Origin of the sequence: Mycobacterium sp. E802 (genome assembly GCF_001666875.1) — a bacterium.
Lineage (GTDB): Bacteria > Actinomycetota > Actinomycetes > Mycobacteriales > Mycobacteriaceae > Mycobacterium.
Map to the genome: position 1 here is coordinate 1 of NZ_LZJD01000083.1, position 54816 is coordinate 54816.

Genomic DNA, 54816 nt, shown 5'->3' on the forward strand with positions numbered 1-54816 from the left:
TGAGCCGTCACCGCGTCGCGGACGGAAAGCACCTGACGATCTGCCCGCTTAATAGCGACAATCGAGCGACAATCGCCTCCTGAACATCTGAGGCACCGCTGGTCACAAGGTCATGAGTACAACTGTCACTTGAGTCGCCAAAAGCCTCAGGTGCCACGGATTTTGGGTTGTTCACCTATCAGCGACGGAGTCGCTCGTATGCGGGCGCTGGACGGGTGATACTCATGAGGCCCATGGTGTGTGAGTGGCAAAACCGCCGAGCGACAATGGGTTTGGTGGGGTGCATGGTGACAAGTGTGGCGATTGTCGCTCGATTGTCGCTATTAGGCGGGCGCATCGGATGCCCGTCCGAAAGCTGCGATTGACTTGGCCAGAATGCTGGCGAATCACCCGGACCCCGACGCCCGGCGGTTCAGGGAACGGGACGTCAGCCGGCCTTATGCGCACTTAGCAGGAACGCCGGGAATTTGATCCGGCCCTTTTCGTCGAAACCGTGTTTGGGCATCTCGAACGGCACGTCGGCAGGCATCGCGACGGCGTTGGCGTGGATGAACGCCGGCCGGATGTCGTCGACCTCCCAGTACTTCGACACCGCATCGCGCAGTTCGACTTCGGACACCTCGTTGGGCTTGGTCTCCAACTCGGCGGGGAACGCGCCTTTCGCGAACACCAGCACGTAGTAGCCGGCGCCCGGCGCCGACGCCCGGTGGATCGAGCGCAGGTACCCGTCGCGCCCCTCCACTGGCAGTGAGTGGAACAGGGTCGAATCCACCACCGTGTTGAACCGGCCGTCGTAACCGGTGAACGACGTGATGTCGGCCTGGGCGAAGCTGGCCGTCGACAGCCCGCGAAGCTGTGCGGCATTGTTTGCCGCGGCGATCGCCGTCGGGCTCAGATCCAGACCCACCACGGTGAAGCCGTCGGACGCGAGGGCCAGGGACAGCTCGGCATGACCGCAACCCGCGTCGAGCACGTCGCTGCGGAACTTCCCGGCCTGGTGTAGCGCGGCAAGCTCGGGCTGCGGCTCGCCGATGTTCCATGGCGGCGGCCCCTCGAAACCGCCCTCCCCCTTGTATGCGCCATCCCAGTCCAAGACCTGTTCAGATGTCATGACTCAAAAGTACGCGTCTCAATCCCAGGTGTGGACCGGCTCGTTGCTGTGCATCAGCTGGACGTAGCGCCGCAACATCTCGGCCAGTGCCTTCGGCCGCGTCAAGCCCTGTGACTGCAGCTCCTCGACCGTGGTCACCTGCCACGTCGCGCCGGTGCGGCGGGCCTTGGCGCGGCCCTCGATCACCCCGAGATAGCGGTCGCTGACCTCGCTCGCCACCCCCCACCGGCGTAGCCCGTCGTGCGCCAGCGGCAGTAACTGTCGCAGCACCAGCTCGTCGGCAGTCACCTCGCCGAGTCCGGGCCAGTACAGCCGGGCCTCGATCCCGTGCTGCGCGCCCGCGGTGAAGTTGTGATGGGCCGCCGCAAAGCTCATCTTGGTCCACAGCGGCCGGTCCTCCTCGGACAACGTCCGCAGCAGGCCGTAGTAGAAGGCCGCATTGGCCATCATGTCCACCACGGTCGGGCCGGCGGGCAGCACCCGGTTCTCCACCCGCAGATGTGGACGCCCGTTCACCACGTCATAGACCGGGCGGTTCCACCGGTAGATGGTGCCGTTGTGCAGCCGCAGCTCCGCCAGCTGTGGGGCCCGGCCGGCCGCCAGCTCGGCCACCGGATCCTCGTCGGAAAGCTCGGGCAGCAGCGACGGAAAGTACCGTACGTTCTCCTCGAACAGATCGAAGATCGAGGTGATCCACCGCTCCCCGAACCAGACCCGCGGGCGTACCCCTTGGGCCTTGAGCTCGTCGGGGCGGGTATCGGTGGCTTGGGTGAACAGCTCGATGCGGGTCTCGGCCCACAACTGGTGGCCGAAGAAATACGGTGAGTTGGCGCCCACGGCGAGTTGCGGGCCGGCCAGTACCTGAGCGGCGTTCCAGTTGCGGGCGAAGTCCGCGGGGGAGACCTGCAGGTGCAATTGCATGCTGGTGCACGCGGACTCGGGCGCGATGGACGCCGACTGCAGGCTGAGCCGTTCGGGGCCCGAGATGTCGATCGGCATGTCCTCGCCGCGGGCGGTGAAGATCGAGTCGTTGAGCGCCTGATATCGCGTGGACTCGCTCATCCAGCCGTTCGAGAGATGCTCGGGCACCAGGGTCGGCAGGATGCCCACCATCACGATGTGCGCGCCGTCCTCATGGGCTTTGGTCTCGGCGGCGTTGAGGCTCAGCCGCACCTCCTCCTCCAGGTCCAGCGCGGCCCGGCCCGGCAGCGGGCGCGGCGGCACGTTGAATTCGATGTTGTAGGCACCCAATTCGGTCTGGTAGGCCGGATCGGCGATGGCGGCCAGCACCTCTTGGTTGGACATCGCCGGTTGGTACTCGTTGTCGACGAGGTTGCACTCGATCTCCATGCCGGTGAGCGGGCGTTCGAACTCGAAGCTCGACTGGGCCAGCATGGTCTCGAACACGTCGAGGCACAGTTGCACCTTGCGCCGGTACTCCTGCCGGTGCGATCGGCTGAACTCGGTGTTCTTGACCTCTTCGCCCACACCGCGATGCAACACGCCGCGTGGGGCCGGCGCAACCGAACACGCATAATCTCTGCACCACGGGGTAGCCGGGCGGAATGGAAATCACCGTCACGTTCGTCGGCAATGCCACGACGTTGATCGCGGTCGACGGCATCACCCTGCTCACCGATCCGAACTTCCTGCACCGGGGCCAGCACGCCTACCTCGGATACGGCCTGCTCTCCAAACGGTTGAAAGAACCAGCATTGACCATCGAAGAGCTGCCACCGGTGGATGCGGTGTTGCTCTCACACATGCACGGCGACCACTGGGACCGGGTAACGCAGCGCAAGCTGGACCACACCCTGCCGATCCTGACCACTCCGCACGCCGCCAAACGGCTCGAGCACCGCGGCTTCGGTCAGGCCGTGGGGATGGCCACCTGGCAAAGCCACCGCATCGTCAAGGGCGACACCACGGTGACCGTCACCTCGCTGCCCGGACGGCATGCCCCCACCCCGTTGGACCGGTTGTTGCCGCCGGTGATGGGCTCGATGGTGGAGTTCGCCAACGCGGGCGCGACCCGGCGGCTCTATATCTCGGGTGACACCCTGTTCGTCGACGAGCTACGTGAGATCCCGGTGCGGTTCTCGTCGATCGACCTCGGGGTACTGCATCTGGGCGGCACCCGGCTGCCTGCCGGGCCGAAACTGCCGGGTCTCACCGTGACGATGGATGCGCGCCAGGGCGCCGACCTGGTGGAGCTGCTGGACCTGCCGAAGATGATCCCGGTGCACTTCGACGACTACAGCGTCTTCGCATCGTCATTGAACGACTTCCGGGCCGAGATGGCCCGACGCGGGCTGGGGGAGCGGGTCATCGAGCTGGACCGGGGAGCATCCGTCGCATACTGACGCGGTGACGTCGTCGTCGAACGACACCGAGCAGGGCGGTCTCGAACAGGTTTCGCGTGCCGATCGGGTCGCCGCGCTCACCGGGGTACGCGCGGTGGCGGCGTTGACGGTGATGGGCACCCACGCGGCGTATGGCACCGGCCTGCTGTCGCAGGGATATCTGGGGTTGATGAGTGCCCGCCTCGAGGTCGGGGTGGCGATCTTCTTCGTCCTGTCCGGGCTGTTGCTGTTCCGGCCCTGGGTGCACGCGGCTGCCTCTGGAGGGAAAGCGCCCAGCGTTGGGCGCTATGCGCGAAATCGGTTCCGCCGCATCATGCCGGCCTACGTCGTCACCGTCCTGATCGTCTTCGGCATCTACGAAATCCGGCCGGTGCAACCGAATCCGGGACACACCTGGACCGGCCTGCTGCGCAACCTGACCCTGACCCAGATCTACAGCGACAACTACTTCACCGCGTATCTGCACCAGGGGCTGAGTCAGATGTGGAGCCTGGCGGTGGAGGTCGCGTTCTATGCGGTGCTGCCCGCGTTGGCCTGTGTGTTGTTGGTCCTGCTGTGCCGCAGGCGTTTTCGACCGGTGGTGCTGTTGACCGGGTTGGCGGTCCTGGCCCTGGTCAGCCCGGTGTGGCTGCTGTTGTTGCACAACACCGACTGGCTTCCGGTGGGCGGTGGGACCTGGCTCCCGCACTATCTGGTGTGGTTCGTCGGGGGGATGATGCTCGCCGTGTTGGGCACGGTGGGTGTGCGCTGCTATGCGTTGGCAGCATTACCCTTGGCGTTGGCGTGCTATCTGGTGGTGTCCACCCCGATCGCGGGCGTGACCACTGCCGTCTCTCTGGATTTGACCGAAGACCTCGCCAAGACCCTGTTCTACGCCATCATCGCGACCCTGGTGGTGGCGCCGCTGGCGTTGAACGGCAACGGTGTGTACGCCGCGGTGATGGGCAGTCGGCCGATGGTGTGGCTCGGCGAGATTTCCTACGAGATCTTCCTGTTGCACGTGGTGGCCATGGATCTCGTCATGGAGTTCGTGCTGGGCTGGCATGTGTACACCGGCTCGGCGACGGTGTTGTTTCTCGTCACGTTGCTGGCGACGCTGCCGTTCGCGTGGCTGTTGCACGTCACGACCAGGCCGCGACGATCGCGCTGAGCGCCACCGCGAACCCGATGCCCACCAGCACCAGGTAAGTGCCGTAGAGCCGCCGCAACCACGGATGTAGCAGTCGGGCCAGCCACCAGATCACCAAACCCCACAAGCAGATTCGCAGTCCGCGTTCGATAACGGTCCAACCCGTCAAGGCCCACAGACTGATCCCGTGTTCACCGGCGGCGCGGGCGTACACCTTCACCGGGACACCCGACAGTGCCTGGTTCAGCATGGCGTGCGGGCCGGCGGCGAGTTGCTCGTAGGCGGTGGCGGCCATACGCGTCGTCGTCCACGGCGTCGGCAACAACACGCCCCGAGAGGCCAGCCAGGCCGTGGTCACCACGCCGAGCACGGACCCGGCCGTCACCGCCAGCGCCCACGGCATCACCCGGCGCGGCACTGCCGCCGCCAAGGTGATCAACGCCATTTCGGCGATGATGGGCCAGCTCAACGCCTCGGCGAAACCCCACAGCAGCGCCAGGAGCACGCTCAGCCGCGCATCGACCACGCGGGCGATCGCCGACCAGACCCGCGAGGTGCGGGTGCGGACCGGCGCCGCATCGCGGGCGGTGACGACCGTCTCGCGCAGCGCGGTGGCGTCGAGCGTGTTCGGGTCGAGGGGCTCGCCGATGCGGACCTCCATGGGGCCGGGATGGAACGCGCCGTTCTTGGGTAGGACGTCGCGGGTGCCCAACAGCGCGACGGGTATCACCGGTACTCCACAGTCGCGGGCCAGATGCAATGCCCCGGAACGGAACTCGCCGACGTCTCCGGTGCAGGAGCGGGTGCCTTCGGGGAAGACGACGACGGCGCGGCCGGCGGCGACGGCGGGCCGCACCGCCTCAAGGAGCCCCGCGTAGGTGCTCGACGCGGTCCGGCGCACCGGCAGGGCGCCGGCCAGAGTGGTGATCAGGAAGCGGCGCACCGGCACGTCGAACCAGTAATCGGAGGCCGCGGCGAACACCGGTGCCGCCGACGGCGGCAGCGCCGCGAGCATCGCCGCGGTGTCGGCGTGCGAGCCGTGATTGGCCACGACGATGCAGCCGCCTGGATGCTGCCAGTGCCCGGTGACGGTCAGGCCGCCGGACAGGCTGCACGCCACGCGCCACAGGTAATGCCGGAACCGAGTGCCGATTTTCATGACAGCAGGGCTCATGACAGTAGATACGCCAGAGGCAACACCAACAGCAGGGAGTCGATGCGGTCGAGCAGCCCGCCGAACCCGGGCAACCAGTCGCCGGCGTCCTTCACATTGGCCTGGCGTTTGACCATCGACTCCAACAGGTCACCCAACACCCCGCCGAACGCCACCGCGACGAGAAGCCCCACCGAGATCGTGCCCAACAACGTCAGCACGAGGAAGGCGCCGAACACCGCGCCGACGATGCCGCCGACGGTCTTGTTCGGGCTCAACGGGGACAGCGGGCGGCGGGCCCAGCCGAAGCGGCGCAGCCCCTTGCCTCCGCACCAGGCGGCGACATCGGTGGCAGCCGCGGCGAAACAGACCAGAAAAGCGTTCTCCCACAACATCACCAGATGTGCCAGCGACCAACAGATCCACACCGAACCGAACCCGGTGAAGGCGGCGCGGCGGCTACCGTCGGCGACGTCGCCGCCGAGCACCGCCGGCAGCGCGCACAACAGCACGCCGATGGCCGCCAGCCCCAGCCAGGACGGGTGCAGCCACGCGGTCAACGGATAGAGCACCGCCAGGCCGAGCAGCACCGAGGTGTCGACACGGTTGAGCTTGACCAGGCGGGCGTACTCGCAGACAGCGATGACCGCCAACACGGCGGCCAGCACCGCCGTCGGCCCGCGCCCCAGCCAGATCGGGATGCCGACCACCGGCATGATCAGCACCCACGTGGTCCACTTCTGGATCAATTCCCGCTTGCGAGAGACGAATACGGCGATGCCGGCCAGCGCCAGGATGACGAGCGTCACCCACAGGTAGAACACCGACCGGCCCACGATGTGAATGTCGAACGGGCCCCAGTCGATCACCAACGGCAGGTTGCGGTCCCAGTGCAGCAGCCGCAGATACTCGTCGACCAGCATCAGGCGGCCAGTTCGCGATGTGTGCCGACCAACCGGGTCGCGGTGGTCAACACAGAACCGGCCACGATCACAATGCAGACCCAGCCGAGGATCGCGGGCAGCGCGCACGCCACCACAACCGCAAGGCAGCGCTCGGTTTTGCCGAACGGGCCGCCGTTGCGCCGCGTCGCACCTGCGCCCGCGGCGGCCAGGGAGGCGAACGTCGGCAGCGTCGCGGCCAGCGCCGCCACCAGTACCCAGACGACCGACCCGCCGGTGCGGACCGCCAATGCCGCCAACCCGGCGAACACCACCAGGTCCGATGTCCGGTCACCGATCTCGTTGAGCACGAATCCCCACGGCCGGCTCACCCCGCGGGCCCGGGCCACCGCCCCGTCGAGGTTCGCACCGGCCAACCGTGCGCCCAGCAGCACGATCACCAGCGGCCACCAACCGTAGGCGACGGCGACGGCGGCGGCGGCCGCGGCGATCACCCCGGCGAGGGTGAAGACGTCCGGGGAGACGCCGCGCGCCACCGCGGCGTCGACGATGCCGCCGAGACGGCGGGTGTACCACGGCTTGAACGCGTAAAGGCCTTGCATGTCAACGACTTCTGCGGGCGATGACGATCTGCGGCGAGGCCGGGCCGCCGCGCAGGTCGACCTCGATGGACGGGTCGGCGTGGCGGGCCAGGCTGCGCAGGGCCGAGGGGCTGTAGGTGCGCAGTGAGCTGATCACCCCGTCGTGGGCAAACGGCAACACCAGGGCGGCCGGCAGCATGGTGGCCAGCTGCAGCAGGTGCAGCGGCGCCGGTGGTCGGGGCAGGTCGATGATCAACAGTGTCTTGGCCACCCGGGTGCCCTCGGCGAACACCCGGGCGGCCTGGGCCGGGCGCAGATGGTGAAAGGACAGGGCGAACAGCACCAGGTCGTAGCTGTCGTCGGCGGCGTCGATCGCGGTGGCATCCATCTGCCGGACCTCGGCGCAGGGGTGGCTGCCGAGGTCGCTTTCAGCGATGCGGGCCACCGACTCGGCGTCGACGTCGGTGACGGTGACGCGGGCCGTAGGGTGATCGGCCAGCAGTTGCCGGGACACCCCGCCGTGGCCGGCACCCAGTTCGAGGATGCGTGGATCGGGCACCTCGGCGACGAGATCGAGCGCGATCGCGGCGAACCGCTGATGGTTCTTGAAGAACCGGCCGGTCCAATCCAGTGCGCCGATCACCTGGCGCTTGACCGACACGTCGACATCGTCGCGGTCCAGATACTCCTGCCGGTCGGTTTCCAGCAGCCGATCCAGGCACGACGCCCGGAACCCGCCCCTTGGCATCCGGTCGATATCGGTCGGCTCACGGTCCATGTAGGCCATCATGGACGATTGCGACAGGTTCCCGGCACAGTAGTTCTACCTGTATGGAGGAAAGACGTTGGCCGACTTCGTAGCCGCGATCGACCAGGGCACCACCAGCACGCGCTGCATGATCTTCGATCACAGCGGTGCCGAGGTGGGGCGTCATCAGCTCGAACACGAGCAGATCCTGCCCAAGGCCGGGTGGGTGGAACACAACCCGGTCGAGATCTGGGAACGCACCGCCGCGGCCATCATGACCGCGCTGAACAAGACCAACCTGTCTGCCGGTGACGTCGCTGCGCTGGGCATCACCAATCAGCGCGAGACCACCCTGGTCTGGAATCGGCACACCGGCCGTCCGTACCACAACGCCATCGTCTGGCAGGACACCCGCACGGACCGCATCGCGGCCGCGCTGGACCGGGACGGCCGCGGCGACGTGATCCGGCGCAAGGCCGGATTGCCGCCGGCCACGTATTTCTCGGCGGGCAAGATCCAGTGGATCCTGGAGAACGTCGACGGCGTGCGGCGGGATGCGGAAAACGGTGACGCCATCTTCGGCACCGCCGACAGTTGGGTGACCTGGAATCTGACCGGCGGCTACCGCGGCGGTGTGCACGTCACCGACGTCACCAACGCCAGCCGCACGATGCTGATGAACCTGGAAACCCTGGACTGGGACGACGAGCTGTTGTCGTTCTTCGACATTCCTCGTCAGATGCTGCCCGAGATCAAGCCGTCGTCATATCCGGAGTCGTTCGGGATCACGCGCGACGACGGACCGCTGGCCGGGCAGGTGCCGGTGACCGGCATTCTGGGTGACCAGCAGGCCGCCATGGTGGGGCAGGTGTGCCTGGCCCCCGGTGAGGCCAAGAACACTTATGGCACCGGCAATTTCCTGCTGCTCAACACCGGCGAGAAGATCGTGCGCTCGTCCAACGGCTTGCTCACGACGGTCTGCTATCAGTTCGGGGACGCCAAACCCATTTACGCCCTTGAGGGTTCGATCGCGGTGACCGGTTCGGCGGTGCAGTGGCTGCGGGATCAACTGGGCATCATCAGCGGTGCGGCCCAGAGCGAGGCGCTGGCCCGGCAGGTCAGCGACAACGGTGGGGTGTACTTCGTACCCGCGTTCTCCGGGCTGTTCGCCCCGTACTGGCGTTCCGACGCCAGGGGCGTCATCGTCGGGCTGTCGCGGTACAACACCAACGCACACCTGGCCCGCGCCACCCTCGAGGCGATCTGCTATCAAAGTCGCGACGTGGTCGAGGCCATGGAGGCCGATTCCGGTGTGCACCTTGAGGTTTTGAAGGTCGACGGCGGCATCACCGCCAACACGCTGTGCATGCAGATCCAGGCCGACGTGCTCGGTGTCGAGGTGGTCAAGCCGGTGGTGGCCGAGACCACCGCGCTGGGTGCGGCGTATGCGGCCGGGCTCGCGGTCGGGTTCTGGGAGAGCCCCGAGGACCTACGGGCCAACTGGCAGGAAGGCCGGCGCTGGAGCCCGCAATGGGATGACCAGGCCAGGCAGTCCGGCTACGCCGGCTGGCGCAAAGCCGTTGAGCGCACGCTGGATTGGGTGGAGATCTAGCGAGTAACCGAGATCTGACACGTCGTCAGAATGGACTTGAGTTCGTTCTGATACTGCGTACCGAGCAACGCGTGGTCGGCCTTGCGGCCACTGCCGGCCGCATCGACGATCTGTCCCGCGAGCTCACCCATCCGGTGTGCGTGCTGGGCGACCTCACCCTTGGTCACCTGGTCGGCCTGCTCGCGGATGATCTTGGCCCAGTCCTGGTAGTCACCGGCCGTCGGTCCCTGGTTGGGGCCGACGGCCGGCATGAGGGCGCCGGTACTCACCAGGCTGGACTGCACGAGCGGATCGACCTGGCGGCAACCTGCGCTCCGGACGTAGATGAGGGCCGTCGAGCCCACCACCACCAGGACCGCCGAGAGGGCCGCGGCCGTCGCGATGGCCAAGATCTTCGGCTCGGCGTCGGGAACCCGGCGCCGCCACATCACGTGGGCGAGTACAACGGCGGCCACCCCGACCGCGGCCATCACGACCGCCTGCCACAGGCTCCCGACCCCAGAGGCCGAGCCGGTGGCGCCCATCGTCGCGACCGCCGCGAGCAGGACCAATAACCACTGCCAGATGCCGCGCCGGCGCTCATAGGCGTCGACATCACGGAATTCGAGTCCGATGACGGCGCCGGCTGCGGTCAATACTGCGACGAGCGCCGGTACGACGACGGCGACGAGACTGTCCACGAGGGCAGCCTACGGGGTGGCCCAAACCGGCCGGATTCGTTGACGGCTGTCGCTGGTGTATCGCGTTCTAGTACGGGGCCGGCTCTATGTGGAGGATTACGGTCAGTATTGAGCAGTAACCCGCCACATAGAGTCTGTCTAAGCATCGTGAATAGCATTGCGCCTCACCTGTTCGCGCGAACAAGCGAGCTAGCCGCGGCTACTCCTCGGCCAGGACCTGGTAGATCTCGCGGCGGGCGTTGTTGACGATGTCGAGGATGCGTTGGCGCTGCTCCTCGGTGGCGGCATAGGCCGACTGACCGACGGCCGTCATCAGCTGCGCGGCGGCCCCGTGCAGGTTCTGGTGGCCGGGGGTCTCGTCTTCCTGATCCGCCAAAATCTGCTCCCACGGCGGGGTGTCGATCTCGGCGGCGGCCTGACGGCCCTCTGCCGTCAACTCGAAAGTCTTCTTGCTGCCCTCGGTTTCGGCCGGGGCAATCAGGCCCTCGTCGACCAGCAGTTGCAGGGTCGGGTACACCGAGCCGGGGCTCGGCTTCCACAGGTTGTTGCTGCGGGCGGCGATCTCCTGCGTCATCTCATAGCCGTGCATGGGCCGCTCGGCCAGCAGGGTCAGGATGGCGGCACGGACGTCACCGCGGCGGCCCCGTCGGCCACCCCGGCCGCCGCGACCCCGCGGGCCACCGAAAGGTCCGCCGAACGGTCCGCCGCCGAAGGGGCCCGGACCGAAGCCGAAGCCGAAGCCGCCGCGCGGTTCGAATCCGGATCCGGCCTGGCAGGTGGGATCGATGCGTTGCTCGCGGGCGGCGTGGGCCTGGGCGCGCATCTGGTCACGGAGATCGCGACGGGCGGTGCGGGCCTGGCGGAACATGGCGCGGGCTTCTTCGCGGCCGAAGGGCACGAATCCGAAGCCGCTTGGTGGGTTGAATGGGTTGGTCATTGGAATGACTCCTTCGTTGTCGTAGGGAGCGCGGTGCACGCTTCCGATGCGTCAACGATATATCGGGATCTATCGCTTGTCGATAGTCTTCGTGAGCCACCGTGCCCACTGGGCCTGCATGGTGTTGAGGCGCAGGCCGTATTCCAGGACGGCGTGCCCGTAGAGGTCGTCGGCATCGGGCCAGGGGATGGATGCCTCCAGTTCTTTGAGGCGTGCGACTTCGGCGTCGGCGTGCGCGGCCACTGCCTCGAGGTGGGCGAGTGCCTGATCACGGGGTATTTCGCCGAGCAGGAACAACCGCAGCAGGGCGGCGCTGCGCTCGGGTGGGTCGTCGGCGGGGTGGGTGATCCAGTGCTGTAACTCGCTGCGGCCGGCGGGCGTGATCCGGTACTCCTTGCGGCCGCGTGGCCCGACGGCCGAGACCTCGATCAGCCCGGCGTCGGCCAGCTTGTTGAGCTCGCCGTACAGCTGGCTCTGGGTGGCCGGCCAGACGTTGGCCATCGATTTCTCGAACCGCTTGAGCAGGTCGTACCCGCTGCCCGGGTGCTGTGCCAACAGGCCAAGTGTCGCCATCCGCAGACTCATGAGAGCAGTCTACCGTCCACTATTGACATGTCAGTTGTGGAATGTCACCGTGAATGCATGACTTCCGCACTGCCCATCGGTCAAACCGACTTCTTCCGGCGCGGCAATTACGCGCCCGTCGCCGACGAACTCACCGAATACGACCTGCCCGTCGATGGCGCGATCCCCGCCGAACTCGACGGCTGGTACCTGCGAAACGGGCCCAACCCGCGCCAGGCGGGGCAGCACTGGTTCACCGGCGACGGAATGATCCACGGTGTCCGCATCGAGAAGGGTGCGGTCAAGTGGTACCGCAACCGCTGGGTGCGCACCGACAGCTTCATCGAGGGCTTCCGGTTGTACAACGCTGACGGCACCCGCAACCTACGCGCCTCCGTCGCCAACACCCACGTCGTCAACCACGCGGGCAAGACCCTGGCGCTGGTGGAATCCTCACTGCCCTACGAGATCACCAACGACCTGGAAACCGTGGGCGCCTACGACTTCGGCGGCAAGCTCGTCGACTCGATGACCGCGCATCCCAAGATCTGCCCGACGACCGGCGAGCTGCACTTCTTCTCCTACGGCAGCATCTTCGAGCCCTACGTCACCTACCACCGGGCCGACGCCAATGGCGACCTGATCGTCAACCGACCGGTGGATGTCAAGGCGCACACCATGATGCACGACTTCGCGATGACCGCGCGCCACGTCATCTTCATGGATCTGCCGGTGGTCTTCGACCTGGACGTCGCAGTGGCCGAGGGCGAAAGCGGCATGCCCTACCGCTGGAGCGATGACTACGGTGCCCGGTTCGGTGTGCTGCGTCGCGACGATCCGGACGCCTCGATCCGTTGGTTCGACATCGATCCGTGCTACGTGTTCCACGTCGTGAATAGTTACGAGGCAACGCCTCCGAATGACAATTCGATTGTGCTGCAGGCGGTTCGATACTCCGAGATGTGGCGCAATAACGGTGGCTTCGATGTCGAAGGCAAGCTGTGGGAGTGGCGGATCGACCTGGCGGCCGGAACCGTCCGCGAACGCCAGCTCGACGAACTCGGGGTCGAGTTCCCCCGCATCGATGATCGGCTGGCCGGTCTGCCTGCCAAGTACTCGGTGTCCGTCGCGGACAAGGCCTGGATCCGCTATGACCTGCGCACTGGTGCAGGTGTCCGTCACGAGCTCGGCTCCGGCGGACCGGGGGAGGCGGTGTTCGTGCCCGGGGCGGGCCAGGCCGACGAGAGCAATGGCTTTTACCTCGGCTATGTCTACAACCCGGAGCGCGACGGCAGCGACCTGGTGATCCTGGATGCGTCCGACTTCTCCGGAAAGCCCGTGGCGACCATCAAACTGCCGCAGCGTGTGCCCTACGGGTTCCACGGGAACTGGATCAGCGCCTGAACTCCCGCGAAAGTGACGCTATGGTCGTTACGCGTCGAAAGTCGCGACCACAGTGTCACTTTCGCGATCATCCCCTGCGAAATGCCGCCGCCACGATCCCGGCGGCCGCCAATGCCAGCACTGCCGCGATGATCGCCGTGGGCGCGATACCCGAATCGAACGCCGTGCGGGCCGACTCCAGAAGCTGGGTTGCGGTGGCCGCGGGCACATCCGCCGCGACCGATACCGCCCCGCCGATGCTCTCACCGGCGTCGGCGGCCTGCGTCGGAGTCAACCCGGCGGGTACCTGAATGTTGTTGCGGTAGAACGCCGTGAAGATCGTGCCCAGCGTCGCGGTGCCCACCACTGCGCCGAGCTCGTAGGCCGTCTCCGAGACAGCCGATGCCGCACCGGCTTTGGCGGCCGGAACGGAGGCGACGATCGTGTCGTTGGACACCGTCTGCGAGATGCCCACGCCGAGTTCGAGCACGACGAAGGACACGATCACCGCGACCACCGAGAGATCGTGGCGGAACAGCAGGATCAGGAGGAACCCGGCCGCCACGAAAATCAGCCCGGTGATCATCAACGTCTGCGGGGCAAAACGTTTCGCGGCCTGGACCACCGCGATGCCGGCGATCATCGACACCACCGCACCGGGCAGCGTCACCAGGCCCGCGGTCAACGGCGACAGGCCCAGCACCAGTTGCAGGTGCTGCGAGATGAAGAAGATGAACCCGATCAACCCCACGATTGACAGGAAGTTCGCCAGGATCGACGAGCTGAAGGGTCCGTAGGAGAACAGCCCGATGTCGAGCATCGGGGTGGCGCTGCGCCGCTGCCGGCGAACGAACAGCGCCGCTGAGCCGATACCGGCGACGAACGCCGCCGCGACGACGACGGAGAAGCCGTCATGGGCAGCGGTTTTGATCGCCCAGACGAACGGCAGCATCGCGGTGAAGGACAACAGCACGCTGGTCAGATCGAGCGGGCCGGGATTGGGGTCACGCGATTCGGGCACCAGCTTGGGCCCCAGGATCAGCAGCGGCAGCAGGATCGGTACGGCCACCAAAAAGACCGAGCCCCAATGGAAATGCTGCAGCAGCGCCCCGCCGACGATCGGGCCCAGGGTCGATCCGGCGGTGAAGCAGGAGGCCCAGATCGCGATCGCGAGCCGGCGGGCCGACGCGTCGGTGAAGATGTTGCGGATCAGCGACAGCGTCGACGGCATCAGCATGGCGCCGAACACGCCGAGCACGGCGCGCGCGAGCACCAGGTGCTGAGCACTCGGCGCAAACGCGGCCGCGACGGACATCACCGCGAAACCGGTGGCGCCGATCAACAGCAGCCGCCGCCGGCCGAACCGGTCGCCGAGACCACCCATGGCGACCAGCAGCGCAGCCAACACCAGGGAGTAGACGTCGACGATCCAGAGTTGGGTGGAGGCCGGGGGCCGGAAATCCTCGGCGATCGACGGCAGCGCGAACGCCAGCACGGTGTTGTCGATCGCGATCAACAGCACCGGCAGCGTCAGGACGGCCAGGGCCAGCCAGGCGCGTTTGGGGGTGGTGGTCGACGGCGAGCCGTCGAGGCGGGTGGACATTCGAGGAGCTCCAGAAGAGTGGGGTCAGCCGCGCGGGAGATGCACGGTGCCCGCGGTGAGGCTGGTCATGATGGCGTCGACGATTTGATGGCGCGGGGTGCCGTCCTGCTTGGCGGCTTCATAGCCGGCATCCAGCAGGGCCCAGAACACGCGGCGGGCCCAGCCGGGCGGGTACGGCGGGTACTCGGGCCGGTCCACCGAGGCTCGGTTGAGTACCTCGACGATGGCCTCGTCGCCGGTGTCGAGGTGCGCCGCCAGTTCACGGTCGGCCAGGATCGACGGCTCGCTGTAGACGAACAGCACGATCGGGCCCAGGTCGAGTTGGCTCTCGACCACGCGGCGCAGCGCGTCGTAGGCCGGCCCATGCGTGGGATCCGCACGATCGATGGCCGCGTTGCTGAGTTCGTGCACGTGGCGGGCCAGGGCGCGCAACAGGTCCGTGCGTTCCGGGTAGTACCGGTGCACCGTGCTGCGGCCGACGTCGGCGGCGGTGGCGATGTCGGTCAGTGACGCCGACGGATTGTCGGCCAGCGCCGTCATGGCGGCATCGAGGATCGCCCTGCGGGTGCGTTCCCGCGCCCCGCTGTGCACCACTGCCGAACTGGTCATGCGTGAAAATCTAACATATCTGGGCCAAAATGAGACAGTGATGTCCCATAAGGCTATCCCGGCAGGGTGAACCCGCTGGTCGGTGGGGGTGGCGGGTAGCTGGGGTAGGGCGCCGGGAACGCCGTCGGGTGCGCCGGTGGCAGTAACCGGGCCAGGGCCCGGCGGTGCCGTTCGGCCAACACCGCGGCCAGCACGTACTCCACCGGAGCGCCCGGTGGCGGTGGCGGCGAGATGCGGGAGGCGATCTCGGCGAAGATCCGCTGCCCCATCTCATGGCGTATCGGCGGATCGATTTGTGCCGAGCGGGACAGGAACTGCCGTGCCAGTTCGGCCTGCTCGGGGCCGAGGCCGGACAGTTGTAGCGAGGACGCCCACCAGGCCAGGGGCGGGGGCATCACGGGCGGCGGGTTCAGCTTCGGTCCACGTTCACTGATCACCACGGTGCCGGCGAAGATGTCGCCCAGCCGCTTGCCCTTGGCGGACAACAGACTGCAGATCACCGCGGGACCGCCGGTGAGCATCCAGATCTCGACGAAGCCGGCCAACCCGCGAAACAGGGCCTGGCGGAAGCGTTCCGGGCCGCCGTCGTCGGCCACGACCCGCAGCCCCAGCGCCATCTTGCCCAACGACCGGCCCCGCGTCGCGGTCTCCATCACCACCGGATAACCGACCAGGGTCAGGACCGTGAAGATGATCAGGATGGCCGCCGACAGCGCGTCGTCGAGCTGGCTCAGCGTGATCGACCACAGCACCACGCCGATGACATAGCCGACGACGACCACCACGATGTCGATCAAGGCGGCCAGCGTGCGCACCGGCAACTGGGCGATCGCGACGTCGAGGACAACGGCGTCCCCCGTCACCACCGGCGCGGGCTGCGAGACCATAAAGCCCCACGCTACCGATAGGCTCGACCGGGTGGATGTCGATGCGTTCGTCGTGGCCCATCGCCCCACCTGGGACCGGTTGGAGCAGTTGGTAAAACGACGCCGACAGTTGAGCGGTGCCGAAGTCGACGAGCTCGTGGACCTCTATCAGCGAGTTTCCACGCATCTGTCGATGGTGCGTTCGGCCTCCGGCGATGCGGTGTTGATCGGTCGGCTGTCCGGCCTGGTGGCCCGGGCCCGCGCCGCGGTGACCGGTGCGCACGCCCCGCTGTGGCGCGAGTTCTTCCGGTTCTGGACGGTGTCGTTCCCGGTAGTGGCCTACCGGTCCTGGCGGTGGTGGCTCGGCTCGGCGGTGGCGTTCTTCATCGTGACCGCGGCGCTGGCGCTGTGGGTGGCGGGCAATCCCGAGGTGCAGGCCGCCATCGGAACGCCCAGCGCGATCGACGAATTGGTCAACCACGACTTCGAGTCGTACTACAGCGAGCACCCGGCCGGATCGTTCGCCTTGCAGGTCTGGGTGAACAACTCCTGGGTGGCCGCCCAGTGCATCGCCTTCGCGATCCTGCTCGGGTTACCCATCCCGTACGTGCTGTTTCAGAACGCGGCGAACCTCGGGGTGATTGCCGGGCTGATGTTCAGTGCGGGCAAGGGTGGTCTGTTCCTCGGGCTGATCACGCCGCACGGGTTGCTCGAGCTGACCGCGGTGTTCTTGGCCGCAGCGGTGGGAATGCGGTTGGGGTGGACGGTGATCGCGCCCGGGGACCGGCCGCGCGCACAGGTACTGGCCGAACAGGGACGTGCGGTGGTCGCGGCCGCGATCGGTCTGGCGGTCGTGCTGTTGGTCTCGGGCCTGGTGGAAGCCCTCGTGACGCCCTCCGCGCTGCCCACGTGGGCGCGGATCGCCATCGGCGTCGCCGTCGAGGTCGCCTTCCTGGGCTACGTGTTCCACTTCGGTCGGAAGGCCGTCCGGGCCGGGGAGACCGGCGACCTCGAGGACGCCCCGGACGTGGTCCCGACGGCCTGATTTCTTCGCCGAGCAGACGTAAAACCGTACTTTCCGCAGCGAAAATTGACCGGTTTGCGTCTGCTCGCGGAAGAAAACTAGAGCTTGCCGGCCGCCTTCATCGCCAGGTAGTGGTCGGCCAGGGCGGGCGCGAGATCTTCGGGGCGGGCATCGACCACATCGACACCGTGGCCGCGCAGCCGCGGCGCGATGGCCCGACGATCGTTGCGGGCCCGTTCGGCAGCGGCGGCGTCATACACCTGGGCGGCATCGGAACGGCCCGCCGCCAACTGGTCCACCCGCGGATCGGCCACCGCGGCCAGCAGAACCTGATGGCGTGCCGACAGCTGCGGCAAAACCGTCATCAAGCCCTCGTCCAGCGCCGAGGCGTTCAGATCGGTCAGCAACACCACCAGGGCGCGGCCCCGCACCCGACGTGACACCGCCGACACCATGGCCGTGGCATCGGATTCCACCAGGGCGGGCTGCAGCGGTGCCATCGCCGCGACCAGCGCGGCCAGCAGTTCGGTGCGCGAGGCATTGAAGACGCCGGCGCGGGTCTCCCGGTCGATGGCCAGGAAGTCGACGTGATCGCCGGCCCGCGACGCCAGGGCGGCCAGCAGCAGCGCGGCGTCCATCGACCAGTCCAGCCGCGGCCAGCCGCCCGGGTCCCGCGCGGTGGGGTCGACGCCGACGCGGCCGGCCGAGGTACGGCCGGTGTCCAGCACGATCAGCACCCGCCGGTCGCGTTCCGGGCGCCAGGTGCGCACCACCACGTCGGCGCGTCGGGCGGTGGCGCGCCAGTCGATCGAGCGGACGTCATCGCCCACCACATACTCGCGCAGGGAATCGAATTCGGTGCCCTGCCCGCGGATCAGCACCGGGATGGCGCCGTCCAACTGTCGCAGCCGGGCCAGCCGCGACGGCAGGTGCTTGCGGGACAGGAACGGCGGCAGGACACGCACCTGCCCGGGCAGCGGTTGTGAGCGTTGCCGCCCGGCCAGACCCAGTGGGCCGATCGAACGTATGGTGACCAGCTCGCTGCGTTGATCGCCACGCCGTACCGGATGCAGCCGGGTGATCAACCGAACCTGTTGGCCCGCATCGATGTTCACCTGGTGGGCGCGCGGTTGCGCTGTGGCGCTGGGCGGCCAGGCGTCGCGGATCGCGCCGCGGACCCGTCGCCGGCCGGTGTTGTGCACGCTGAGTTCGGCGTCCACGGTCTGACCCAGCCGGGCCGTCGCCTCGCCACCATGGGCCAGATGCAGCCTTCTGATACCGCCGGCCAGTGCGATGTCGGCGATCACCGCGACCACCAGGAGCGCCGCCAACACCGCGAAAGCCGTTGCCGGCCAGGGGGCCAACGCGATCGGCAGCACACAGATCAGTGCCACCAGACCCACCCGGCCGGTGAGAACCATCAGCGCGGCACCGGTACGGCGGCCAGGATGCCGTCGAGCACACCGTCGGGCGTGGCGCCTTCCAGCTCGGCTTCCGGACGCAGTGCCACCCGGTGGCGCAGTGTGGACCGGGCCATCGCCTTGACGTCGTCGGGCGTCACGTAATTGCGGCCGGACAGCCAGGCCCAGGATCGCGAGGTGGCCAGCAGCGCGGTCGCCCCGCGCGGTGACACGCCAAGTTGCAGCGACGGCGAATGCCGGGTGGCGCCGACGATGTCGACGATGTAGCCCAGCACTTCGTCGCCGGCCAGCACCTGACGCACGGCTTCGCGACCGGCCGCCAGCTCGGCGGCCCCGGCCACCGGTTGCACCGCGGACAGATCACGCGGGTCGAAACCGTGCGCATGCCGGCCCAGGATCGCGATCTCGGCATCTCGCGGCGGCAGCGGCACGGTCAGTTTGAGCAGAAAGCGGTCCAGCTGTGCTTCGGGCAGCTGATAGGTGCCCTCGTATTCGATGGGGTTCTGGGTGGCCGCCACGATGAACGGGTCCGGCAGCGGCCGGGGCGTGCCGTCGACGCTGACCTGTCGCTCTTCCATCGCTTCCAGAAGTGCGGCTTGGGTTTTCGGTGGGGTCCGGTTGATCTCGTCGGCCAGCATCAGGTTGGTGAACACCGGGCCGGCCCGGAACTCGAACTCGGCGGTGCGCGCGTCGTACACCAGCGAACCGGTGACATCGCCGGGCATCAGGTCCGGCGTGAACTGCACGCGTTTGAAATCCAATTGAAGGGCGGCGGCCAGGGTGCGCACCAGCAGGGTCTTGGCCACCCCGGGCACACCCTCCAGCAGCACGTGACCGCGGCACAGCAGCGCGACGACGAGCCCGCTGACCACGGCATCCTGCCCGACCACCACTTTGGCGATCTCGGTACGCAGCGCCATCAGGGCGTCGCGGGCCTTGTCGGTGTTCTCGTTGCTGGGCTGAGTCACGAGTGCGCGACCTGCCTTTCGATGTCGTCGAGCTGATGGGCGAGGGAGACGAGTTCGGCATCGGTCTGCGGGGCGGGCCCGAACAGCACCTGACCCGCGGAGTTCGTGGCAGTACTGCAGCGCGCGGCGACGGCGGCCGCGACGGTCTGCGGGGCGGCCCCCGGGCTCAGGCCGAGTCGGGGGAGCAGCCGCCCCAGTGCCGCGGCGCGCAACGCATCGGCGGCCCGGTCCCGCGCGCGCCGCGACCGGTAGAGCCGCCCGCGGCCCTCGACAGTCTCGGAGGCACGGACCACGACCGGCAGCGGTTCGGAGACCAACGGGCCCAGCCGCCGAGCCTGGGCCACCGCCAGCACTGCCACGACCAGACACAGCTGCAGCACGATCCAACGCACCTGCGGCGGCACCAGTTCCGACACCGTACCGTCGCCGGACGAGCCGGCTTCGAAATGCTGTGGGGCATACCAGATCATCCGTGGGGAGGCGCCGGCCAGGTTCATCGCCAGTGCGGCGTTGCCGTCCTTGAGCAGGCGCGAGTTCATCATGAAGTCACCGGTGCCGACGACCGTCACGGTGCGGGCCCCATCGTGGTAGCGCACCAGCGCGCCGCCGTAGCACGACGTCAGCTCGACGTCCCGGGCGGTGTAGGTGTCGGTGCTGCCCAGCTGGGTGCGGCCGGCCCGGTTCGCTTCGGGCAGTGCACAATCCGGCTGATCACCGCCGAACTCCGTCGGCTTGTCGAGCTTGAGCTGCGGGGCCAGCTTCTCGCGGGTGAGTGCCGTCGGTGCGACGAGCAACAGATCGCCGGGGACGTCGGCCAGCTTCGCCACGGTGTCCTTACCGGACAGAAAGACCGTCTGTGCCACCACCAGCAACGTGTGAGGCCGGGCGGCGCGTTGCACATCCTCGGTCGTGGCGGCGGTGATCACCTCGACGCCATGGTCACGCAACAGGCTGATCAGGGCGTGCGTCCCGTCCGGCGAGGTGGAGTCAGGATCCATCGCCCCGCCGGGGCGCGGCGCGGTCAGATAGACGGTCGCGACAGCCACCGCGACGATGACCGCGAAGGCCAGCAGCACCCAACGCGTCGTGCGTAAGCGTCCTTTCATCGCACCCCGGCCTCATCGAGCGCGGCAATGGCCCGGTAGGCGGATTCAGTACCCGGCTGTTCGCCGTACGTGACGTCGTTGAATGTGGTTGCTGCGCTGAACAGTTCACTCGACAAGCCGGGGAGCGCGGCGGCGGCATCGCGGGCGAGTTCGGTCGCGGTGCGTCCCGGAACCGGATCGAGGACGCCGGTCTCTTCGAAACGGCGCGCCAGTGCGCGGAGTCGATGACGAATGGCTGACGACCAGTCTCCTTGTGCCGCATACTGTTCGGCGATCGAGCGGTGCTGAGCGGCGCTGAGCGTGGCATTGTCGAACAACGCGGGGTCGGTGCTGCGGTCGGTGCGCATGGTGCGTCGGGCAATCCGCACCGCCACCACCACGGCCACCACGACCAGGATCGCCAGCACCGAGATCGTGAACCAGCCACCGGGCATCCGCGAGCCCGCCGAGGCGATCTTGTACAGCAGGTCGTTGAGCCAGTCACCGATCTGATCGGTCGGTGTGGCCCGCGGATAGATCGGTTTGCTCAGCTCGTTCTGCGCGGCGTCATGCGCAGCGTCCCGGTCGATGTCGATGGTCGTCATCTCGGCACTACCGCGGCAGCCACAGTCGATCGGCGGTCTCGGCGGGGGCCACCGCCCCGGTCTGCAACATCAGATCGAACGCCTCGGCCCGGAAGCGGCGGTCGGCATACAGCAGCACCACCACGCCCGCGCTGAACGGCGCCGTGACGATCTGTCCGATGGCCGCCCCGACCGAGCCCAGGACCAAGCCGGGGAGCGACGGTCCGTCGGCCATGAAAGACATGGTCTCGCCGGCGATGTTGAACGGCGCACCGACACCCCAGGCGATGATCGAGGCCACGAACGTGGCCAGCGCCCAGATGCCGAACACGCGCCAGAAGTCCTTCTTCACCAACGCGAATGACCGGCCGATCGCCGCAACGATGCCACGTTGCTCCAACACGATCACCGCAGGCGCGAACAACAACACCGTCGACACGTAGAGCACCGCGACGAGCGTGAGGAACACCAGGGGCGCACCGACCGCGAACGCCGCCAAGGCGCCGACGGCGGCACCCGCGCCGGCGATCATGACGGCCACCGCCGCGATGACCACGACCAGTGCCAGACCTTGCAGGATGGTCAGCCCGATGAGCGCGGGCAGCCGGCCGCGCAGCCGCTGCCAGGCCTCACCGATGGTGATGGTCCCGCCGAACACCGAGCGGCCGATCACCACGGTGAGCATGCCGCTGAGCAGAAGCGAGGCCAGCGTGGTGACGACGATGCCGGCGAACGCTCCCCCGGCGAAGACCGCCACCGTGCCTGCCGACGGCGGCTCACCCTGCAGCGTGGAATCGAATTCGCCGAGGGCCGACATCGGCCCGACTTGCAATGCGAGCGTGATGATCTGCGCGCCCAGCACGACGATGGTGGCCAGCCCGAGCGTCGCCTTCGGATTCGTCCGGACGTAGGCCACGGCGCCGTTGAAGATGTCGGTCAGGCTCAGCGGACGGAGCGGGATGACGTCACCTGCCGAGAAGTGGGCAAGGTGTGGCCGACCGCTCGTCATACGTTCACCGTAGTTGCCGGCAGCAACTACGGTGAGGGCATGCCGACCGAGATCATCGTGCGTGGGTCCTTTTCCGCTTTTCAGCCGCCCGAACGTGCGACGGCGCATGTCACACTCGGTTACGAAGGCCCGGCGATCGAGCCGGTGTACGAGCGGTTGGTACGCGATCTGGATGCCGTGAAAACCTCGATCGCCCCACTGCACGATCCGGCGGCCGGGCCGGTCACCTGGTGGTCCACCGGGCAGGTCCGCACCTGGGCCAACCGGCCCTGGAACAACGAGGGTAAGCAGTTGCCGCTCGTGCACCACGCCAGCGTTGGCCTTGAGGTGAAGTTCAGCGATTTCACCGCCCTGTCGCGGTGGGTCGGCGGGCACGTCACCGAGACCGGCGGATTCTCGTTGTCCCGCATCGGATGGGCGTTGACGGCCGAGCATCGCGCCGAACTCGTCGCCGACGTGCACACCCGCGCGGTGCAAGACGCCGTCACCCGCGCCCAGCGTTACGCCGACGCATTGGATCTCGGGCCGGTGCGACCGGTGACCATCGCCGACGCCGGCATGCTCGGCCGCAGCCCACTGTCGTCGTCGGGCCCGCCGATGCTGCGCGCCGCGGCCGCCCCCGGTGGGATGGGCGGAGCACCCGAACTCGATTTCACCCCGGCCGACATCGAGGTCGCGGTCTCGGTGGACGCGAAATTCGTGGCGGGCGCGGACTGATCGCGGCGTAGGTTGACGCTATGGCCGACCTCAAGGACAAGCTGCGCGCGGACCTGACCGACGCGATGAAGTCTCAGGACAAGCTGCGCACCGCCACGCTGCGCATGGTGCTGGCCGCGATTCAGAGCGAGGAGGTCTCGGGTAAGCAGGCCCGTGAGCTGTCCGACGCCGAGGTGATCGCGGTGCTGGCCCGGGAGTCGAAGAAGCGCGGTGAGGCAGCGCAGATCTACACCCAGAACGGTCGGGGTGAGTTGGCCGCCAACGAGCATGCCGAGGCGCGCGTCATCGACGAGTACCTGCCGACGCCGCTGACCGACGCCGAGCTGGCCGACGTCGCCGACACGGCGATCGCTCAGGTGGCCGAGCAGATCGGAGAACGTCCCGGCATGCGGCAGATGGGTCAGGTGATGAAGGCTGCCACGGCCATCGCCGCGGGCAAGGCGGACGGCGCACGGCTCTCCGCGGCGGTCAAAGCCCGGCTCTGAAGACGTTTGGGACGGCGGTGCCCGGGTACCCGCCGCCGATCCGACCCGTTACTCAGCCCTTGGAGGTACCCGGGATGTTCGTTCACAACAAGGATCTGCAGTTCGAGGTTCGGGTCACCGAGCCCGACCCACGCTTCGCCAGCCTGCTGCAGGAGCAATTCGGCGGTGCGAACGGCGAATTGAAGGCCGCCATGCAGTACTTCACGCAGGCGTTCGTGCTACGGGAGAAGAGCCCCAAGATGTACGACCTCTTCATGGACATCGCCACCGAGGAGCTGTCCCACCTGGAGATGGTCGGCTCGATGATCACGATGCTGCTCGACGGGCTCAACGACGACCTGAAGATCGCCAACGAGCGATGTGACTGGATGCCCGCGGTGCGCAACGCCGACGGCCGGGATCAGATAATCCACAGCGTCGCCGTCAACCCGCTGTACTTCGCGTTGACCGGTGGCGGGCCCGATATGAAGGATTCGGCGGGCGTGCCGTGGAGCGGCTCCTACGTCAACTCCAACGGCGATCCGTCGGTGGATTTGCGCAGCAACCTGGCCGCCGAGTCTCGGGCCAAGATCGTCTACGAGTACCTCAAGCAATTCACCGACGATCCGGGCGTACAGGACACCCTGACCTTCCTGATGACCCGCGAAGTCGCCCACTTCCAGCAGTTCACCGCGGCGCTCAACGAACTGCCGGTGAACTTCCCGCCAGGGCAACTGCCGGGCGACGACCGGTTCCAGAACGTCGCGTTCAACATGTCCAACGGCACCGGCGATGCGCGCGGTCCGTGGAACCAGGGCCAGGGACCGTGGCCCGAGGGTATGAAGTGGAAGTATGTCAACAAGCCGCAGGAAGAGTGGCTCGGCGGCAAGCTGCGCCAGAACCAGGGGGCGAAGAAGAATCCCGAGGGCAGCCCCGCCGTGGACAGCAAAAAGCCGTTCACCCACGAACAGCATTCTGCTGCTTTGTAATTCGACGAATTCTACAATTGACGGCCGACGCTCCAGGGGGCGTCGGCCGTCAGCGATGGTTCGGGGATGTCAGTGGACCTGGGGGTCTGGTGGGTTGTCCTCGTCCCGGCCGGTCGCGGCGTCTCGGACGTGGTCCATCATCGCGGCCGCGGCGCCCATCGTCTTCTGGACTGTTGAGTTCGACGGGGTGTCCGGGTGCGGCCGGGTGCGCGCGATCTTCTTGGCCTGCTCGAGCTTGGCGCCGAGTTTCTCGCGTTCCTCGGCATCGACGGCGGCCTCGAATTTCGGCCACACCACCTCCTCCTCCTCGAACGCGATGTGCTCGCGGCCCACTTTCACGACGCGCGCGGGGTGGGGTTGAAACGCGCGCCGACGGGTATGTGAAGGCACATGCCAACGGGTAAGGGGATCTACGACGAAGAGCACCGTGACAACAGCGGTGACAAGCCCGATCGGACGAAAGAGGTTCCGGAGGACACCCCGGACGTCCAGAGCACCAAACACAACACGCAGGAGCCTCCCGACTGAGTCGCCGGTCCGCGTCGTTACTCGGCGTCCCGCCCGATCCGGCTCTTGCGGTAGGCGACGCGACGGACGTCGGCCAGCCAATCGGGGACGAGGGTGACCCCGGCCGCGCGGTGCAGTACCGGGTCGAACGCGACGTCACGGTCGTGCGGCAGCTTCTGACGAAGTGACAGCCGCGCCAGGGGCTCGAATTCTCCGCTGGCGGCGCACTGTTCGATGTCGAACTCCATGCCGCCGCGTTCCAACTGGCTGCTCACGCTGTCCAGGCACAGCCCGGCGCCGTCGAACTCGGTACGCAGCTTGGCCCGCAGCCACCACACCTTGCCCTCGTACCGCAGCGGCATCACGCTGGAGAACGTGATGCCCGACCAGGAGTTGGCCGGCCACAACAGGAAACGGTTGCCGCCCAACGTGGAAGCCAGCAGCACATCCCACGGTGTGCCCGTCAGCTGCGGTGGCATGCGCCAGGCCAGGCCGGCGATGTCGGGCACCGAATCCGGTGTCCCCACTCCTTTCGACAGCCGCCCGATGACGTCGCACGAATACAGCGGCAGGCCTCTGCCGTCGGGCGCGGTCCGGTTGAGCGAGCCCCGTGCCAGGACACCGGTCGGGTGGAACAGGCGCCGGTGCCGCACCGCGGCGCCGAACTCGACTGGCCAGGCTGCGACATCGGAGATCTTCATTGCCACCGACTGCCCGCCGTGACGGTGTTGCAAACGTGCGGGCTAATCCTGGGCGATTCGCCAGAGCGCTTCCTGGTTGACACTGGCGATCAGCGTGCCCGCCTCGTCGTAGAGCGAGCCGCGGGCCAGCCCGCGGGAATCGTTGTGGTTGGCCGGCCGCAATTCGTAGCGGTGCCAGTGATGCGGCCGAAACGGTCGGTGAAACCAGATCGAGTGATCCAGGCTGGCGGCGAATCCGAGATCGGCCCGCAGGGTGACGGTCGGCGGCAGCGCCGAGGGCACCGGCCCGAGGTCGGACAGAAAGGTCAGAGTGCAGGCCCGGATCAGCGGGTCGTCTTCGATCTCCTGCTGGGTGCGGATCCAGAACGGGGAGACCGCGAATTCGGAGTCGTCGGCGGGCATGGTGCGCAGGTCGAACTTGTCACCGAAATCCATCACCTCGGATTTGGGGACGGCCGCGTCCAGCTCCAGGGTGGGCGGAGCATCGGGATACCAATCCAACCCGGGCTCGGGTTGGTGGAACGAGACCATCATCTCCAGGATGACCGCCCCGTCCTGGCTGGCGGTCACATGGCGGGTGGCGAACGCGCGTCCGTCGCGGGTGCGGTCGACGTGGAACTCGACGTCGGCGTCGTAGCGCCCGCCGCGGACGAAGTAGGTGTGCAGCGACTGGGGCAACTTGCCGTCGTCGATGGTGGCGCCGGCCGCGGCCAGAGACTGCGCCGCGATCAGGCCGCCGAACAGCCGCTCGACCGCGCCCCGACGCGGTTCGCGGATACAGAAGTCGTCGCCGTCGCGGTCAAACTGCAACAGTTGGGCGATCCAGCTCAACGCGGCCATCCGGCGACGCTATCAACCGCTTGGTTGGGCGGATCGGGTGGGATTGGAACCGCTGCCAACGGGTACGCCCCAGACCGTGACTTCGACATTGAGGATAACGAGGACGTCGAGCGACCGCATCACCGTCCGCGATCCACACACCGGCGAGGTCGTGAGCCGCGTTTCCGTCACCGAACCCGCCGCCGTCGACCGGGCGGTCAGCCGTGCCGCGAAAGCCCGCTCGGAATGGGCCAGGACAGCGCCGGCGGACCGGGCCGCCGCGGTGGCCACCGCCGCGGAGGTGGTTCGGGCGGCGGCCGACGAACTCGCCACGCTCAACGAACGTGAGACCGGCAAGACCGCTGCCGATTCCCTCGGTGGCGTACAGGCCGGGGTGGGCACGCTGCGGCAGTACGCCGAACTCGGCCCGCTGCACCGCGGTTCGACCCTGCAGGGCGGTTGGTCGGCCACCGACCTGATGGTTCCCCAGCCGCGTGGTGTGGTGGCGGTGCTGACGCCGTGGAACGATCCGGTGGCAGTGGCTGCCGGTCTACTCGGTGCGGCCTTGGTGACGGGAAACACCGTGGTGCACAAGCCAAGTGAGCGTTGCCCGCAGACCGGCCGGCGGTTCGCCGAGTTACTGGCGACTCAACTGCCCGACGGGGTGCTGGAGATCGTCGACGGGGACGGTGAGGTCGGCGCCCAGCTGGCGGCCTCGGCGCAGGTCGACGTCGTCGCGCACGTCGGCAGCAGCGCGACCGGCCGGCAGATCACACTGGCCTGCGCGCAGCGCGGGGCCAAGGCCCTGCTGGAAAACGGCGGCAATGACGCGTTGATCGTCGACGCCGACGTCGATCCACAGTGGGCGGCCGAGCAGGCCGCGCTCGGATCCTTCGCCAACGCCGGGCAGATCTGCGTCTCGGTGGAGCGCATCTTCGTCGTCCAATCACTGGCCGAGCCGTTCATCGACGCGCTCGTCGCGCGGGCGGGGGAGTGGGCCGAGAAGATCGGCCCCCTCGTCGACGAACGGCACTGCCAACAAGTCCACGCCCAGGTCACCGACGCGGTCGATCGCGGCGCACAGGTGCGCGCCGGCGGTGAGCCCAGGCAGGGGCCCGGCAGTTTCTATCCGCCCACGGTGTTGACCGAATGCACCCCACAGATGCTCGTGATGAGCGAGGAGACGTTCGGCCCGATCGCCCCGGTACGCGCGGTGCCCGATTTCGCCACCGCATTGACCGAAGCCGCCGACGACCGGTACGGCCTGGCCGCCACCGTGCTCACCAACGACATGAGCCACGCTCAAGAAGCCTGGCGAGCCCTGCCGGTCGGCACCGTGAAGATCAACAATGTCTTCGGCGGCGCGCCCGGCGGCGCAGCCGAGCCGCGACGGGCCAGCGGATCCGGCTTCGGTTTCGGCCCCGAACTGCTCGACGAGATGACGGCGATGAAGGTCGTCCATTGGTCGGCGCCGGAATCCGGTGACTGATCGAGCGGCGGTAACCCGGCTCACACGCGGGCGTGTGCGATAGTCGCCCTATGGGGAGCGCCGATCACCTCCTCGCCAACCGCTACGAATTACGCGGCGTTCTCGGTCGCGGCGGCATGGCCGAGGTGCGCGATGGCTGGGATACCAGGCTGTCGCGGCCGGTGGCGATCAAACTGCTCCAACCGGGCCTGGCCGCCGATGTGGTGATGCGGCGCCGGTTCGAAGACGAGGCGCGTGCCGCCGCGGCGCTGAACCACCCCAACATCGTCGTCGTGCACGACACCGGGGAGCATCACGGCACCCCGTTCCTCGTGATGGAGCGGTTGCCCGGGCCGACCCTGGCCGACGAGATCGCGGCCGGGCCGCTGACGAGTGACCGGGTGCGCTGGGTGCTCGCCGACCTGCTCGGTGCGTTGACCGCCGCGCACGGCGCCGGCATCCTGCATCGCGACATCAAGCCGGGCAACGTCCTGATCTCCGCCACCGGCAACGCCAAGCTTTCTGACTTCGGCCTCGCCAAGACCGTCGGCGCGGCCCACACCCAGGCCGGCATCGTGTTCGGCACCCCGGATTACCTGAGCCCGCAACGGATCACCGGCCAACCGGCGTCGGTGTCCGACGACCTGTATGCGCTCGGAGTGCTCGGCTACGAGGCGCTGACCGGGCGGCGACCCTTTGACCGGGGGAACCCGATCGCCACGATGCGTGCGGTTGTCGACGAGGCGGCGATGCCGCTGCTGATGGTGCGCCCGGATGTCGATCCGGCGCTGGCCCACGTGCTGGAATCCGCGATGTCCCGGGACCCGGCCTATCGCTTCCCCGATGCCGCTTCTATGCGGGCTGCGCTTTCAGGGGCGTCGCCTCCGCGGCCTGCCACCCTTGTGTTACCCACGCCGCTGCCGCCTCGTCGCTCCAGGCTGCGCCTTGCGCTCGGGACCCTCGCGGTCATGGCTGCCGTCATGCTCGGTGCCGTTCTGCTCATCGCCGACCCGCCACCTCAGCGGGCACCCGTCACTCCGGGGACTCCGTCGGTCGCCCCTGCTGGGCCTGTGGCGCCTGTTGAGCCTGTTGAGCCGACCGTGCCGGTGGCCACGAGCATCCCGACCGTGCTACCGACCATGCCCGAGGACGCTGGGGATCACGGCAACGGCAAGGGGCGCGGCCACGGCAAGGGACACGACAAGAAGAACCGCCCGCATGAGTGACGTCGTTGCCGCGATGTCAGCTCACCCGTTCGAGCAATTGCGTGTGTGCGGCACCGGATTTTTTCGGCGGCGCGAAAACGGGGGGGCCTCATTCGGCGGGACGATGTGACCGATGACATGGTCTGCCAGAACGTCTGTCGGGTTCTGGTGGGTATCTGGCGCAGCTGATCCGCTGTCACCGCTTCATGGGGTCAACGCGCGGCCGATTCGGGGTCGTTAAAGAGCAAGGCCCAGACCGGAAACTGTGGTCTGGGCCTTGCTTGCACTGTCGGGGTGGCGGGATTCGAACCCACGACCTCTTCGTCCCGAACGAAGCGCGCTACCAAGCTGCGCCACACCCCGCGTGAAGCTTCGACAGCCTATCGCACCGGGCACCGCCAAAGCCAAACGGCTACGTCTTCGTCACACCACCCGGGGGTTCGCCGTTTTCGACCTGGGGGTTGTTGGAGTCGACCGACCGCGACCCTGGTGTGGAAAACGGCGCAGAGGGTCAACGCACGCAGCCACAAGCTTCGCCGTTCTCGACCTGGGGGTTGTTGGAGCCGACCGATCGCGACCCTGGGGTGGAAAACGGCGCAGAGGGTCAACGCACGCCCGGGAAGCAACCGGGGCACACATGACGTTGATCAAGTCATGACCGTTTTAGGTGCCGCCGTCTATCTGGGCTTTTTCGCCCTGGCAGCGTTGTGGCTGTTCCTGACGGCCGATCACGACCAGCTGCCGGAACGCTCGAACTCCGAGAGCACCGCCGTGGACTCCGACAATTCCAGCCCCTGGGCGCTGAGCCAGTCTGCGTCGAAGTAGGTGTCCGAGTAGCGGTCGCCGCTGTCGGCCAGCAGGGTCACTACCGACCCGCTGCGCCCGTTCGCGATCATCTCTGCCAGCAGCCCGAAGGCGCCCCACAGGTTGGTGCCCGTCGACGGCCCCACCCGGCGGCCCAAGACCCGGCTGGCGTGATGCGCGGCCGCGACAGACCCGCAGTCGGGCACCGCGATCATCCGGTCGACCACACCGGGCAGGAACGACGGCTCCACGCGCGGGCGGCCGATGCCTTCGATGCGTGACGACGCGCCGGTGACGACGTCGTCGCGGCCTTGCGCGTAGCCGGGGAAGAACGCCGAGTTCTCGGGGTCGACGACACACAACTGGGTGGCATGCCTGCGGTAGCGGATGTAGCGGCCGATCGTCGCGCTGGTGCCACCGGTACCCGCCCCCACCACGATCCACTCCGGCACTGGGTACGGTTCCAGCCGCATCTGCTCGTAGATCGACTCGGCGATGTTGTTGTTGCCGCGCCAGTCGGTGGCCCGCTCGGCGTTGGTGAACTGGTCCAGATAGTGCCCGCCGGTCTCCTCGGCCAACCGCTGCGCCTCGGCATACACCTGCGAGGATTCGGCGACGAAATGGCAACGGCCGCCTTGGGCTTCGATCAAGGCGATCTTCGAGCCGCTGGTCGAGGCCGGCACCACCGCGATGAACGGCAGCCCCAGCAGCGCCGCGAAATAGGCCTCGGACACCGCCGTCGACCCCGAGGACGCCTCGATGATCGTGGTGTTCTCGCCGATCCACCCGTTGCACAGCCCGTAGAGGAACAGCGAGCGGGCCAGCCGGTGCTTGAGGCTGCCGGTGATGTGGGTGGACTCGTCTTTCAGATAGAGCGCGACGTCGGAGTCGCCGGCCCACGCCGTGGGCAGCGGGTACCGCAACAGGTGGGTGTCGGCGCTGCGTTTTGCGTCGGCTTCGATGAGCCGCACCGCGTTGTCCACCCAGTGGCGCGGCCGGGTGTGGGAGGCGCTGGACGCCATCTGGGTCAGCGCGCGGAAACGGTCGGCGAGGACTGGCCCGCCCTGGTCCCGACGTGACCGCCACCGGTGGGCGCCGCGATGAGCGTCAGCAGGGTCGCCTCCGGCCGGCAGCAGAACCGCACCGGCGCAAACGGCGACGTGCCGATGCCCGCCGACACGTGCAGCTGCATGTGCGAGCCCCACTTCGAGGCGCCCTTGGCGCGCGAGCGGTCCAGCTCGCAGTTGGTCACGATCGCCCCGTAGAACGGCAGGCACAGCTGCCCGCCGTGGGTGTGGCCGGCCAGCACCAGCTGGTAGCCGTCCTCGGCGAAACGGTCGAGCACCCGAGGCTCGGGGGAGTGGGTGAGCCCCAGCGTCAGGTTCGCCGCGCCGTTGGCCCGCCCGGCGATGGTGTCGTAGCGGTCGCGCTTGAGATGCGGATCGTCGACGCCGGCCACCGAGATGTGCAGCCCCGCGACTTCGACATCGCGCCGCACGTGGGTCATGTCCAGCCAGCCACGTTCGGTGAACGCCGCGCGCAGGTCCTGCCACGGCAGCGGTTCACCGTGTGTCCGGTGCTGCGGGTTGGTGATGTAGTTCAGCGGGTTCTTCAGCCGCGGGGCGAAGTAGTCGTTGCTGCCGAACACGAACAGGCCCGGGACCGACATCAGTTCGCTCAGCGACTGCACGACGGCGGGCACGGCCTTCGGGTGCGCCAGATTGTCACCCGTGTTGACTACCAGATCGGGCTCGAGCCGAGCCAGATCGCGCAGCCAGGCCTGCTTGCGTCGCTGATTGGGACGCATGTGCAGATCGGACAGGTGCAGCACCCGCAGGGGTGAGGAGCCCGGAGCCAGCACCGGCATCGTCGCTTCCCGCAGCACAAACGCATTGCGCTCGATGAGGGATGCGTAGCCGATCCCGGCGACCAGCGAACCCGCGGTGACGGCAGCTGCCTTCTTTACTGACATGTCGCCAGCCTACTGCGAACCGGGTGTCACGGGGGTGGTGGCGGTCCCAACACCGGCACGGTGATCGGGGGCAACCCCGGGATCTCGACCACGGTCTGGCCGATCTCCGGCGGCGGACCGCCGGGCATCGGGAACGCGATCGGCGGTGGAGGCGGGGCCGGCGGAATGCCGTTGCTGATCTGGATGGTGATGATCGAGCCCGGAATCGTCTGTCCGCTGGGCGATGTGCCGACCACGGTGCCGTAGCGCGAACTGCTGTTGACCGAGGCGGCACCGTCGGCCACCTGGAAACCGGACTCCTTGAGCCGCTGGCGGGCGGCGGTCTCGTCCAACCCGATCACGGTCGGCACCACGGAACCGGGGCCGCCGTCGACGTACCGCGGATCGGTCGGAGGCAACGCCACCGGCCCGAAGCTGTTGGCGATCGGTTTCATCGCGGTGAACCAGGTGCGGGCCGGCTCGTTACCGCCGTAGAGGTCACCGTTGCCGCACTGACGCAGCGGGAACGAGCACAGTTCACCGGGCGAGGTGGAGTCGTCGTAGATGTAGTTGGCCGCCGCGTATTGGTTGGTGAAGCCGAGGAAGCCCGACGAGCGGTGCGCCTCGGTGGTGCCGGTCTTGCCCGACATCGGCAGATCCCAGCCCACCGAACCGGCCGATCCGGACGCGGTACCGCCGGCCTGATCGTCCTTGCTCATCGCGTTGGCCAGGGTGTTGGCCAGACCCTCGGGAACCGCCTGATCACAGGTCTCGGTGGTCACCGACACCTCGTTACCGTGCCGGTCCAACACCTGGGCGATGGGGTTGGGCGGGCACCAGGTCCCGCCGGAGGCCAGGGTGGCCGCCACGTTGGACAGCTCGAGCGCGTTGACCTCGATCGGGCCCAGGGTGAACGAGCCGATGTTCTGGCGTTTGACGAAGTCGGCCAGGCTCTCGTTGCTGTCCGGGTCGTAGTCGCGGGCGGTGCCGGGCAGCGCGTAGGACCGCAGCCCCAGCTTGACTGCCATGTCCACCGTTCGTTGCACGCCGATCTGCGAGATCAACTTGGCGAACGCGGTGTTCGGCGAGGTGGCCAGGGCGTCGGTGACGCTCATCGAGCCGCGGTAGCCGCCGGCGTTCTTCACGCACCAGGTTTCCTTCGGGCATCCCGGGGTGTCGCTGCTGCCCAGCCCTTTGGCCTGGAAGAAACCGGGCACGGGCAGTTGGGTGTTGATGCCCATCCCCATGTCCATGGCCGCGGCCGTGGTGAAGATCTTGAAGATCGAGCCGGCGCCGTCGCCGACGAGCGAGAACGGCTGCGGCTGCATCGTCTCGCCGGCGTCGGTGTTCAGGCCGTAGGTGCGGTTGCTCGCCATCGCCAGCACCGGATGGGATTCCTTGCCCGGCTTGATCACGCTCATCACGCTGGCGATACCGGGAATGTCGGGACGGGCGATGCTGTCGATCGCCGACTTCACCGACCCCTGCACGTCCGGGTCGAGCGTGGTCTTGATCAGGTAACCGCCCTTGGCCACCTGCTCTTTGGACAGGCCGGCGCGGGCGAGGTACTCCAGCGCGTAGTCGCAGAAGAAGGCGCGGTCACCGGCGGCGATGCAGCCCCGGGGCAGTTCGTTGGGCTGCGGCAGGACGCCCAGTGGCTGCTGCTTGGCCGCCCGCAGCGCCTCGGCCTCCTGCGGAATGTTCTCGATCATGGTGTCCAACACCAGGTTCCGACGGGCCAGGGCACCGTCGGGGTTGGTGTAGGGATTCAACGCGCTGGTGGACTGCACCATGCCGGCCAGCAGGGCGGCCTGCTGCCAGTTCAGCTCGGAGGCGTTGATCCCGAAATACGTCTGCGCGGCGTCCTGGATGCCGAACGCGCCGTTACCGAACGAGACGAGGTTGAGATAGCGGGTCAGGATCTCGGGTTTGGTGAAGGTCTTGTCCAGGGTGAGCGCCATCCGGATCTCCCGCAGCTTGCGTGCCGGGGTGGTCTCGATTGCCGCGCGCCGCTCGGCGTCGGTCTGGGCGATCACCAACAACTGATAGTTCTTCACGTACTGCTGCTCGATCGTCGAACCGCCACGGGTGTCGAGATCGCCGCGCATATAACCGGTGAGCCCGGTCAGCGTGCCCTGCCAGTCCACCCCGTTGTGCTCGGCGAACCGTTTGTCCTCGATCGAGACCAGGGCCAGCTTCATGGTGTTGGCGATCTGATCGCTGGGCACCTCGAAGCGGCGCTGGGAATACAGCCAGGCGATGGTGTTGCCCTTGGCGTCGACCATCGTCGAGACCTGCGGAACCTCACCCTCGACGAGCGCGGCCGAACCGTTGGCCACCACGTCGGAAGCCCGGTTGGACATCAGGCCGATTCCGCCCACCACCGGGAACATGAACGCAGCCACCAGCACGCTGGCCAACAAGCAGCACCAGGCGAGTTTGATGACGGTGACCGCTTGAGGTGGTTGCGCGGGCGGTCGTGTCGGCGGCTCCGGCATGCGTACAGAGTAACTAGCTTGCTCGCCGCCACCGTGCGCGAGCGGGGGCGCGGGCATATCCCGCTCGCCTGCGGAAACGGTCCGACGCGCCAGGAGCCGGGTTAGACGGCACGGCCGTCCCAAAAAAGACGGCCACAAACTGTTGCACAAATACCGCCTGACCACCTAGCTTGGACACACAGTGCGATCCAGGTAACACCCGCTGGCGCAGTGTGGCGTAGATCGCAAGGGCGTTCTACACCGGAAGGTTCAACGCCCGCCATCTGGGGAGATGGCTGGAACGAAGGGATCGCTGGTGTCAGGTACACGAACTGTCGCAGACAAGATGAACGCTTCCGCTCCCGCTGCCAACCTGGTCCACCGCGGCGAGGGTGAAGCCCGGATCGCCTGGGTATCGCAGGCCCGATGCCGCCAGGCCGATCCGGACGAGTTGTTCGTCCGTGGTGCTGCCCAACGCAAGGCCGCGGTGATCTGCCGGCACTGCCCCGTGATCCTCGAATGCGGGGCCGACGCGCTCGACAACCGCGTCGAGTTCGGGGTCTGGGGTGGGATGACCGAACGTCAGCGTCGTGCCCTGCTCAAGCAGCATCCCGAGGTCAACTCCTGGGCCGAGTTCTTCGCCGCCCAACGCAAACACCGCAGCGCGGTGTAGCCCGCTAGGCGGACGCGCCGACCCCGGTGATCTGGTCGGCGATCGCCCGCAGCGCATCCAGGTCGGACACATCGAACGGCAGTGACGGAACCCCGACGATCGCCACGTGCGGGTTGGCGCCGGTGAACCGCGACAGCAGCCGGACCTCGCGCTTGGCGGTGTGGGCCCGGTCGGCGTGAATGCGTAGCACTGCGGCCGTCAGCGATTCCGGGTCGTCGGCCGCCAGCACGTCGGCAGCCTCCTCGGCCTTGTCCGCGTGCAGATCGCACAGCGTGGGATGAGTGCGGTTGAGGATCAGCCCGGCCAGTGGCATCTGCTCGCTCGACAGCCGGTCGACGAAGAACGAGGCCTCACGCAACGCATCGGGTTCGGCCGCCGACACCACCACGAACTGGGTGCCGCGACGCTTGAGCAGTTCGTAGGTCTTGTCGGCCTTCTGCCGGAAACCGTCGAACGTGGCGTCCAGTGCTTGCACGAAACCTGCTGCGTCGGAAAGCATCTGCGACCCCAGCACGGTGGACAACGCTTTCATGGCCAGCCCGACGGCGCCGGTGACGAGCTTGCCGATGCCACGCCCCGGGGCCAGCAGCAGCCGCCACAACCGGCTGTCCATGAAGCTGCCCAACCGTTTTGGTGCATCGAGGAAGTCCAGGGCGTTGCGCGACGGCGGGGTGTCCACGACCACGAGATCCCACTTGTCCTCGGCCAGCAGCTGACCGAGCTTCTCCATCGCCATGTACTCCTGCGTGCCGGCCAGCGAGGTCGCCACGGTTTGGTAGAACTGGTTTTCCAGAATGGCGTCGGCCCGGCCGGGATCCGAATACTGCACCACCATCTCGTCGAACGTGCGGCGCATGTCGAGCATCATCGCGTGCAGTTCCCCGGTGACCTCCGGAGCCAGCGGGACGCGCTGCGGGGTGTTGCCGAGATCCTTGATGCCCAACGCCTGGGCCAGCCGACGGGCCGGGTCGATCGTGAGCACCACGACGGTGCGCCCGTATTCGGCGGCCCGCAGCGCCATCGCGGCGGCTGTCGTGGTTTTGCCGACTCCGCCTGCGCCGCAACAGACTACGACGCGGTTGGCGGTGTCGGACAGGATCGTGTGCATGTCCAATGCCGGTGGGTGGGCACTCATGGTTATCGGACCCCCTGCTGTTCCAGTGCTTCGGCGAGCTCGTAGAGGCTGCCGAGGTCGACGCCGTCGGCCAGTGCGGGCAGTTCGAGACGGGGAATGTCGATGGCGTCGAGCAGTTCGGCGCTCTCGGCGCGCGCGGCGATCCTGGTCGCGTGCTGGATGGACTCCGTCAGCAGGCCGGCAAAGTCGTTGTCGGACAACGTGATTCCGGCTTTGTCCAATCCGGCGCGAACCGTGTCGGCATCGATGTCGCCCTCGGCGGCCTTGGCCAGCGCCTCGGCCGGAAGGTGCGCGGGGATGTTGCGGTTGACGATGACGCTGCCGATCGGCAGACCCAATTGGGTGAGTTCCTCGATCGCCTCCAGGGTTTCCTGGACCGGTAATGCCTCCAGCAAGGTGACCAGATGGATGGCGGTCTGCTCGGAATGCAGGATCTTGACCACGCCCTCGGCCTGCGAGTGCACGGGGCCGCCCTTGGCCAGGTCCGAGACCGCCTTGGTGACATCCAGGAACCGCGGGATGCGGCCGGTGGGAGGAGAATCCACCACGATTGCGTCGTACACGCCGCGCTTGGCCTTGGCGTCGTTCTGGGTGCGTACCACGATCTCTTTGATCTTGCCGGTGAGCAACACGTCCCGCAGGCCCGGCGCGATGGTGGTGGCGAATTCGATGGCGCCGATCCGGCGCATCGCACGGCCGGCCAGCCCGAGGTTGTAGAACATGTCGAGGTATTCCAGGAACGCCGCCTCGATGTCGATGGCGAGGGCGTTGACCTGTCCGCCGCCGTCGGCGGTGGCGACCTTGACTTCCTCGTACGGCAGCGGCGGCACGTCGAACAACTGCGCGATGCCTTGCCGTTCCTCGACCTCGACCAGAAGCACCTTGCGGCCGCCGGCGGCCAGCGCCAGGGCCAACGCCGCAGCCACCGTGGACTTGCCGGTGCCGCCCTTGCCGGAAACGAAGTGCAGTCGGGCCTTGGTCAGCCGCGACGGCCAGCCGACGTGTTTGGCGCCGCTCTCAGTGGTTGCCACCACTGCATGCTAACCAAGCCCGGCTGTCCGACCGATAAGCTCAGCCGCATGAGCGAACCAACCCGGTGGGAATACGCCACGGTGCCGTTGTTGACCCACGCCACCAAACAGATTCTCGACCAGTGGGGGCAGGACGGCTGGGAGCTGGTCTCCGTGCTTCCCGGCCCGACGGGCGAGCAGCACGTCGCCTACCTCAAGCGGCCGAAGTGACCAACTCGCAGCGGTTGGCCGAACTCGGCATCGAACTGCCCGAGGTCGTCGCCCCGCTGGCCGCCTACGTGCCCGCGGTGCGCACCGGCAATCTCGTCTACACCGCCGGTCAACTGCCGATCCAGGCGGGTGAGCTCTTGGCGACCGGCAAGGTCGGCGACGAGGTCAGCCCCGAGCACGCCAAGGAGCTGGCCCGGGTCTGCGGGCTCAACGCCCTGGCCGCGGTGCACGCGCTCGTCGGCATCGACTCCGTCGTCAAGGTCGTCAAGGTGGTCGGTTTCGTCGCCTCGGCCGCCGGCTTCCACGGTCAGCCCGGTGTGGTCAACGGAGCCTCCGAGCTCTTCGGGGAGATCTTCGGCGAGGCGGGCGCCCACGCCCGTTCCGCCGTGGGCGTGTCGGAGTTGCCGCGCAACGCGCCGGTCGAGGTCGAGATCATCGTCGAAACAGCGTGACAGCGGCGTCGCATCTCCAGCACCCTGCCTACGGGCAGGTGAGGCCGGTCGTCGAGACAGACAAGATGTCGGCCTCCGTACTGTTGTGCGACAACCCCGGCCTGATGACGCTGGAGGGCACCAACACCTGGGTGTTGCGCGGCCACGGCAGCGACGAGATCGTCATCGTCGACCCCGGTCCCGACGATGAGGCGCACATCGCGCGCATCGCCGAGTTGGGCACCGTCGCGTTGGTGCTGATCAGTCACAAGCACGAGGACCACACCGGCGGCATCGACAAGCTCGTCGACCTCACCGGCGCCACCGTGCGCTCCGTGGGCAGCGGCTTCCTGCGCGGAATGGGCGGGCCGTTGACCGACGGCGAGGTGATCGACGCGGCCGGCCTGCGCATCAAGGTGATGGCCACACCTGGCCACACCGTCGACTCATTGTCCTTCGTGCTCGACGACGACAGCGGGCAAGGCGCGGTCCTGACGGCGGACACCGTGCTGGGCCGTGGCACCACCGTCATCGACACCGAAGACGGCAGCTTGCGTGACTATCTGGAATCCCTGCACCGGCTCCAGGGGCTGGGTCCCCGTCCGGTGCTGCCCGGGCACGGCCCCGATCTGCCGAACCTGCACGAGGTGGCCACGATGTACCTGGCCCATCGCGAGGAGCGATTGGACCAGATACGTGCGGCACTAAGGGAACTCGGTGAAGAGGCGTCGGCCCGTGAGGTCGTCGAGCACGTCTACACCGACGTCGACCAGAAACTCTGGGACGCCGCCGAGAAGAGCGTGCAAGCCCAACTGGACTACCTGCGCGCTTAGCGGGCGCGGCGTGCCAGACGCTCGCTGTCGGAGATCAGGACGCTCTTGCCCTCGAGTCGGATCCAGCCGCGGTGGGCGAAATCGGCCAGGGCCTTGTTGACCGTCTCGCGGGACGCGCCGACGAGCTGGGCGATCTCTTCCTGGGTGAGGTCGTGGGTCACGCGCAGCGCCCCGCCCTCCTGGGTGCCGAACCGCTGGGCCAGCTGCAGCAGCTGCTTGGCCACCCGGCCGGGAACGTCGGTGAAGATCAGGTCGGCCAGGTTGTTGTTGGTGCGACGCAGGCGACGGGCCAACACCCGCAGCAGCTGCTCGGCGATCTCGGGCCGGTCGGCGATCCATGCGCGCAGCGCGTCACGGTCCATCGACACCGCGCGCACCTCGGTGATGGTGGTCGCGCTCGAGGTACGGGGCCCCGGGTCGAAGATCGACAGCTCGCCGAACATGTCCGACGGACCCATGATGGTCAGCAGGTTTTCCCGGCCGTCCGGTGAACGGCGGCCGATCTTCACCTTGCCGGAGATGATGATGTACAGCCGGTCGCCGGGCTCGCCTTCGGCGAAGACCGTATGCCCGCGTGGGAAGTCGACGGGCTGCAACTGCTTCGTCAGCGCCGAAACGGCGGTCGGTTCGACTCCCTGGAAGATTCCGGCCCTCGCCAGGATCTCGTCCACGTTGCCCCTTAAGCTATTGGGTGTGTTGTCCTCTTACTGATACTGCCTGCTCAGTGTAGAGGTACGCGGTTTCGCGACTAGCCCACGCTACACACGATTGACAGGTCGGGACGCCGGAAACCCGGTATTGATGATCTCCGGCTCGTAGTACCGCGTCGGCAAACCTTCACTCTCGAGCCCGAAGGTCAGCGGTTTGGGGCGAGCCACGGCGATCTCGGGCGATGGTTCGCGCGCCAATCCTGATTCGAGTCGGTCGAGCCCGAACGCCGCCAGCATGAGCAAGCCCGGGATGAGCGCCACCAGCAACCACGACACAAGGCAGTAGTTAACACGCCGCAGGTCTCAGCGGGGTCACGAATTGTCACCGGTCCGCGGCACGGAATGTCCGAGGTGGTCAGTACGCTTGCTGGCGTGACTGCGGCTGCCGCCCCATCCGGGAAAACGCGCCGGTCCAGGAAGTGGGACACCGAGACGCACCTGGGCCTGGTCCGTCGGGCCCGACGGATGAATCGGGAACTGGCCCGGGCCTTTCCGCATGTCTACTGCGAGCTGGATTTCACCAATCCGCTGGAGCTCGCGGTGGCGACTATCCTGAGCGCGCAGAGCACCGACAAACGGGTCAACCTGACCACTCCGGCCCTGTTCAAGAAGTACCGCACCGCGCTGGACTACGCCCAGGCCGACCGCGCCGAAATGGAAGAGCTGATCCGGCCGACGGGCTTCTACCGCAACAAGACCACCTCGCTGATCCGGCTGGGGCAGGAGTTGGTGGAACGGTTCGACGGGCAGGTGCCCGACAACCTCGACGATCTGGTGACCCTGCCCGGGGTGGGCCGCAAGACCGCCAACGTCATCCTCGGCAATGCCTTCGACATCCCCGGCATCACCGTCGACACGCACTTCGGCCGTCTGGTCCGCCGCTGGCGCTGGACCACAGAGGAAGACCCGGTCAAGGTCGAATTTGCGATCGGCGAGCTCATCGAGCGCAAAGAATGGACCCTGCTCAGCCACCGGGTAATCTTCCACGGCCGTCGGGTCTGCCATGCCCGCAAACCCGCCTGCGGGGTGTGCGTGCTGGCCAAGGACTGCCCGTCGTTCGGTCTCGGGCCCACCGACCCGGAAACCGCGGCAGCGCTGGTCAAAGGTCCCGAGACCGAGCACCTGCTGGCGCTGGCCGGGTTGTGACGGCCCGATGAGCAGATCGGCCAGATGGACCGTGGCGGTTCTGGTGGTCCTGGTGGCACTCGGCACCGCGTTCTGGATGGAGCTGCGTGACGAGCCGGCGCCGCAGGTCGGGGCGGGACAGTCCACCGCCCGCGACCACCGCGACGCCGATACTCCCGAGGCGCTGGCCGGTCCCCGGGCCCGCGCCGACCTGCGGCCGTGCCCCGGGCCAGGGGAGGGGGACGGGCCGCAGGCGCTGCGCGGCATCACCCTCGACTGCGCAGGTGACGGCGTACCCGTCGACGTGGCGGCGGCACTGGCCGGGCGCACGGTGGTGCTCAATCTGTGGGCGTACTGGTGCGGGCCCTGCGCCGACGAACTGCCTGCGATGGCCGAATATCAGCGCCGCGTCGGCGACGACGTCCTCGTCGTGACCGTGCACCAGGACGAGAACGAGACGGCGGCGTTGATCCGGTTGGCCGAACTCGGGGTGCACCTGCCGACGCTGCAGGACGGCCGCCGCCTGGTCGCGGCCGCACTGAAGGTACCCAACGTCATGCCTGCGACGGTGGTTTTGCGTGCGGACGGTAGCGTGGCCGGGACCCTACCCCGCTCCTTCGTCAGCGCCGACGAGATCGCGGCGGCGGTCGATGAGTTGATCCGCTCTAGCCGATAGGAGCACCCGCCGGTGAGATCGACGCGCGACGGGCTGTTCCCGGATGTCGCTCCGGCCTGGCTCAAACCGCTCGTGGACAACCTCGACCGGGTGCCCGACGCCTACCGCAGGCGGGTGCCGCCAGAGGTGCTGGCCTCCATCGTCGAAGCCAACAACCAGGCAGCCCAGGCGGGTGCCCGACGCGATGCCGCGGTGCTCGTGCTGTTCTCCGGCCCGCCCGAGGGCGCGCCCCCGACTCTCCCCGACGACGCCGATCTGCTCGTGACTGTCCGCGCCGCGACGTTGCGTCACCATGCCGGCCAGGCCGCATTCCCGGGCGGCGCCGCCGATCCCGGCGACGAAGGCCCGATCGGTACCGCCTTCCGGGAGGCCACCGAGGAGACGGGCATCGACACCAGCCGGCTCTACCCGCTGGCCACCCTGGAGAAGATGTTCATCCCGCCATCGGGATTCCACGTGGTTCCGGTGCTGGCCTATTCTCCAGATCCCGGGCCGGTGGCCGTGGTGAACGAATCCGAGACGGCCGTCGTGGCGCGGGTTCCGGTGCGGGCCTTCACCAATCCGGAAAACCGGCTCATGGTGTACCGGGAGTCCAACACGAGCCGGTTCGCCGGGCCCGCGTTCCTCCTCAACGAGATGCTGGTGTGGGGTTTCACCGGCCAGGTCATCTCGGCGATCCTCGATGTCGCAGGCTGGGCCAAGCCGTGGAACACCGAGGACGTCCGCGGACTCGACGAGGCAATGGCCCTCGTCGGGCATGACAACGGTTACGGTGAAGCCCAAAGTTGAAGTGGATATAGATGACACCTTCGGTCTGGCTCGATTTCGCCATCCTCGGCATCGGGTTCGTCGCCGCCATCTCCGGCTGGCGCTCGGGCGCGCTCGGCTCCCTGCTGTCTTTCATCGGCGTGGTGCTCGGTGCGGTGGCAGGCGTGCTGCTGGCCCCGCACGTCATCCCGCACGTCAGCGGTGACCGCACCAAGCTGTTCGCCACGCTGTTTTTGATCCTGGCGCTGGTGGTGATCGGGGAGATCGCCGGCGTGGTGCTGGGGCGGGCGGTGCGCGGCACGATCCGCAACCGGTTGTTCCGCGCGTTCGACTCGGTGGTCGGGGTGAGCCTGATGCTCGTCGCGGTCCTGGTCGCCTCCTGGCTGCTGGGCAGCCTGCTGACCTCGTCGGACCAGCCGAATCTGGCTGGGGCAGTGAAGAACTCGCGGGTACTGACCGAGGTTGACAAGGTGGCGCCGGACTGGCTGCGCTCGGTGCCCAACCGGTTGTCGGCGCTGCTGGACACCTCCGGTCTGCCCGATGTGCTCGAACCGTTCGGGCGTACCCCCATCGTCAACGTCGATGCTCCTGACGCGGCGCTGGCCACCGATCCGGTGGTGACGACGACCCAGCCCAGCGTGGTCAAGATCCGCGGCGTCGCGCCGAGTTGCCAGAAGGTGTTGGAGGGCAGCGGATTCGTCGTCGCACCCAACCGGGTGATGTCCAACGCCCACGTGGTGGCCGGTGCCGACAGCGTGACGATCGAGGCCGACGGCAAGACCTACGACGCCGGCGTCGTGTCCTACGACCCCAACGCCGACATTTCCATCCTGGACGTGCCCAACCTGCCGATCCAACCCCTGCAGTTCGCCGACCAGCCCGCCCCGAAAGGCACCGACGCCGTGGTGATGGGCTATCCCGGTGGCGGTGATTTCCTGGCGACCCCGGCCCGCGTCCGCGAGATCATCGAGCTCAACGGTCCCGATATCTACCGGACCACCACGGTCACCCGCGAGGTGTACACGGTCAGGGGCACGGTGCGGCAAGGCAATTCGGGCGGCCCGATGATCAACCGGTCGGGCAAGGTGCTCGGCGTGGTGTTCGGCGCGGCCGTCGACGACGTCGACACCGGATTCGTGCTGACCGCCAAGGAGGTCGAGCGTCAGCTGGCCAAGATCGGCAACACCGAACGGGTGCACACCGGGACCTGCATCAACTCCTGATCAACCGGTCCGCAGCGCCGCCAGGAACCGGTTCAGCTGCCGGTTGACCGCCTCCGGTTGCTCTTCATGGCCGAAATGTCCGGCATCCGAGATCGATACGTATCGGCCGTGCGGGGCGTAGTGCTGGGTGCGATGCACCGGGTCGGGCAGGACATAGGGGTCGGTGTCGCCGCGCATGTGCAACACCGGCACACCGACCGGGCGCTTCATCGACCGCATGAATCGCCGGCCCTCACCACGCAGCTGACTGCGCACCGCCCACCGCTGGTATTCCAGGGCGCAGTGCGCGGCACCCGGGATCTGGATGGCCTGACGCAGGTGACCCATGGTGTCGGCGAAGTCCGTGGTGGTCTGCCATGTGGCTCCGGCGCGGCTACGGACCAGCTGCTCCAGCGCCGCACCGTCGTGTCGGGTCAGGGTGTGCTCCGGCCACGTCGGCAGCTGGTAGCGCAGCATCGACGGCAACAACGCGCGGCCCTGATCCCGGCGGCTCAGGGTGGAGGTTCGCAGCGCCACCGGATGCGGTGAACTCACCAAAGCGATCGCATTGACCACCCGCGGATGCAGCACGGCCGTCGCCCAACACACCAGGCCGCCGTCGGCATGTCCGACCAACGTCGCGGTCTTGTGTCCGAGCGCCCGCACCAGCCCCGCGGTGTCCCCGGCCAACGTCCAGCCGTCGTATCCGCGCGGTGGCTTGTCACTGTCGCCGTAGCCACGCAGGTCGACCGCGACCACCCGGGCGCCGGTCAGGGCGGTGAGTTGATGACGCCACGACCACCAGAACGAGCCGAATCCGTGGAGCAAGATGACCAGCGGGCGGTCGGGAGCGGCAGGCTCACCCTCGTTTTCACCCTCGACCAGATGAAACCGAATCCCATTGGCATGCACCTGCAGATGCCGCCATGGCCCCTCGATCCGGACGATCGACGGGTCGGGCGGAGGCATTACCAGCCTGACGGGTCGGCGGCCGGCTTGATGGCAACGGCCGTCGTGACGTTCTTGTCGTGCCCGGGAGTCAGGGCCTCGCGCGTCTCCTTGACCGATTCGATGGTCTGTCGCGGACCCCGGATCCGTCGCACCTTCAGGAAGCCGAACAGGGCCATCGCCCCGGTGACCACCACCATGATGCCGAACACGATCAGGAAGGCCACCCAGCGCCACAGCCATGTGTCGAGCAGCTCGGCCAGGAAGAAGAAGAAAAAGAAGGTCGAGTAGAACAACACCACCAGCGCGGCGATGAAGAACACGCTGCCGGTGAGGCCCTTCTTCACGTCGCGGGTGATCTCGGCCTTGGCCAGCTCCACCTCCGCGCGCACCAGCGTGGAGACCTGCGCGGTGGCGTCCTTGACGAGATCGCCGATCGAAGGGTCCGGCTTGGGGGCGTGCGGATCGACGAGCGGAATCGAGGTCACCGTCGTCGGAACGCCGTCCCTGCGGTCGCCTGTGCTCATGGCGTTCATGTTGCCATGCGGCGAACCCGTTAACGATCCCGGCTGACCTCCCGGAGTTAGTAGACTGGGTCCATTCTTGAGTTGCGCGGGTCGGGCGCGTCGATTGGAGGACACTTGACGAGCGGACACCGCAGGCAGTTGCTCATCGGTGCATCGATCATCGCCCTGGCTGCGATCCTCACGTCGGTCCTTCCCCCCGGTCAAGCGCATGCCGATGCACCGGTGGTGCTCGGCGGCGGTTCGGGCATCGTGGTCAACGGAGAGTCGTTCTGCACGCTCACCACGATCGGGCACGACAACGCGGGTCGGCTCATCGGTTTCACCTCGGCGCACTGCGGTGGGCCGGGTGCCACGGTGTCGGCCGAAGGTGCCGACGGCGCCGGGGTGCTCGGCACGATGGTCGCCGGTAACGATCTGCTCGATTACGCGGTGATCCAGTTCGATCCCGCCAAGGTCACCCCGACCAACAACGTCAACGGCTTCCAGATCGACGGTCTCGGGCCGGATCCGGTGTTCGGCGAGATTGCCTGCAAGCTCGGCCGCACCACGGGCTATTCGTGTGGTGTGACGTGGGGCCCGGGTCAGGATCCCGGCACCATCGTCAACCAGGTGTGCGGCCAGCCCGGCGATTCCGGCGCGCCGGTGACGGTCAACAACCGGCTCGTCGGCATGATCCACGGCGCCTACACCGAGGAATTGCCCACCTGCGTGGTGAAATTCGTGCCGCTGCACACGCCCGCGGTGACGATGTCGTTCAACACCCAGCTGGCCGACATCACTGCCAAGAACCGGCCGGGAACGGGTTTCGTGCCCGTTTCTTAGCGCGAACAGACGCAAACCCGTACCGATTCACGCGAAAAGGTACGGGTTTGCGTCTGTTCGGCGGAGTTACTTGCTGGCGCGGATGGCCTCGAACACGCTGGGGTCGACCAGGGTCGAGGTGTCACCGAGCTCGCGGCCCTCGGCCACATCGCGCAGCAACCGGCGCATGATCTTGCCGCTGCGGGTCTTGGGCAGCTCGGGCACCACGTGGATCTCGCGCGGTTTGGCGATCGGCGAAATTTCGGTGGCCACCTGGGCGCGCAGCTCGTCGATCATGTCCGCGGCCCCGCCGTGCGCGGAGGCCTTGAGGATGACGAATGCGCAGATCGCCTGTCCGGTGGTGTCATCGGATGCGCCGACGACGGCGGCCTCGGCCACCCCGGAATGCCCGACCAGGGCCGATTCCACCTCGGCGGTCGAGATTCGGTGACCGGACACGTTCATGACGTCGTCGATGCGACCCAGCACCCAGATGTTGCCGTCCGAGTCGTAGCGGGCGCCGTCACCGGCGAAGTACCAGCCCTGCTCGGCGAAGCGCGACCAGTAGGTGTCCTTGAACCGCTGAGGGTCACCCCAGATACCGCGCAGCATCGCCGGCCACGGCTGATCCAGCACCAGGTAACCGGTGACGTGCTCGGCTTCGTCGGCGCCGGGCACCAGTTCGTTGCCGTCGTCGTCGACGATCTTGGCCGAGATACCGGGCAGCGGCGTCATCGCCGAACCGGGCTTGGCCGCGGTGACACCGGGCAGCGGGGAGATCATGATGGCCCCGGTCTCGGTCTGCCACCAGGTGTCGACGACGGGAGTCTTGTTGGCGCCGATGACTTCCCGGTACCAGCGCCAGGCCTCGGGGTTGATCGGTTCGCCCACCGAACCCAGCAGCCGCAGACTGGACAGGTTATGTGCGGCGGGGATCTGGCGGCCCAGCTTCATGAACGTGCGGATCAGCGTGGGCGCGGTGTAATAGATTGTGACACCGTACTTTTCGATGATCTCGAAGTGGCGGTGCTCGGTCGGTGACGTCGGGGTGCCCTCGTAGACCACCTGGGTGGCGCCATTGGCCAGCGGGCCGTAGACGATGTAGGTGTGCCCGGTGACCCAGCCGATGTCGGCGGTGCACCAGTACACGTCGCTCTCGGGTTTGAGGTCGAACACGTTGAAATGCGTGTACGCCGACTGGGTGAGGTAGCCGCCCGAGGTGTGCACGATGCCCTTGGGCTTGCCGGTGGTGCCCGAGGTGTAGAGCAGGAACAGTGGCTGCTCGGCGTCGAACGCTTCCGGGGTGTGCTCGGTGGAGGCCTTCTCGACGGTCTCGTGCCAACACAGATCGCGACCGTCGGTCCAGTCGACATCGATCCCGGTGCGACGCACCACCAACACATGCTCGACCGACGGCTGATCCAAGACCGCTTCGTCGACGGCCGCCTTGAGTGAGGCGGCCTGCCCGCGGCGGTACTGGCCGTCGGTGGTGATGACGAGTTTGGCTTGGGCGTCCTCGACGCGGGCCCGCAGTGCGCTGGCGGAGAAGCCGGCGAACACCACACTGTGCATGGCACCCAAGCGGGCGCAGGCCAACATCGCCACGATCGCCTCGGGCACCATCGGCATGTAGATGGCCACCCGGTCGCCGGCGGTCAGGCCGAGCTCGGTCAGGGCATTGGCAGCCCGGGAGACCTCATCCTTGAGTTGGGCGTAGGTGATGTCGCGCGCGTCGCCGACGGGCTCACCTTCCCAGTGGATCGCGACGCGGTCGCCGTTACCTGCTTCGACGTGGCGGTCGACGCAGTTGTAGGCCACGTTGAGTTTGCCGCCCACGAACCACTTCGCGAACGGCGCCTCCGACCAGTCCAGCACCTCGGTGAACGGGGTCTGCCAGCTCAGCCGGTTGGCCTGAGCGGCCCAGAACGCCAGCCGGTCCTTCTCGGCCTCGGCGTACAACTCGCCCGTCGCGTTGGCATTGGCCGCGAATTCAGCAGGCGGCGGATAGGCTGACGGGACTTCGGTAGAGGTCGCTGACGGGTTAGACATGCATGTGAGCCTAGTCACCAAACGTTGCACAGGCGTTGGGACGTCACAAGACGGTTGCCGGGCGGCGGTCCTCATGCGCCCAACGGTCGGCGAGCGCTGGTTCAGCGGTCGGCTAGCGTTGATGTCCGTGACCGATCCACTCGCACCGCTCGTTGACCTGCCCGGCGTTTCCGCGGCCAGCGACGAGGCGCGGGATGCCCTGGGCCGGGCGCATCGGCACAAGTTCAATCTGCGGGGCTGGCCGCAGACCGCGGCCGAGGCGGCCCTGCGTGCGGCGCGGGCGTCGGCGGTGCTCGACGGCGGGGCGGTGCAGCTGTCCGCCGACGGTGAACCCGATCCGGTGACCGCGGGCGCCATCCGGGTGGCCGAAGCACTCGAAGGGGGCGCCACCGCGCTGGTCGGAGTGTGGCAGCGCGCGCCGATGCAGGCCTTGGCCCGGTTGCACGCGTTGGCCGCCGCCGACCTCGCCGACGACGAGCATCTGGGCCGGCCACGAACCGATCCCGACGTCGGGCGTCGTCTCGAACTGCTGACCGACATCCTGGCCGGCGGCTCCAAAGTTCCAGCCCCGGTGTTGGCGGCGGTCGCCCACGGCGAACTCCTCAGCCTGGCTCCATTCGGTACCGCCGACGGGGTGGTGGCGCGTGCGGTGTCGCGTCTGGTGACGATCGCCAGTGGGTTGGATCCGCACGGCCTCGGGGTGCCGGAGGTGTATTGGATGCGCAAGTCGGGGGAGTACCGGGCTGCCGCACGGGGATTCGCCTCCGGCACGCACGACGGGTTGACCGCGTGGCTGCTGTTCAGTAGCGAGGCGTTGAAGGGCGGCGCGCGAGAAGCGTTGCAGATCGCCCAGTCAGCGGCCGGCTGACCCGCCGCACGGAGCTGCCTCAGCAAACGAAAGCGGGCGACGGTCCGAACGATGTTCGGCTCGTCGCCCGCTAGCACGGATACCGGTTACCAAGCGTGCCAACGTGGGTTGCGTGGGTGGCCTCGGCGTCCTTGCGATGCGCTTCGGCTGCGGCCCTACCCAAAGAGCCGTCGTGGCCGTCCGCTCCTCGCAATCACGCAGGCCCGCAACACTTTTGCCTATTCCGCGGCATGTGCTCCGCGTGGGTGCCGGGACCCGTGCTGGGGAGCCTGGTTCGGGAGATTTAGCCTTCTCTTCCGGCTAAGCCTTGGCCTCATCCAAGCTTCCGTGGTTCCTTTGTACTACGTGACCACGGTCACAGCAAGGGTGAAACAGGGCCGAGTTCTGATCGTTACGCCGAGGGCCTCAGCTACTACGTGCGGTAGGTCAGGAAGTGAAGCGGCGCAGCAGTGAATACGTCAGCGCGCCGGCCGCCAGAGCGCTGATCCCGACGGCGGCACTCGTGGCGACCGCAGCCCCCGACGGGGCCGGGATCCGATCGCGCAGCGATACCGGTCGGCTGAAGGTCAACACCGGCCACCCACGGGCGGCGGCTTCTTTGCGCAACCCCCGGTCGGGGTTGACGGCCGTGGGGTGGCCGACGCTTTCGAGCATCGGGATGTCGGTGATCGAGTCCGAGTACGCGTAGCAGTGGTCCAACGCATAGCCCTCGCGGGCGGCCAGGGCGCGAATCGCCTCGACTTTGCCTTCGCCGTAGCAGTAGAACGCGATCTCGCCGGTGTACCGCCCGTCTTCGACCACCATGCGGGTGGCCATCGCATGGGTCGCGCCCAGGGCCCGGGCGATCGGGGCAACGATCTCCTCGCCCGAGGCCGACACCACGACGACATCGCGGCCGCACAGCTTGTGATCGGCGATCAGCTCCGCCGCCTCGGCGAAGACCAACGGGTCCACGATGTCGTGCAGTGTCTCGCCGACGATCGACTTGACCTGCTCGACATCCCAGCCCGTGCACATGTTGGTGATGTAGCTGCGCATCCGGTCCATCTGATCGTGGTCGGCACCCGACATCAGGAACAGAAACTGGGCGTAGGTGGACTTGAGGACGGTGCGGCGGTTCAGCAGGCCCTGATTGAAGAAAGGTTTGCTGAAAGCCAGCGTGCTGGACTTGGCGATGACGGTTTTGTCGAGGTCGAAGAAGGCGGCGGTGCGCACCGGCCGGTCACCGTGCGGTGCGGATTGCTGTGCGATCGACTCCCCGGCAGCCCGATCGGTTGCGGTCACAGGCGCAAGCATAGAGGCAGGTGCCTCGCCCTATCTGGCCGGCAACACAAAATGGCAGTTCACGACACATTCTTGCGGGCGACGGCCCCGGCGAGACAGTCGGTAGCCCGCGCAGATGTCCCTTGCGTGTTTTGGCAGTTCCGTGTGTATAGTGAGCATTACTCGGCTTATGCCGAGGGTGTATCAGCCCGACCCCCCGGGGCTGATACACGACGACCTCCGCCTCCTCCCCCCCTGGCGGGGGTCGTCCCTTTTTCAGGGGAAGAATCCTCACCGGCCCCGCCGCCGTAGTTGCGGAACCGTATTTTCAGTGCGTGGTTGCCGGTACGTACGCGGACCGCGATTCATCCACAGCGTCCAGTTCATCCACAATCGGCGAATTGGCGATGGTGCCCAGGCCGTGGTTGCCCCCAGGCTTGGGGCATGGCCACCTCGAAGACCCCGACCAGCCCACCGGGCACCGTGCTGGCGCTCATCGGCGATCCGCTTCTACGCGAAGACGTGTCCCGGGTGGCCGCCGCGGCGGGCGTGGGTCTGGTCCTCGTCGACGAACCTTCCGGACGCAAGGCCTGGATGGCCGCCGCCGCGATACTGCTCGACGCCGCGGCCGCGCTGCGTTGTGCAGCACGCGCACTGCCTCGCCGCGCCCGGGTCGTCATCGTCGGCCGGACTGAACCACAACCGGAAGATTGGCAGGCCGCGATCGCGGTCGGTGCGCAACAACTGGTGACCCTGCCGGCCCAAGAGGCCGATCTGGTCGCGGCACTGTCCGAGGCCGCGTGCCGCGACGACGGCCGAGGTCCGGCCGTGGCGGTGCTGGGTGCTCGAGGAGGCGCCGGCGCTTCGGTGTTCGCGGTGGCGCTGGCGCAATCGGCGCCCGAAGCGCTGCTGGTCGAGGCCGACCCGTGGAGTGGCGGCATCGACCTGGTGGCCGGCAGCGAGGATCTGGCCGGGCTGCGGTGGCCGGACCTGGCGTTGCAGGGTGGCCGGTTGGGATTCCCGGCGCTGCGTGACGCGCTGCCGCGCCGGGACGGGGTCAGCGTGCTCGCCAGCGGGCGTTCGGGAGTCGAGATCGAAGCCGGGCCGCTGGGCGCGGTCATCGACGCCGGGTGCCGCGGCGGCGTCACCGTCGTCTGCGACGTGCCCCGGCGCGCCACCGCAGCGGCCGAGACCGCGTTGGATGCCGTTGATCTCGTCGTGGTGGTGACACCGGCCGACGTGCGCTCGTGTACCGCGGCGGCCGCCGCCCGCCCCTGGCTGCTGGCCTGCAACCCAAACGCGGGCGTGGTGGTCCGTGGCCCGTCGCCCGGCGGCCTGCGCGCAGCCGAGGTGGCCCGAATCGTAGACCTGCCGTTGCTGGCTGCGATGCGTCCGCAGTCCGGTCTCGCCGAGGCGTTGGAGCGCGGCGGATTACGCGTGCGGCCTCGGTCACCGCTGGGATCGGCGGCTCGTCGGGTGCTCGCGGTCCTGGCCCGGCACCCGGCACAGGAGGCGGCATGAGCTCCTCACTGATCGACCGGGTGCGCGAACGGCTGGTCACCGAGACGTCGTCGCGGGGCGCGCTGAGCCCGGGCGTGGTGGCCGCGGCGATCCGGGCCGAGTCCGGCGGCCTGCTCGGCGACACCGAGGTACTGAGCAATCTGCGGCTGCTGGAAACCGAGTTGACCGGCGCCGGGCTTCTGGAGCCGCTGCTGTGTGCACCGACGACCACCGATGTGCTGGTGACCGCACCTGATGCGGTCTGGGTGGACGACGGCAATGGATTGCACCGCAGCACAGTGTGTTTCACCGACGAGGGCGCAGTCCGCCGGCTGGCGCAGCGCCTGGCACTGCTGGCCGGGCGTCGGCTCGACGAGGCGCAGCCGTGGGTAGACGGTCAACTCACCGGTATCGGCCCGTTCACCGTGCGCCTGCACGCGGTGCTGCCCCCGGTCGCGTCCGCGGGCACCTGCCTGTCGCTGCGGGTGTTGCGCCCGGCCACCCAGAACCTCGACAGCCTCACCCGGTCTGGGGCGATTCCGCCGGAGGTGACAGACCTGCTGCGGGCCATCATCCGGGCCAGGCTGGCGTTCCTCATCTCCGGAGGAACCGGATGCGGCAAGACCACCTTGCTGGCTGCTGCACTCGGCGCCGTCGACGCCTGTGAACGCATCGTGTGTGTCGAGGACGCCGCCGAATTGGCTCCGCAGCATCCGCATTTGGTCAAGCTCGTGGCGCGTGCCGCCAACGTCGAGGGCGTCGGCGAGGTGACCGTGCGGGATCTGGTGCGCCAGGCGCTGCGGATGCGTCCGGACCGAATCGTCGTGGGTGAGGTGCGCGGGGCAGAGGTGGTGGACTTGCTCGCCGCACTCAACACGGGCCACGACGGCGGTGCGGGCACGGTCCACGCCAACAACCCGGCCGAGGTGCCGGCGCGGCTGGAGGCACTCGGTGCGCTCGGCGGGCTGGACCGCGCCGCACTGATCAGCCAGCTGGCCGCCGCCGTGCAGGTGCTGCTGCACGTGGGTCGGGGCCGGAACGGGCGTCGCCGGCTCGCCGAGATCGCGGTATTGCACCGGGCTGGGCGGCACGACCTCGAGGTGATGACGGCGTGGCATGCCGACAGCGGGTGGGGGTGTGGCGCGGACGCGCTCAACGCGTTGCTCCAACAGCGGATGTGCTCATGACGATCAGCGCCCTGGCATTGGCGGCCGCACTTTTACTCTGGCCGGTCACTACTCGCCGTGCGGCCGTGTTACGGCGCAGCCGTGTCCCGCAGCGGCGTCGTACGCCGGTGGAATTGATGGTGACGGTGCTGGGAGTGGTTGTGGCGGTGCTGGTTTCGTTTCCGGCAGCGCTGGCCGTGGTAGCTGTCGCCACCACGGTGACGGTGCGTCGCAGGCGTGCGTTCACTCGGCGGCGACGACACGAGGAATCGGCTGCGCTCCAGGCTGCCCTGGACGTGTTGGTCGGCGAGCTACGCACCGGTGTCCATCCGGTCAATGCCTTCGACACCGCGGCCGCCGAGGCGACCGGGCCGGTGCGTCAGGGCTTGAGTGCGGTTGCCGCCAGAGCGCGACTGGGCGCCGACGTGGCGGCCGGATTGGAGGATGCCGCGGCAAGCTCGCGGCTGCCGATGCACTGGTACCGGCTCGCTGCGTGTTGGCGCCTGGCCCACGCATATGGCCTGTCGATCGCCGCCCTCATGCGCACGGCGCAACGCGACATCGTCGAGCGTGAGCGCTTTTCGTCGCATGTCCAGGCCGCCATGGCAGGTCCTCGGACGACGGCGGCGGTCCTCGCCGGGTTGCCGGTGGCGGGGCTGGTCCTCGGTCAGTTGATCGGTGCGAGGCCGTTGGCGTTCCTGTGCGGTCCCGGTATCGGCGGTTGGCTGCTGGGCATCGGAGTGTTGCTGGCCTGCGCCGGCCTGACGTGGTCAGACCGGATCACCGATCGGGCCTTGAAATGATCTGGGCCGCATTGCTTCTCGCCGCAGCACTGCTGATCGGTGCCGATCCGGCCCGGGTACGCGCTCGGGCGGCACCGGCCCCGGCGCCTTCTCGAGGTCGGCAGCCGAGTCCGGCCGATGATCCGCTGGCCGCCGCCTCGACATTCGATCTTCTTGCCGCGTGTCTGTCTGCCGGGATGGCGGTCTCGACCGCGGCAGCCGCGGCCACCGCGTCGGCACCGCCGACTCTGGCACCGGTGTTGCACCGGGCGGCCGAGCTGTTGGCCCTCGGCGCCGACCCGGAACGGGCCTGGGCGCCAAGCAATGACACGTCGCCTCGGGACAGCAACGTCGAGGCCTTGCTGCGGCTGGCCCGACGCTCGGCCGCCTCGGGCAGCGCGCTGGCCGACGGGGTGGCCGAGCTGGCCGCGCAGTCGCGTCACGACGCGGCCACCGCTGCCGACGCGGTGGCCGAACGCGCCGCGGTGCTGGTGGCCGGACCGTTGGGGCTGTGCTATCTGCCGGCTTTCGTGTGTCTGGGTGTCATTCCGGTGGTCGCCGGTCTGGCCGGTGACGTGCTGGGTTCAGGTTTGTTGTGAGCAGGTCCGGCAAAGAGAGGAAAGTCTATGGAGGGAAACATGATTCAGCGGATGAACGCCAGGGCGACGCTGGTGATGCTGGACGAATCAGGCATGTCCACGGTGGAATATGCCATCGGCACGATTGCCGCCGCCGCGTTCGGGGCGATCTTGTACACGGTGGTCACCGGCGATTCGATCGTCAGTGCCCTGACCAACATCATCAGTCGGGCCCTGAACACCAACGTCTAGATGACCGGGGCGCGGTCACCGTCGAGGCGGCCTTCGCGATCGCGGCACTGGTGGCGGTCCTGGTGTTGTGCGTGGGCGGCCTCAGCGCGGTGGGGATGCAGATCCGTTGCATCGACGCTGCCCGGGAAGCCGCCCGGTTGGCGGCCCGGGGTGAAACCGACACCGCTACCGCGGCGGCTCGGCGAATCGCCCCGTCCGGCGCGGTCATTCACGTCGGCCCCGACGGTCCGATGGTGGTCGCCCGGGTCAGCGCAACCATGGCGCTACCGGGGTTCACGGTGTCCGCCGAGGCGGTCGCGGTCCCCGAACCCGGCGTCGGGTGAGCGGGGCTCGGCCACGGTGCTGGCCGCGGCGATGATCGCGGTGGTCGTCGCGTTCGCCGCCGGGGGCGCCTACCTTGGGGCGGCGGTGACGGCACGGCACCGGGCCCAGGCCGCGGCCGACCTCGCCGCGCTGGGTGCTGCCGGCACCGTGGCCTCCGGTCCGGAGGCGGCGTGCGGGCAGGCCGGCCAGATCGCCGCACGGATGCGTTCGGTGATCGCCGGATGCCGCATCGAGGGTCTCGACGTGGTGCTCGAGGTGACGGTGCCGGTCCGGCTCGGCCGCTGGGGTTTCGGACCGGCGCGAGCCTCGGCCCGGGCCGGACCGGTGACTGTGGCGGCCTAGTCGATCCGGTCGAGGTCTGCCGCGGCCACCTCACCGTCGGTCGGTAGCCGAAGCGCGATCAGGCCGACGAAGGTGTCCTCATCGAGCTCGATCCGGTTGATCGTCATGTGCACCGGCTGCCAGCCGCCGTCCTCGGCGCGCATGCGCAGCACGGCTGTGGTGATACCGCTGCTGAATTCGGTGGTCAT

The 54816-nt window shown here is 67.9% G+C and carries 58 protein-coding genes, 1 tRNA gene and 2 pseudogenes (1 of these 61 only partly in view); 28 read left to right on the forward strand and 33 right to left on the reverse strand.

Going from position 1 to position 54816, the window contains the following annotated elements:
- Positions 1-427: 427 nt before the first annotated feature.
- Positions 428-1111: a class I SAM-dependent methyltransferase gene (locus tag A5699_RS12430; protein ID WP_067769667.1), complete on the reverse strand. Its 684-nt coding sequence runs from the start codon at positions 1109-1111 to the stop codon at positions 428-430.
- 18 nt (positions 1112-1129) lie between these two features.
- A complete protein-coding gene (locus A5699_RS12435; RefSeq protein WP_067769765.1) occupies positions 1130-2599 on the reverse strand; it encodes a glutamate--cysteine ligase in 1470 nt (489 codons plus the stop codon).
- Positions 2600-2676: 77 nt separating this feature from the next.
- On the opposite strand from A5699_RS12435, the gene A5699_RS12440 reads away from it, so the two are divergent.
- Together A5699_RS12440 and A5699_RS12445 are read left to right on the forward strand one after the other, a co-directional pair.
- Positions 2677-3474 (forward strand): MBL fold metallo-hydrolase, encoded by a 798-nt coding sequence (locus tag A5699_RS12440; protein WP_067769668.1) that lies wholly within the window; start codon positions 2677-2679, stop codon positions 3472-3474.
- 4 nt (positions 3475-3478) lie between these two features.
- Complete coding sequence (locus tag A5699_RS12445) at positions 3479-4624, forward strand: acyltransferase (RefSeq protein ID WP_067769670.1); 1146 nt, start codon at positions 3479-3481, stop codon at positions 4622-4624.
- On the opposite strand, the gene A5699_RS12450 is transcribed toward A5699_RS12445, so the two are convergent.
- Genes A5699_RS12450 through A5699_RS12465 form a run of 4 tightly spaced genes read right to left on the reverse strand, consistent with a single transcriptional unit; the run spans position 4596 to position 8026 of the window.
- A complete protein-coding gene (locus A5699_RS12450) occupies positions 4596-5762 on the reverse strand; it encodes a lysophospholipid acyltransferase family protein (protein ID WP_082957682.1) in 1167 nt (388 codons plus the stop codon). The genes A5699_RS12445 and A5699_RS12450 overlap by 29 nt on opposite strands.
- 11 nt (positions 5763-5773) lie before the next feature.
- Positions 5774-6679: a phosphatidate cytidylyltransferase gene (locus tag A5699_RS12455; protein ID WP_067769673.1), complete on the reverse strand. Its 906-nt coding sequence runs from the start codon at positions 6677-6679 to the stop codon at positions 5774-5776.
- Complete coding sequence (locus A5699_RS12460) at positions 6679-7260, reverse strand: CDP-alcohol phosphatidyltransferase family protein (protein WP_067769675.1); 582 nt, start codon at positions 7258-7260, stop codon at positions 6679-6681. Before A5699_RS12460 ends, A5699_RS12455 begins: the two co-directional genes overlap by 1 nt.
- Before the next feature lies 1 nt (position 7261).
- Positions 7262-8026: a class I SAM-dependent methyltransferase gene (locus tag A5699_RS12465; RefSeq protein ID WP_067769766.1), complete on the reverse strand. Its 765-nt coding sequence runs from the start codon at positions 8024-8026 to the stop codon at positions 7262-7264.
- 58 nt (positions 8027-8084) lie between these two features.
- On the opposite strand from A5699_RS12465, the gene glpK reads away from it, so the two are divergent.
- Entirely contained in the window at positions 8085-9599 is a 1515-nt protein-coding gene (glpK, locus tag A5699_RS12470) for a glycerol kinase GlpK (protein WP_067769677.1), read from the forward strand.
- Here the strand turns inward: glpK and A5699_RS12475 are convergent.
- From A5699_RS12475 to A5699_RS12485, 3 genes are all read right to left on the reverse strand, one after another.
- Positions 9596-10279, reverse strand: coding sequence for a hypothetical protein (locus tag A5699_RS12475; RefSeq protein ID WP_067769679.1), 684 nt, complete (start codon positions 10277-10279; stop codon positions 9596-9598). The genes glpK and A5699_RS12475 overlap by 4 nt on opposite strands.
- A gap of 199 nt (positions 10280-10478) precedes the next feature.
- Positions 10479-11216, reverse strand: a complete 738-nt coding sequence (locus A5699_RS12480) for a PadR family transcriptional regulator (protein ID WP_067769681.1) — start codon at positions 11214-11216, stop codon at positions 10479-10481.
- A gap of 69 nt (positions 11217-11285) precedes the next feature.
- Positions 11286-11801, reverse strand: a complete 516-nt coding sequence (locus A5699_RS12485) for a PadR family transcriptional regulator (protein WP_067769683.1) — start codon at positions 11799-11801, stop codon at positions 11286-11288.
- 57 nt (positions 11802-11858) lie between these two features.
- On the opposite strand from A5699_RS12485, the gene A5699_RS12490 reads away from it, so the two are divergent.
- Positions 11859-13184 (forward strand): carotenoid oxygenase family protein, encoded by a 1326-nt coding sequence (locus tag A5699_RS12490; RefSeq protein ID WP_067769685.1) that lies wholly within the window; start codon positions 11859-11861, stop codon positions 13182-13184.
- 67 nt (positions 13185-13251) lie between these two features.
- On the opposite strand, the gene lfrA is transcribed toward A5699_RS12490, so the two are convergent.
- The 3 genes from lfrA to A5699_RS12505 are packed head-to-tail and all read right to left on the reverse strand — an operon-like array spanning position 13252 to position 16262.
- On the reverse strand, positions 13252-14766 hold the full coding sequence (lfrA, locus tag A5699_RS12495; protein WP_067769687.1) for an efflux MFS transporter LfrA: 1515 nt from the start codon (positions 14764-14766) through the stop codon (positions 13252-13254).
- A 24-nt stretch (positions 14767-14790) separates the two neighbouring features.
- Positions 14791-15375 carry a TetR/AcrR family transcriptional regulator gene (locus tag A5699_RS12500; RefSeq protein ID WP_067769688.1) on the reverse strand — a complete coding sequence of 195 codons (585 nt, stop codon included), beginning with the start codon at positions 15373-15375 and terminating at the stop codon, positions 14791-14793.
- A gap of 53 nt (positions 15376-15428) precedes the next feature.
- Positions 15429-16262, reverse strand: a complete 834-nt coding sequence (locus A5699_RS12505) for an RDD family protein (RefSeq protein ID WP_067769690.1) — start codon at positions 16260-16262, stop codon at positions 15429-15431.
- Positions 16263-16293: 31 nt separating this feature from the next.
- Here A5699_RS12505 and A5699_RS12510 point away from each other — a divergent pair, with 31 nt between their 5' ends.
- The gene (locus tag A5699_RS12510; protein WP_067769692.1) at positions 16294-17286 is read left to right on the forward strand and encodes a stage II sporulation protein M; all 993 of its coding nucleotides are present in this window, start codon (positions 16294-16296) and stop codon (positions 17284-17286) included.
- Positions 17287-17363: 77 nt separating this feature from the next.
- Here A5699_RS12510 and A5699_RS12515 read toward each other — a convergent pair whose 3' ends face one another.
- From A5699_RS12515 to A5699_RS12535, 5 genes are read right to left on the reverse strand one after another with little or no spacing between them, the layout of a single operon-like run.
- A complete protein-coding gene (locus A5699_RS12515; RefSeq protein WP_067769696.1) occupies positions 17364-18686 on the reverse strand; it encodes a DUF58 domain-containing protein in 1323 nt (440 codons plus the stop codon).
- A complete protein-coding gene (locus tag A5699_RS12520; protein WP_231965703.1) occupies positions 18686-19606 on the reverse strand; it encodes a MoxR family ATPase in 921 nt (306 codons plus the stop codon). The genes A5699_RS12515 and A5699_RS12520 overlap by 1 nt, the downstream gene beginning before the upstream one ends.
- A 44-nt stretch (positions 19607-19650) precedes the next feature.
- Positions 19651-20760, reverse strand: a complete 1110-nt coding sequence (locus A5699_RS12525) for a DUF4350 domain-containing protein (protein ID WP_067769699.1) — start codon at positions 20758-20760, stop codon at positions 19651-19653.
- The gene (locus A5699_RS12530) at positions 20757-21344 is read right to left on the reverse strand and encodes a DUF4129 domain-containing protein (protein ID WP_067769701.1); all 588 of its coding nucleotides are present in this window, start codon (positions 21342-21344) and stop codon (positions 20757-20759) included. The genes A5699_RS12525 and A5699_RS12530 overlap by 4 nt, the downstream gene beginning before the upstream one ends.
- A 7-nt stretch (positions 21345-21351) precedes the next feature.
- Positions 21352-22332: a hypothetical protein gene (locus A5699_RS12535; protein WP_067769703.1), complete on the reverse strand. Its 981-nt coding sequence runs from the start codon at positions 22330-22332 to the stop codon at positions 21352-21354.
- 39 nt (positions 22333-22371) lie between these two features.
- Between A5699_RS12535 and A5699_RS12540 the strand changes: the two genes are divergently transcribed.
- The 3 genes from A5699_RS12540 (at position 22372) to A5699_RS12550 (ending at position 24502) form a co-directional block, all read left to right on the forward strand.
- Positions 22372-23049 carry an SIMPL domain-containing protein gene (locus A5699_RS12540; protein ID WP_067769705.1) on the forward strand — a complete coding sequence of 226 codons (678 nt, stop codon included), beginning with the start codon at positions 22372-22374 and terminating at the stop codon, positions 23047-23049.
- Between the two features lie 20 nt (positions 23050-23069).
- A complete protein-coding gene (locus A5699_RS12545) occupies positions 23070-23534 on the forward strand; it encodes a GatB/YqeY domain-containing protein (protein ID WP_067769707.1) in 465 nt (154 codons plus the stop codon).
- A 74-nt stretch (positions 23535-23608) separates the two neighbouring features.
- Positions 23609-24502 (forward strand): manganese catalase family protein, encoded by an 894-nt coding sequence (locus A5699_RS12550; protein ID WP_067769709.1) that lies wholly within the window; start codon positions 23609-23611, stop codon positions 24500-24502.
- 69 nt (positions 24503-24571) lie between these two features.
- On the opposite strand, the pseudogene A5699_RS12555 reads toward A5699_RS12550, so the two are convergent.
- A pseudogene (locus tag A5699_RS12555) lies at positions 24572-24841 on the reverse strand (hemerythrin domain-containing protein); the annotation flags it as partial.
- A gap of 51 nt (positions 24842-24892) precedes the next feature.
- On the opposite strand from A5699_RS12555, the gene A5699_RS29565 reads away from it, so the two are divergent.
- Positions 24893-25030: a hypothetical protein gene (locus tag A5699_RS29565; protein ID WP_197508274.1), complete on the forward strand. Its 138-nt coding sequence runs from the start codon at positions 24893-24895 to the stop codon at positions 25028-25030.
- A gap of 17 nt (positions 25031-25047) precedes the next feature.
- On the opposite strand, the gene A5699_RS12560 is transcribed toward A5699_RS29565, so the two are convergent.
- Complete coding sequence (locus tag A5699_RS12560; RefSeq protein WP_067769711.1) at positions 25048-25710, reverse strand: phosphodiesterase; 663 nt, start codon at positions 25708-25710, stop codon at positions 25048-25050.
- 42 nt (positions 25711-25752) lie between these two features.
- Positions 25753-26550 carry an acyl-CoA thioesterase II gene (locus A5699_RS12565; RefSeq protein ID WP_067769713.1) on the reverse strand — a complete coding sequence of 266 codons (798 nt, stop codon included), beginning with the start codon at positions 26548-26550 and terminating at the stop codon, positions 25753-25755.
- Between the two features lie 76 nt (positions 26551-26626).
- On the opposite strand from A5699_RS12565, the gene A5699_RS12570 reads away from it, so the two are divergent.
- Positions 26627-28018: an aldehyde dehydrogenase gene (locus A5699_RS12570; protein ID WP_231965699.1), complete on the forward strand. Its 1392-nt coding sequence runs from the start codon at positions 26627-26629 to the stop codon at positions 28016-28018.
- Positions 28019-28068: 50 nt separating this feature from the next.
- Complete coding sequence (locus A5699_RS12575; protein WP_067769715.1) at positions 28069-29223, forward strand: serine/threonine-protein kinase; 1155 nt, start codon at positions 28069-28071, stop codon at positions 29221-29223.
- Positions 29224-29491: 268 nt separating this feature from the next.
- On the opposite strand, the gene A5699_RS12580 is transcribed toward A5699_RS12575, so the two are convergent.
- From A5699_RS12580 to ponA2, 4 genes are all read right to left on the reverse strand, one after another.
- A tRNA-Pro gene (locus A5699_RS12580) sits at positions 29492-29565 on the reverse strand.
- Positions 29566-29930: 365 nt separating this feature from the next.
- Entirely contained in the window at positions 29931-31028 is a 1098-nt protein-coding gene (locus A5699_RS12585; protein ID WP_067769717.1) for a PLP-dependent cysteine synthase family protein, read from the reverse strand.
- A 5-nt stretch (positions 31029-31033) separates the two neighbouring features.
- A complete protein-coding gene (locus A5699_RS12590) occupies positions 31034-31978 on the reverse strand; it encodes a metallophosphoesterase (protein WP_067769719.1) in 945 nt (314 codons plus the stop codon).
- A gap of 26 nt (positions 31979-32004) precedes the next feature.
- Complete coding sequence (ponA2, locus tag A5699_RS12595; protein WP_067769720.1) at positions 32005-34455, reverse strand: transglycosylase/D,D-transpeptidase PonA2; 2451 nt, start codon at positions 34453-34455, stop codon at positions 32005-32007.
- A gap of 325 nt (positions 34456-34780) precedes the next feature.
- Between ponA2 and A5699_RS12600 the strand changes: the two genes are divergently transcribed.
- Positions 34781-35107, forward strand: coding sequence for a WhiB family transcriptional regulator (locus A5699_RS12600; RefSeq protein ID WP_067769721.1), 327 nt, complete (start codon positions 34781-34783; stop codon positions 35105-35107).
- Between the two features lie 4 nt (positions 35108-35111).
- Here A5699_RS12600 and A5699_RS12605 read toward each other — a convergent pair whose 3' ends face one another.
- Both A5699_RS12605 and A5699_RS12610 read right to left on the reverse strand, forming a co-directional pair.
- Positions 35112-36242 carry an ArsA family ATPase gene (locus A5699_RS12605; protein WP_067769722.1) on the reverse strand — a complete coding sequence of 377 codons (1131 nt, stop codon included), beginning with the start codon at positions 36240-36242 and terminating at the stop codon, positions 35112-35114.
- A gap of 2 nt (positions 36243-36244) precedes the next feature.
- Positions 36245-37276, reverse strand: a complete 1032-nt coding sequence (locus tag A5699_RS12610) for an ArsA family ATPase (RefSeq protein ID WP_197508276.1) — start codon at positions 37274-37276, stop codon at positions 36245-36247.
- A 45-nt stretch (positions 37277-37321) separates the two neighbouring features.
- Here A5699_RS12610 and A5699_RS29100 point away from each other — a divergent pair, with 45 nt between their 5' ends.
- The 3 genes from A5699_RS29100 to A5699_RS12620 all read left to right on the forward strand — a co-directional run bounded on the left by A5699_RS29100 (position 37322) and on the right by A5699_RS12620 (position 38747).
- On the forward strand, positions 37322-37483 hold the full coding sequence (locus tag A5699_RS29100; RefSeq protein ID WP_075908995.1) for a DUF4177 domain-containing protein: 162 nt from the start codon (positions 37322-37324) through the stop codon (positions 37481-37483).
- A complete protein-coding gene (locus tag A5699_RS12615; RefSeq protein ID WP_067769724.1) occupies positions 37480-37935 on the forward strand; it encodes a RidA family protein in 456 nt (151 codons plus the stop codon). Before A5699_RS29100 ends, A5699_RS12615 begins: the two co-directional genes overlap by 4 nt.
- A gap of 65 nt (positions 37936-38000) precedes the next feature.
- Entirely contained in the window at positions 38001-38747 is a 747-nt protein-coding gene (locus A5699_RS12620) for an MBL fold metallo-hydrolase (RefSeq protein WP_067769773.1), read from the forward strand.
- Here the strand turns inward: A5699_RS12620 and crp are convergent.
- Both crp and A5699_RS30275 read right to left on the reverse strand, forming a co-directional pair.
- Entirely contained in the window at positions 38744-39418 is a 675-nt protein-coding gene (gene crp, locus A5699_RS12625; RefSeq protein ID WP_003883807.1) for a cAMP-activated global transcriptional regulator CRP, read from the reverse strand. The two genes, A5699_RS12620 and crp, sit on opposite strands and share 4 nt — an antisense overlap.
- A 216-nt stretch (positions 39419-39634) precedes the next feature.
- Positions 39635-39733 (reverse strand): annotated as a pseudogene (locus tag A5699_RS30275) (hypothetical protein); the annotation flags it as partial.
- A gap of 189 nt (positions 39734-39922) precedes the next feature.
- Here A5699_RS30275 and nth point away from each other — a divergent pair.
- From nth to marP, 4 genes are read left to right on the forward strand one after another with little or no spacing between them, the layout of a single operon-like run.
- Complete coding sequence (gene nth, locus A5699_RS12635) at positions 39923-40603, forward strand: endonuclease III (protein ID WP_067769728.1); 681 nt, start codon at positions 39923-39925, stop codon at positions 40601-40603.
- 7 nt (positions 40604-40610) lie between these two features.
- Positions 40611-41258 carry a TlpA disulfide reductase family protein gene (locus A5699_RS12640; RefSeq protein WP_067769730.1) on the forward strand — a complete coding sequence of 216 codons (648 nt, stop codon included), beginning with the start codon at positions 40611-40613 and terminating at the stop codon, positions 41256-41258.
- A 12-nt stretch (positions 41259-41270) separates the two neighbouring features.
- On the forward strand, positions 41271-42047 hold the full coding sequence (locus tag A5699_RS12645; RefSeq protein WP_067769732.1) for a CoA pyrophosphatase: 777 nt from the start codon (positions 41271-41273) through the stop codon (positions 42045-42047).
- A gap of 11 nt (positions 42048-42058) precedes the next feature.
- A complete protein-coding gene (gene marP, locus A5699_RS12650; protein ID WP_067769734.1) occupies positions 42059-43249 on the forward strand; it encodes an acid resistance serine protease MarP in 1191 nt (396 codons plus the stop codon).
- Here the strand turns inward: marP and A5699_RS12655 are convergent, their stop codons facing one another.
- Positions 43250-44197, reverse strand: a complete 948-nt coding sequence (locus A5699_RS12655; protein WP_067769737.1) for an alpha/beta fold hydrolase — start codon at positions 44195-44197, stop codon at positions 43250-43252.
- On the reverse strand, positions 44197-44703 hold the full coding sequence (locus A5699_RS12660; RefSeq protein WP_067769775.1) for a phage holin family protein: 507 nt from the start codon (positions 44701-44703) through the stop codon (positions 44197-44199). The genes A5699_RS12655 and A5699_RS12660 overlap by 1 nt, the downstream gene beginning before the upstream one ends.
- Before the next feature lie 114 nt (positions 44704-44817).
- On the opposite strand from A5699_RS12660, the gene A5699_RS12665 reads away from it, so the two are divergent.
- A complete protein-coding gene (locus A5699_RS12665; RefSeq protein ID WP_067769738.1) occupies positions 44818-45525 on the forward strand; it encodes a S1 family peptidase in 708 nt (235 codons plus the stop codon).
- 66 nt (positions 45526-45591) lie between these two features.
- Here A5699_RS12665 and acs read toward each other — a convergent pair whose 3' ends face one another.
- On the reverse strand, positions 45592-47553 hold the full coding sequence (gene acs / locus A5699_RS12670) for an acetate--CoA ligase (RefSeq protein WP_067769741.1): 1962 nt from the start codon (positions 47551-47553) through the stop codon (positions 45592-45594).
- Positions 47554-47674: 121 nt separating this feature from the next.
- On the opposite strand from acs, the gene A5699_RS29570 reads away from it, so the two are divergent.
- Entirely contained in the window at positions 47675-48421 is a 747-nt protein-coding gene (locus A5699_RS29570; RefSeq protein ID WP_067769743.1) for an oxidoreductase, read from the forward strand.
- 426 nt (positions 48422-48847) lie between these two features.
- Here A5699_RS29570 and A5699_RS12680 read toward each other — a convergent pair whose 3' ends face one another.
- Positions 48848-49705 carry an HAD-IB family hydrolase gene (locus A5699_RS12680; RefSeq protein WP_197508277.1) on the reverse strand — a complete coding sequence of 286 codons (858 nt, stop codon included), beginning with the start codon at positions 49703-49705 and terminating at the stop codon, positions 48848-48850.
- A 423-nt stretch (positions 49706-50128) separates the two neighbouring features.
- Between A5699_RS12680 and ssd the strand changes: the two genes are divergently transcribed.
- The 7 genes from ssd to A5699_RS29910 all read left to right on the forward strand — a co-directional run bounded on the left by ssd (position 50129) and on the right by A5699_RS29910 (position 54628).
- Positions 50129-51205 carry a septum site-determining protein Ssd gene (ssd, locus tag A5699_RS12685; protein WP_067769748.1) on the forward strand — a complete coding sequence of 359 codons (1077 nt, stop codon included), beginning with the start codon at positions 50129-50131 and terminating at the stop codon, positions 51203-51205.
- Positions 51202-52371 carry a TadA family conjugal transfer-associated ATPase gene (locus A5699_RS12690; protein ID WP_067769749.1) on the forward strand — a complete coding sequence of 390 codons (1170 nt, stop codon included), beginning with the start codon at positions 51202-51204 and terminating at the stop codon, positions 52369-52371. The genes ssd and A5699_RS12690 overlap by 4 nt, the downstream gene beginning before the upstream one ends.
- The gene (locus A5699_RS12695; RefSeq protein WP_067769750.1) at positions 52368-53153 is read left to right on the forward strand and encodes a type II secretion system F family protein; all 786 of its coding nucleotides are present in this window, start codon (positions 52368-52370) and stop codon (positions 53151-53153) included. The genes A5699_RS12690 and A5699_RS12695 overlap by 4 nt, the downstream gene beginning before the upstream one ends.
- Positions 53150-53731: a type II secretion system F family protein gene (locus A5699_RS12700; RefSeq protein ID WP_067769751.1), complete on the forward strand. Its 582-nt coding sequence runs from the start codon at positions 53150-53152 to the stop codon at positions 53729-53731. The genes A5699_RS12695 and A5699_RS12700 overlap by 4 nt, the downstream gene beginning before the upstream one ends.
- A 27-nt stretch (positions 53732-53758) precedes the next feature.
- On the forward strand, positions 53759-53962 hold the full coding sequence (locus A5699_RS12705; RefSeq protein WP_067769752.1) for a DUF4244 domain-containing protein: 204 nt from the start codon (positions 53759-53761) through the stop codon (positions 53960-53962).
- 71 nt (positions 53963-54033) lie between these two features.
- A complete protein-coding gene (locus A5699_RS29905; RefSeq protein ID WP_231965701.1) occupies positions 54034-54285 on the forward strand; it encodes a TadE family type IV pilus minor pilin in 252 nt (83 codons plus the stop codon).
- A gap of 16 nt (positions 54286-54301) precedes the next feature.
- Positions 54302-54628 carry an Rv3654c family TadE-like protein gene (locus A5699_RS29910; RefSeq protein WP_067769754.1) on the forward strand — a complete coding sequence of 109 codons (327 nt, stop codon included), beginning with the start codon at positions 54302-54304 and terminating at the stop codon, positions 54626-54628.
- Here the strand turns inward: A5699_RS29910 and A5699_RS12720 are convergent.
- A protein-coding gene (locus A5699_RS12720) for a PAS domain-containing protein (protein ID WP_067769777.1) crosses the window boundary here: on the reverse strand, positions 54625-54816 show its final stretch. 834 nt of this gene lie beyond the right edge of the window; 192 of the gene's 1026 nt are visible here — the last part of the coding sequence; its start codon lies beyond the right edge, outside the window — the gene reads right to left on this strand; it ends in the stop codon at positions 54625-54627. The genes A5699_RS29910 and A5699_RS12720 overlap by 4 nt on opposite strands.

Excerpts from the sequence above, each read along its gene's own strand:
- A5699_RS12430 (WP_067769667.1), bottom strand. The coding sequence starts at position 1,111 with ATGACATCTGAACAGGTCTTGGACTGGGATGGCGCATACAAGGGGGAG.
- A5699_RS12440 (WP_067769668.1), top strand. The coding sequence starts at position 2,677 with ATGGAAATCACCGTCACGTTCGTCGGCAATGCCACGACGTTGATCGCG.
- A5699_RS12450 (WP_082957682.1), bottom strand. The coding sequence starts at position 5,762 with ATGAAAATCGGCACTCGGTTCCGGCATTACCTGTGGCGCGTGGCGTGC.
- A5699_RS12455 (WP_067769673.1), bottom strand. The coding sequence starts at position 6,679 with ATGCTGGTCGACGAGTATCTGCGGCTGCTGCACTGGGACCGCAACCTG.
- A5699_RS12460 (WP_067769675.1), bottom strand. The coding sequence starts at position 7,260 with ATGCAAGGCCTTTACGCGTTCAAGCCGTGGTACACCCGCCGTCTCGGC.
- A5699_RS12465 (WP_067769766.1), bottom strand. The coding sequence starts at position 8,026 with ATGGCCTACATGGACCGTGAGCCGACCGATATCGACCGGATGCCAAGG.
- A5699_RS12480 (WP_067769681.1), bottom strand. The coding sequence starts at position 11,216 with ATGACCAACCCATTCAACCCACCAAGCGGCTTCGGATTCGTGCCCTTC.
- A5699_RS12485 (WP_067769683.1), bottom strand. The coding sequence starts at position 11,801 with ATGAGTCTGCGGATGGCGACACTTGGCCTGTTGGCACAGCACCCGGGC.
- A5699_RS12490 (WP_067769685.1), top strand. The coding sequence starts at position 11,859 with ATGACTTCCGCACTGCCCATCGGTCAAACCGACTTCTTCCGGCGCGGC.
- lfrA (WP_067769687.1), bottom strand. The coding sequence starts at position 14,766 with ATGTCCACCCGCCTCGACGGCTCGCCGTCGACCACCACCCCCAAACGC.
- A5699_RS12500 (WP_067769688.1), bottom strand. The coding sequence starts at position 15,375 with ATGACCAGTTCGGCAGTGGTGCACAGCGGGGCGCGGGAACGCACCCGC.
- A5699_RS12505 (WP_067769690.1), bottom strand. The coding sequence starts at position 16,262 with ATGGTCTCGCAGCCCGCGCCGGTGGTGACGGGGGACGCCGTTGTCCTC.
- A5699_RS12515 (WP_067769696.1), bottom strand. The coding sequence starts at position 18,686 with ATGGTTCTCACCGGCCGGGTGGGTCTGGTGGCACTGATCTGTGTGCTG.
- A5699_RS12520 (WP_231965703.1), bottom strand. The coding sequence starts at position 19,606 with ATGGCGCTGCGTACCGAGATCGCCAAAGTGGTGGTCGGGCAGGATGCC.
- A5699_RS12525 (WP_067769699.1), bottom strand. The coding sequence starts at position 20,760 with ATGAAAGGACGCTTACGCACGACGCGTTGGGTGCTGCTGGCCTTCGCG.
- A5699_RS12530 (WP_067769701.1), bottom strand. The coding sequence starts at position 21,344 with ATGACGACCATCGACATCGACCGGGACGCTGCGCATGACGCCGCGCAG.
- A5699_RS12535 (WP_067769703.1), bottom strand. The coding sequence starts at position 22,332 with ATGACGAGCGGTCGGCCACACCTTGCCCACTTCTCGGCAGGTGACGTC.
- A5699_RS12540 (WP_067769705.1), top strand. The coding sequence starts at position 22,372 with ATGCCGACCGAGATCATCGTGCGTGGGTCCTTTTCCGCTTTTCAGCCG.
- A5699_RS12545 (WP_067769707.1), top strand. The coding sequence starts at position 23,070 with ATGGCCGACCTCAAGGACAAGCTGCGCGCGGACCTGACCGACGCGATG.
- A5699_RS12550 (WP_067769709.1), top strand. The coding sequence starts at position 23,609 with ATGTTCGTTCACAACAAGGATCTGCAGTTCGAGGTTCGGGTCACCGAG.
- A5699_RS29565 (WP_197508274.1), top strand. The coding sequence starts at position 24,893 with ATGCCAACGGGTAAGGGGATCTACGACGAAGAGCACCGTGACAACAGC.
- A5699_RS12560 (WP_067769711.1), bottom strand. The coding sequence starts at position 25,710 with ATGAAGATCTCCGATGTCGCAGCCTGGCCAGTCGAGTTCGGCGCCGCG.
- A5699_RS12565 (WP_067769713.1), bottom strand. The coding sequence starts at position 26,550 with ATGGCCGCGTTGAGCTGGATCGCCCAACTGTTGCAGTTTGACCGCGAC.
- A5699_RS12575 (WP_067769715.1), top strand. The coding sequence starts at position 28,069 with ATGGGGAGCGCCGATCACCTCCTCGCCAACCGCTACGAATTACGCGGC.
- A5699_RS12585 (WP_067769717.1), bottom strand. The coding sequence starts at position 31,028 with ATGGCGTCCAGCGCCTCCCACACCCGGCCGCGCCACTGGGTGGACAAC.
- A5699_RS12590 (WP_067769719.1), bottom strand. The coding sequence starts at position 31,978 with ATGTCAGTAAAGAAGGCAGCTGCCGTCACCGCGGGTTCGCTGGTCGCC.
- ponA2 (WP_067769720.1), bottom strand. The coding sequence starts at position 34,455 with ATGCCGGAGCCGCCGACACGACCGCCCGCGCAACCACCTCAAGCGGTC.
- A5699_RS12600 (WP_067769721.1), top strand. The coding sequence starts at position 34,781 with ATGAACGCTTCCGCTCCCGCTGCCAACCTGGTCCACCGCGGCGAGGGT.
- A5699_RS12605 (WP_067769722.1), bottom strand. The coding sequence starts at position 36,242 with ATGAGTGCCCACCCACCGGCATTGGACATGCACACGATCCTGTCCGAC.
- A5699_RS29100 (WP_075908995.1), top strand. The coding sequence starts at position 37,322 with ATGAGCGAACCAACCCGGTGGGAATACGCCACGGTGCCGTTGTTGACC.
- A5699_RS12620 (WP_067769773.1), top strand. The coding sequence starts at position 38,001 with ATGTCGGCCTCCGTACTGTTGTGCGACAACCCCGGCCTGATGACGCTG.
- nth (WP_067769728.1), top strand. The coding sequence starts at position 39,923 with ATGAATCGGGAACTGGCCCGGGCCTTTCCGCATGTCTACTGCGAGCTG.
- A5699_RS12640 (WP_067769730.1), top strand. The coding sequence starts at position 40,611 with ATGAGCAGATCGGCCAGATGGACCGTGGCGGTTCTGGTGGTCCTGGTG.
- marP (WP_067769734.1), top strand. The coding sequence starts at position 42,059 with ATGACACCTTCGGTCTGGCTCGATTTCGCCATCCTCGGCATCGGGTTC.
- A5699_RS12655 (WP_067769737.1), bottom strand. The coding sequence starts at position 44,197 with ATGCCTCCGCCCGACCCGTCGATCGTCCGGATCGAGGGGCCATGGCGG.
- A5699_RS12660 (WP_067769775.1), bottom strand. The coding sequence starts at position 44,703 with ATGAGCACAGGCGACCGCAGGGACGGCGTTCCGACGACGGTGACCTCG.
- acs (WP_067769741.1), bottom strand. The coding sequence starts at position 47,553 with ATGTCTAACCCGTCAGCGACCTCTACCGAAGTCCCGTCAGCCTATCCG.
- A5699_RS29570 (WP_067769743.1), top strand. The coding sequence starts at position 47,675 with ATGTCCGTGACCGATCCACTCGCACCGCTCGTTGACCTGCCCGGCGTT.
- ssd (WP_067769748.1), top strand. The coding sequence starts at position 50,129 with ATGGCCACCTCGAAGACCCCGACCAGCCCACCGGGCACCGTGCTGGCG.
- A5699_RS12690 (WP_067769749.1), top strand. The coding sequence starts at position 51,202 with ATGAGCTCCTCACTGATCGACCGGGTGCGCGAACGGCTGGTCACCGAG.
- A5699_RS12695 (WP_067769750.1), top strand. The coding sequence starts at position 52,368 with ATGACGATCAGCGCCCTGGCATTGGCGGCCGCACTTTTACTCTGGCCG.
- A5699_RS12700 (WP_067769751.1), top strand. The coding sequence starts at position 53,150 with ATGATCTGGGCCGCATTGCTTCTCGCCGCAGCACTGCTGATCGGTGCC.
- A5699_RS12705 (WP_067769752.1), top strand. The coding sequence starts at position 53,759 with ATGGAGGGAAACATGATTCAGCGGATGAACGCCAGGGCGACGCTGGTG.